This window comes from Mycoplasmopsis fermentans PG18 (assembly GCF_000209735.1).
Classification (GTDB): Bacteria; Bacillota_I; Bacilli_A; order Mycoplasmatales; family Metamycoplasmataceae; genus Mycoplasmopsis; species Mycoplasmopsis fermentans.
Genome location: NC_021002.1, coordinates 302,130 through 359,800, shown reverse-complemented (window position 1 = coordinate 359,800; position 57,671 = coordinate 302,130). Strand labels below are relative to the sequence as shown.

Sequence of the window (57,671 nt, the reverse complement as noted above, 5' to 3'; positions counted from 1 at the left end):
CAATTTCTGAGTTTTCAATATCATAAAGATTTTTAAAGTTAAAGAATTTGTTGGCTTTTTCAATACCTCTTGAGGTTAGTGAAATAGCTTTTGTTTCTTCATCAATTTCATAGTCTTTGTCATCTAAAGTTCTAACAAATTGATCAGCACTATAATAAGTATTTGAATTAGATGGCTTACCATCTACAGTTGCACCTCCGCCTGAAATAATAAGAGGTGTTTTAGCTTCATCAATAAGAATAGAGTCAGCTTCGTCAATTAAACAAAAGTGTAAACCGCGTTGTACTTTGTCTTCCATTGTTTTTGCCATATTATCACGTAAATAATCAAAACCTAATTCTGAGTGTACAGAATAAGTAATATCGCAAGCATAAGCTTTACGTTTTAAGTAAGGATCCATTTGAGCTTTATTAACACCAACAGTCATTCCAAGGAAATTAAATACTTGGCCTATTTCTTCAGCATCCCGTTCAGTAAGATATTCATTAACTGTCGAAACGATTGCGCCCTTGCCTTTAAGTGCATTTAAATATACTGGAGCAATAGAAGTAATAGTTTTACCTTCTCCAGTTTTCATTTCAGCAATTGAACTTAAATCAAGCAATACACCACCAATCATTTGCACATCAAAAGGTCTTTTACCTAAAACTCTTTTTGTAGCTTCACGACATACAGCAAAAACCTCTGCTCTCATTTTGTCGAGAGTTTCACCATCTGCAAGTCTAGCCTTAAATTGATGTGTTTTTTGTTTAAGTTCATCATCACTTAAACGAGAAATTAATGGCTCGAATTGATTAATTTTTTTCAATGTTTTTTCTGCAATGAGCATTTCTGTTGATTTAAATTTAAAACCCATAATACTTTAATTTTATACTAATATTTAAAAATCAATATTAATAATGTTTATTAACTTTTTATATAGTGAAAATTAATTAAGCTTGTTTTTCTAAAAGCTCTATTTTATAGGCAAATTAAAAAAACCTGCACGTCTGCAAGTTTTTTTAATATTGTTTAAATTTTTAGTTTCCTTGAGGATCAAAACCACCGAAGTCTTGACCATTAGGATCTTGGAACATACCTGAATCTTGTGGATTTGGTTGACCATATGGGTTTGGTTGTGGATTTTGAGGTTGTGCATTAAACATTCCACTTTGTTGTTGTGCATATGGATTTGGTTGTGGACCAAATTGTGGACCTCTTGGAGGTACATTAAACATACCACTTTGTTGTTGTGCATATGGATTTGGTTGTGGACCAAATTGTGGACCTCTTGGAGGTACATTAAACATACCACTTTGTTGTTGTGCATAAGGGTTTGGTTGTGGACCAAATTGTGGGCCTCTTGGAGGTACATTAAACATTCATGGTCTTTGTTGAACATTGAACATTCCACTTTGTTGTTGTGCATAAGGGTTTGGTTGTGGACCAAATTGTGGGCCTCTTGGAGGTACATTAAACATACCAGTTGCTTGTGGATTTGGTTGTGGACCAAATTGTTGTGTTTGTTGAGGTTGTGGTTGAGCAGCATAAGAACCTGTATATTGGCCTGTTAAGGCAAATGTACGAGTTTGTGAGGCTCATGCTGGATTAAATCCATAACCATTAGCAGCTGAATAAGGATTAAATACTTCTTCAGGTTCTGGTGGATCCATTCTTGAGTTTAAAACTGAACATCAAATAAGCAAGAATGGGAACAATATAAGTGTCATTATAAAGAAAACTTTAGCAGCTTTAAATGCTTGTTGACTTTTGCCTAATCATAAGATTAAGAAGTAAATCATTAATAGCAATGTAATAATGAAACCATACACACCAAAGAAGATTAAACAAATATATGTTTCAACATTTTTACCTGAACCATTATCAGGTTGAGCAATGAAGTAACTACCTAAAATGATCATGACAAGCATTAAGGCCATAATTGGTCCAATAACGCCAAAGTATCATCATTTCTTAGGTTGCACCAATGATGCATTTCATTCGTTAGGTCTTCAGAATTTCGCTTTAGGTTGTTGATTCATATCAAAATCGTTGTAATAATTCATAAGTAACCTATTACCTTTCTTAAATTTTTATTTTAATTAAAATAAGACAAATTATATAATTTGCTTAACAAAATTATATATTAAAACTCAATTTTGATTACTTATTTAATTTATTTTTTTACAATCTAATATTAATATTAAAAAAATAAGCTGAATATAGCCTATTTCTAGTATTTTCTTTTTGCTTTTTGCTTATCTAATTTTTGCTCTAAATTTTGTTTTTCTAATAATAAGTGTGTTCTAAAAATATAATCATTTATAGCTTCACCTAAACCATTTTGTTCGACATCACTTGTGTAATATTTAGCTGCTTTTTTAGCAATTTCTTTAGCATTATCCATAGCATAAGAATAGCCCGAAGCTTCGAACATTGCAATGTCGTTTTCACTGTCGCCTATTGACATAACATAATCAAAATTGCAATTAAAAATGTTTTCACAAATTCATTTTAAACCATAGCCTTTATCAACACCTTTTGGAGTAATTTCGATGTGTGTTCCAAAGTAAATAACTTTGAGTTTTAACTTTAATTTTTTAAGTTCTTCATAAGCTTTTTTTATTTCATCGCTTGTTCCAAAAAGCTCTATTTTATGGAGATCTTGGTTAATTTCACCACTTTTATTTCAGTCATAATATTCACAAAATTCACTAAGAAATTCTTCCATTTCTTTGCTTGGATTATAAAGATAAAATTGATGTTTTCCAAAATAATATAAATGCACAAAATCAGGATGTTTTTTAGACAAGTCAAAGATCTTTTGAGCTTCTTTTTTATCCATTAATTCAAGGTGAATATAGTCATCTTTTTCAAGATCAAAAACACTCGCTCCACCAGCAGTTGAGATATATCTTGAGCCCATTATTTTAGCTAATTTTTTGATTTTTTCATTGGCTGGATTTCCTGTTGTAATAACAAATTCGACATCATTTTCTTCTTTTGCTTTTCTAACTGAATTAACTACTTCATTTTTTAATTCTTTGTTAGGAAATCCATAAATTGTGCCATCAACATCGCTAAAGCAAACTCTTTTAATTAACTTATTATTATTTTTCATATTTCAATTATAAAGTTAATTTATTTTTTTAAAAAACTTTAATAATTAAATTTAAATAAAAAATGCTCATTATAAAAAAAGAGCATTTCAAATTTATGATATTTATGTTTTTAAAGAATCGTAATTTTTGTTTTATTTACGAATTAATAATGATTTTTCATCCATTTCTTTTGGTTGTTTAACACCAATGTAATCCAAAATTGTTGGTGCAACATTAGCTAATTTACCGTTTGCAAGTTTAATATTTTTATCTGTACAAATGAACATAACTGGACTACTTGTATGTTTTGTAGCTGGTTTACCATTTTCATCTTCAGTAATTTCTGCATTACCATGATCAGCTGTAATAAAAATAGTTACGTCGTTTTTACTTGCTCAGTCTCAAAGTCTTTTAATTTGAGTATCTAAGAAACTAACTGCTTCAATAGTTGATTTTAAGTTTCCTGTATGACCGACCATGTCAGGATTTGCATAGTTCATAATTGTTACATCATAATCTAAAACATTTTTAGTTAATTCATCTGTAATTCCTTCAGCTGACATATGAGGAGCATTGGCATAAGATTCAACCTTTAATGAAGGCACCATGATTCGTTTTGAATTTTTGAATTCAATATCGTTTCCACCATCCATAAAGTAGGTAACGTGTGCATATTTTTGAGTTTCTGCAACACGTAATTGACTTTTGCCTGCTTTTTCTAACACACGACCAATAGGCATTTTTACTTCCATTTCACTAAATGCTACTAGAGTGTTAATTCCTTCATATTTCATCATTGAGCAGAATTTAGAAATTTTAACTGGATGTTTTGGTTTATTGTCATAAAGTTTTGAACCAATAAATAAATGAGTTAATTGTCTTGCCCTATCTGGACGGAAGTTAAAGAAAATAATTGAGTCATTATCTTTAACAAAGTTTGCACCTTTGTCAATTGCTGGAATAAAGAATTCATCAGTAATATCTTCATCATATTGGCTATTTACATAATCAATAACTGATTCATATGTATGGTCTGAATTTCCTAATAATGCTTCGTAATGTTTTTCAACTCTATCAAACATTTTGTCACGGTCCATTCCATAGAATCTTCCGCCGATTGAGGCTATTTTATAGCCATATTTGTCAACTTGAGTTTGTAATTTTCTAAGTGAAGTGATAATACTTTTTGGAGCTACATCACGACCATCACCAAAGGCATGAACTGATACTTTTTTAAGTCCATAAGCATGTGCCATATCAATTAATTTAAATAAGTGATCTTCAAGTGAATGCACACCGCCTGGACTTAAAAGACCCATTAAATGAAGTGTTGAATTTTTCTTTTTAACATCTGCAAAAACTTCATTGAAGGTTTTGTTTTTTTCAAATTCTCCATCTTTCATTGCTTTATTAATTAAGCTTAAACCAGTATAAACAACTGTTCCAGCTCCAATGTTTAAGTGACCTACTTCAGAATTTCCCATTTGGCCTTTTGGTAAGCCAACATATTCACCACTAGCTTGTAAAATGCTATTTGGATATTCCTTAAATAATTTATCAAATGTTGGAGTTTTAGCTAACTTGAAACCATTCCCTTGCTTTTCTTCACGTAAGCCTAAACCATCAATAACAACTAAAATTGTACGTTTCATATTTCTCCTTAAATTTTTAATTATTTATATTTTAATATTTAATTTAATTTTTAAGCACAATAATTTTTCACATAATTAAAAATTATGAAAACATAAGCATAAAAAAGAACTTGCAAATTTTGCAAGTCCTAAAATTATTAATTAATTACTTTAACAGTTGTAATAGTTTCATCAAAAGCTTTGTTTTTGTTCATAAGTCCTGTTTTTCAGTCTGTTCCTTTATGTATAGAAACTTCTTTTAAAAGAGGACAAGCAAAGAACGCTTCTTTTAAAATATTTTTAACTTTTGAAGCAAATGTTACAGTAGTTAACACATCACAACCATAGAAAGCTTTAGATTTAATATCTTTATTATCTCAACCTGTTCCAAAAGTTACAGTTGTAAGTTTTTTACAATTCATAAAACTTTCTGGTTCAACATTTGATAAAGTTCCGGGTACTGTAAGAGTTACTAAACCACTATTTTTAAATGCACCATTATCAATTAAGGTAATTTTTGTAGGGAAAGTAACTACGCTTAAATTTGTTGTATTTTCAAATGCATTGTTTTGAATTTTTACTAATGAAGTTGAAAGATTAATTGAATTTAAAACACCACAGTTGTAGAAAGCCTTAGAATTAATTGCAGTTATGTTGTTGCCCATTGTAACTTTTGTTAAAGCAGTACAATTTTCAAAAGTTCCTTCTTCAATAGCTTTTAAGTTAGCTGGTAAGGCAATTGTAGTAATACCGCTGTTTTTGAATGCTTCTTTTGATAAAGTAGTTAAAGCTGTACTTAATGTAATATTTTTTAAAGCTGTAACATTTTCAAAAGCGCCTTCTTTAATTTCAGTAACTTTGTTTTTCATTTCAACTTTTGCAAGATTTGAACAATTTAAAAATGCATGTTTACCAATGAATTTTACATTTTCAGGAAGATTAATTTCTGTTAATGATGTACATCCTTTAAATGCAGCTCAAGAAACTTTTTCTAATTTTGAATTTAAAGTTACTTTAGATAAGCTTTCACAACCTTCAAATGTTGAAGTAGGAATCATTTTAACATTAGCTGGAATTGTAATTTCTGTTAAACTTGTTCCTTGGAAAGTTTTAGCAGCTGTTAAATCAATGCTTGATCCAAGTGAGGTTAAATTTTTAGGTAAGTCAATTTTGGTTAAAGCTTTACATCTTAAGAAAGCATAGTTCCCAATTGTGTCTATTTCATTTGGCAAATTAATAGTTTTCAATCTGACGCAACCTTCAAATAATGCTTCAGAGATTTTATTAACTTTTTTAGACATAACAACCGATTCTAAATTTACATTTTCTGCAAAAGCTGCTGCTCCAATTGTTGTTACACTATCAGGAATAATAACTCTGGTAATTTGATTTTTAGTAACACTAGATCCTACAACTGTGTTTAAGTTTCCGGCTTTGAAACTGAAAGCAGCTGCAGCAATACTTGTAACACCATCTGGAATTTCTAAAATTCCACCAGCTGGAATACTTTTTGCTCCTTTAACAATATCATTTTCAATAACAAGATGTTCATATCCTTTATATTTATCAACGTTGCCAGAAGAATTTAAAAAGTTTTTAATTTCTACTGTTTTACTTTGTACATTAGAAACTAGATTTTTTTGTCTTAATTTGAATGTTACTTCTAAAGTACCTTTATCATCATGAGGAACTAAATTAATTGAATTTGGCTCAACTTCATATTCTGATCCAAATCCTGTAATTCTAATTTTTTCAACTTTAACTTCAGATGGTTTTAAAATTGATTTATTACCGTCATATTCAACTACAACGCTATTTAATTCAGCCGAAAGATCAAGTTTTGTAGTTGTACTTGAATTATTTTCTTGTCCACCGCCATCACAGCTCATTACAGAAAAAGGCAAGGCTATTGCAGCTGTAGGTAAAATTGTTAATAATTTAATTTTTTTCATTTTTCTCCTTTTATATACAAATTAATTGAATAAAAGGTAACTAAAAAACATCCAGTGTGTGCTGGATACTAATTAAAAATAATATTTTTTAATAGATTAGAGAGAGAGAAAGAAAGAAAGCAAAAGCTAACCTATTGGTTAGCGTTTTTCTACTCTTTTTTAAAGTTATCAATTCTCTCATAATAAGTCCTTTTATTCTAAATAATTATATAAAAAACATTTATTTTCAAATAAATTTTATTTTATTTAAAATCTAATAATTGATCTCTGTAATACTTAAATTGTTTACTTCTTAATTCTATTTCAGCAGGTAAACCTGAATTAATTTCTTGAGAATATTCTGATAGTTTATCAAGTATTGAAACTATTTTGTTTTGGGTTTCAATAGGAGGAATAGGTATTTTTATTTTTGACATCTTTTCTTTTGATAAATTAAATCTAGTTACACCATTTATACATTTGAGAAGTAAGTCTCTAAAGTCTTTACAATTAAAAAAATATTTAGAAAATTTAGGCAAAAATAAATTGTTATCTTTAAATCTAAAAATAAATGAAAAACTATTTAAATAAACTTTTTCATCATTTTTTATAGTGTAAACAGATGCATAACCTGTTTCATCAAAATTTTCTGATGAACCGCAAAAAATAACATCGCCATAATTAAGATCGTTTTGATTTTCATCATCAAATATTTTTACAAAATTGTTAGGTAAATAATTAATTTCTTTGTTATTGAAAACATCCAAATAAGAAACGTATCTTTGGTTTCCATTGACAAAACTATCTTTATTTTTTGATCTTAAACCACTAATAAAACAACCTATAGATTGTAATTCTTTTGAATTATTTTTATCAAAGTTGGTAAAATTTAACAATTTGTTTATTCAAAAATCAAATTGCTTCCCCCTCACTTCCAACTCCGCTTTCAGCTCCGCTTCTAGTATACGAAATCTCTCCAAGATTTCAACTATTTTTTCTTGAATTTTTAAGGGAATTTTAGGTATTAAAATAGTTAATAAATTACCTTTTGTCATTTTTGGTGGTGTGCCTCTTACAATATCAGAAATGTCTAAAATAGATAAAAAATGGTAGATAAATCTATTTAAAAATTCTTCTTTTGCTTTTATAACATGCGAATGATTATTAACTCAAAATTTGCCTGTTGCATAATTTAAAATTGGGTGATTCAACCCATCAATAACACTACCATCTTCGCCTATTAAAATATATTCACCGTCAAAAATGAAATCATTTACATAATCTTGAATACCATTTGCACCATAATAAGGAAATTTTCCTTTTATTCTTTTATTTTGAGCTATAGGAATTCTTTTGTTATCAAAAATTTCAACTGCATCCTCTAATTTAACTCACTCATATCCATCTGGGCAATATTTATCTAATAACTTTTGTAAATAACTCATTTTCTTCCTTTATTAATAATATATTTTAAACTATTATTTTATTAATGCCTTTCAATAACCATTTTTATTTGCACCGTAAATTATAATTTAAGTGTCCTTTCTTTATTTTTTAAGTAATTTATATTATAAAGGACAATCTAAAAAGTGAGATCTCTAAAACCTAGAGGTCTCACTTTTGAAATTAACATTTTTTAAGGTTTATTTAAGAACTAAATTTTTACTAATATGGTTATTTTATAGATATTTTTGCAAAATTAAATAATTTACTTTTTCTTCATTTATAATTGATATTATGAAAGAAATTAGAAAAGAGGAAGATTATGGCTAAAGCAGTTTATTTTTCAGATTTAAATTTAATTAAAGTAAAATTCCCAAACAATATTAATAAAGATTTAATTACGAGAGTTGCACATAAATTAGACGATATTTGTGAAGAAATGTGCAATCAAAAAAGCGAAATTAGTTTTTATGTTGAAAAAACCTTTCCATTTGGTCAAAAAATGTTAGCTATTGTTGATGACACACTTGCATATGACTTCAACATTATTTTAAAACCTAAAAAAACTATTAATTTAGAAAGTGCGGATTTCAACAAATATATACTTGAAAAGCTACAAAAACATATTTGTCCATTAGGTTTTAGTACTAAAATTGTTGAAAATTCAAAAAGTTTCAATTTAAAATTTACTGATTTCAAAAATTTTTCAATTGATATTGCTTTATACAGCGAAAATAAAAATAATGAAAGATTTGTTCTAGTTAGATCTAAAGATAAAGCTAATAAAATAGTTTACAATTGAACAAAGGTTTATGACTATGAATATACTGGTGATAAAGTTGCTGAAATTAAAAAATATGACAGAATTTGAAAAGAAACAAAAGAATTGTTTTTAAAGAAATCAGAAAAGAATCCTGATATTGATAATTTTAGTCACAAAACAGCATTCAATTTAGCAGTTGATGCAGTTTACAGTGTGTTTAAAAAATACAATAATTTTTAATCACATACATTTTACTTAAAGTACTATTTTATAGTGCTTTTTGTTTTTTATTATTTTCAAAATACCATTTTTTCCAAAAATCAAAATTTTAATTTATAATTTTTTATATAAAAAAGGAGAAAAAATGACTGCAAAAATTAACTATGATAAAAATAATTATCAAACAAGAATTTAAAATTGCAGACAGTAAAATCTGCAATTTTAATTTTGACTAATTAAATTGTTTTATAAGCTTTTTTAAAAAATGTTATCATTTAATAAAAAGTCGAATAAGTTAATTGTTTCTATGCCGTAATTATCAGTTTTATAGGTAAAAGCATCCTTAGTTATGATGATTCGTCGATGAGCATCTTCAAGCATTTTAAGAGGTATTTTCTCTCTTTCTTCATTACTTTCATTTAAATTAAGACATCTTTGAATATAGTAAGTTTGATTTTTCTTTTTAGCAATAAAATCTATTTCAAATTCTTTTCTAATATACTCATTTTTACTGTTTAATTCTCTTTTTTCTAGAGAACCAACAGATACTTTGAAACCTCTTCTTTTTAATTCTAGAAAGATAATATTTTCCATTATATGTCCTTCATCTTTTGAAGAGATATTAGTTAAAAAGTTTCTAATACCAAGATCAACAAAATAGTATTTGTTTAAACTTTTAAACACTTCATAACTTTTAACACTTTGTTTATTTGCTTTTTCAATAATAAAAGCTTCATTGAAATAGACTAAATATTTACTAATTGTGTTGTAACTTATATTTGTCTTTTTTAATGATTTAAAATAATTAAATATTTTATTGGTGTTAATATATGATCCAATATTATTTGCAAGAAAAGTTATTATTTCATTGAGAAATTCTTTGTTTCTTAATTTATATCTTAAAATCACATCATTCATGTATGTATTTTGAAAAAGGTTTTGCAAAAAGTTTTCTTTTTCTTCACTGTTTTCATTTAAAACAGTATTTGGCATACCACCAAATTCACAATATTCTTTTCAAAGTTGTTCATTATCTTTATTTAAATTAATGCTTTTGAATTCTTGAAAATTTAAAGCATATATTCTAACTTCATCACCTCTAGAAGCGAATTCTGTTGCAATGTCACTTGATAATAATTTTGAATTACTACCAGTCACATAAATATCAATGTTTTCACGTTTCATTAAGCCATTCAAAACATCAATAAATTTTGAAACATATTGTATTTCATCTAATAGAACATAATAATATTTGTTTTCATCTTTAATAAAATTTAAGACATAATCAAATAAAACTTTGCCATTTCTTAAATGCTCATTTTCTATAGAATCTAAAGCTATTTTTATTATTTGATCATTTTTAACACCTTCTAGTAAAAGATGATGATAAAACAAATTAAAGAGTAAATAACTTTTACCTACTCTTCTTGGACCAGTAACTATTTTTATTAATTTATTATGTTTTTTATTTATTAATTTATTCAAGTAAAAATCTCTTTTTATTTCCATAAAAACCTCATGTAAATTATACTAAATTATTATTTTCTATTGAAAATTTCTGGTCATTTGACCATTTTTTTTCAGTAGAATTTTCACTTTTTACTATTTTTGATTATTTCTATTGAAAATTTATGGTCATTTGACCACTTTTTTTCAATAGAAATTTTGAAAAAACATATAAAAAAGACTAATTCAATTAAGAAAAAGTCTTCTATATATTATTTTAATAAAGCAAATTCAACTAAAGTATCTACTAAAACGCCTTGTGGTTTACCACTAAGGTCTGCAGTACCTGCAACATCACAGTGAATGTAAGGAACATCATTTGTAAATTGTTTTAAGAACATTGCAGCTGTATTACAGTCTGATTTTTCATCATTATTATAGTTATTTAAATCAGCAACTATTGAAGCAGTATTTGGCTCATGGAAATCTTCATGAAGAGGCATTCTTCATACTTTTTCCTTGGCATTTGTTGCAGCTTGATTAAATATTTTTCAGTTCTTTTCATCTGTTGAATAAATTCCCGAATAAACTGTTCCAAGAGCTCTTAAAACAGCTCCAGTTAAAGTAGCAACATCAACAAGAGTTGTAGCATTAAGTTTTTTAGCTCCATAGTAAAGACCATCAGCTAATACTAAACGACCTTCAGCATCAGTATCAGTTACTTCAACAGTGATTCCGCTCATTGATTCATAAACGTTTTCTGGAAGTGAAGCATCACCATCTTGTCTATTATCAGTAATACACATAATAGCAGCTACATTTTTCTTAGCTTTTAATTGAGCTAATGTTTTAACTGTGTAAGCAACTATAACACTACCTGACATGTCATATTTCATGCCTTCCATGTGATAACCTTTAGTATTCATACCACCAGTATCAAATGTAATTCCTTTACCTACATAAACTATTTTTTCTTTACTATTAGGGTCTCCATTATATTCAACAATAACTACACGTGGTTCATGTGTTGAACCTTTGTTTACTGAAATAATTAAACCCATGTTTAATTTTTCAATTTCTTTTTTGTTTAAAACAGTTACTTTTAAATCTTTTTCATTTTTAAAATCATTAACTATGTATTGAGCTAATTGTTCTGAATTACAGAAGTTTTCTGGCATAACTTGTAAGTTTCTTACTAAGTTTCTATTGTTTGCAATTAGTTCAAATTTGTTAGCTAATTCTTTGTGTGAGTTATCTTTTAATAAAAATGTATATTGATTCTTTTTAGGTGCTTCTTTTTTCTTATTGAAGTAGTTGTAGGTGTAAAAAATGATTCTTGAATAGAATGCTTTTAGTACTGATTCAATAGGAAAATCTTTATTAACAAAGCTTTCTAAATCTATTTGATAATTTCTATTTTTAGTAACTATTTTTGTATCAATTAAATCAACAAGTTGATCATAATTTTTGAAGTTTTTATCTAAGAAAATATAAGCCTCTTTTTTATTTAAAAATTCGGTTATTTTGCCTGTTTTATAGTTTAATTGGTCAATTTTAATTTCTTTATTTTTGTTTGCATCATAGTAAGCTTTTAACAAAATATTATCGTCTCTTTTAGTTTGATATAAGTTTGACATTTTATCTCCTTTCAAAAAGTTATTTTAATTATATTATATTTTTGTTTTTTATTTATAAACAAAAAATGCACACTTAGTGCATTTTAGATTTTTACATATAACCCACTATGGCGCTGGAAATAAGGAGTATCGATCCTATTATTAGCATCAAATAATATATAAAACGATTAATTTTTTTGTTTTCGCTCGCTTCAATTTTTCTAGTTTTTCTTTCAATTTCTTTTTCAAGAACTTTTATTTTGGCTCTTTGTTCTTCTGAAGCTGGTTTTCTTTTTTCAGCTTCTAATTCATTTTTAGTTCTTGTTAAAGAATTATTTCTTAAGTTTTTGAATAAGGCGGTACCAAAACCTAAGGTGACTAAAATGATTACAATTGAATAAGCTAACAATATTGCGCCTATTAGTAATAGTGTGTCACTAACATTAGTTTTATAAGGAATTTCAGTTTTATATGTACGATACAAATAAAGTGAAACACCTGCTATTAAAGATATTAATAAAATAATAAATAAGTGCAGAAGTTTTTTTCAAGTAAAAGCTTCTCTAAAATATTCTCTTGTTGAATTCATAGTAATGAAATTTTAACAAAAATTATTTCTTTGTTGTTTTTTTAGCACTTGAAGCTTTTCTAGAAGTACTTCTTTTTTTAGTTGTTTTGGTTGTTGAAACTTTAGTTTCTACAACTTCAACTATAGGTTTAGAGAAGTCAAAATTTGAAGATATTTTTATTTCACATGTAGGTTCGTCTATTTTAATTTCATCTGTATATTCGATATTATTTGGGATCTCGCTATGTCCATCGTATGGTTTATGATCTATTTTTGAATTGTATTCTTCATCAATTGATTTGTTTGTTGCTAATGAAAAACTGTTGATATTAAATGGTTTAACTCATTCTTCAACTTGTGATTCTGTTCCATAAAGATAATGATTATTTTCAACTCTATAAAGTTGAGGAACATTTGGATAAACTTGACCTTTAAGGTAATCTAATTCAAAACTTACATTTTCAAATTTTTCATTTGCATTTGAAATTTTAGGTACAGCTTTGAAAAGATTAATTGTATAAGGGTGCATAGGCTTATTATAAACAGCCTCAGTGTCGCCACTTTCGACAATCTTACCAAGGTGCATAATTTGTACTCTATCAGCAATGTATTCAACCATTGACAAGTCATGAGCAATAAAGATCATACCAATGTTTTTCTTATCGCATAAGTCTTTTAATAAGTTAACAACTTGAGCTTGAATAGAGATGTCTAATGAGGCAATAGGTTCATCAGCTACTATTACTTTAGGTTGAATAATTAGAGCACGAGCAATAACTATTCTTTGACGTTGTCCGCCTGAGAATTCGTGTGGATAACGATAAGCAAATTGTTTAAGTAATCCAACATCTTCTAAAGCTTTATAAATTGTTGTTTTAGTTAAAAGATTTGAAATTGAATGATGGTAATAAAATCTAGCAAAATGTTTTTGAATGAATTTACCAACTTTATTTCCGAACACTTTAATCATTTTTGAGTTTTTAATACCAAGAAGTTTCTTAATATCATTAATGTCTTTGTTAAGATATTTGACTTCAATGTTAAATGATTTAAGTGTGTTCAATTTATCATAAATTTTTGTTTTAAAAATACTTTTGATTTTTGTCAATTCTTTTACTTTTGCTTTATTTTCAAGAGTATTAACTTTTTTGGTTTCATCAATAACTCTATTTAACTCATTAAAGAATATATCTTTAACTCTATTGAATTCTGAGTCTGTGATTGATTGTTGTGATTTGAGTGAATTATATTTATCACTTTGTTCTTTAATATTCCTTTGAATTTCATCAATTTCTAATTTGTTTTTTTCAACATATTTAGCAATTTCTTCTTCATGGAATTTATTAACTTTATCTAGATTTTGTTTTGCTTTTTCTAAGTCTTCAGCAGTTTTTGAAGGTTCTTGTTTTTCTTTTAATAAGCTTTTTATTTTTTTGATTTCTTCTTTTAATGTAGCAACTTCTTTTTCATGAGAATCTTTTTCTTGTTGGTTAAGCAATGAATATTTTTCATATATAAATTTGAAGTTGTCTTTAATAGTTTTTTCAACAATTTTAATAACGTTTCTTTGATATTTAATAGGTGTTAAATATTTTTCAAAAAATTCTTTAGAATAAATTTTTAAATCTTCAATTAAGTCGCAAACTTTGTGGTATTCGATAAATTTTAAGTTAGGCTTAATCAAACTAATTTCTTTAACTATTTTTTTGTTGATTAACTCATTTTTATAGTTAAATAGGTAAAAATCTAGATCATAAGAAGTTAGACGTGTAACTTTAAAAATTCTAGCTTCACTTTTGTATTCTGCTATAAAGTTTTTAAATGAGTTTTTATTATCATTAACTCTTTCTTTATAGTTTTTAATTAATTCTTTTAACTCTTTACTTTTTTCAGCAAGTTGTAATTTTGCTTCATATAGTTGTTTTGATATTTTTGTTAATTCAAGTATTTCTTCATAGTTTGATTTAGCTTTAATTAACTTAGTTTCATCAAAGTCCAAATTTCCGCTACGGTAATCTTTTTGTTTTTCAAAATAAAAATTAATAAGATTATCTGTATTTGAATACATGTTGTCAACAATTTCACTTTCCATATTTTGTTTTTCTTCAAGATAGTTATAAAAGTTGTTGAAATTGTCTTCAATATCTAACTTTTGATCATAATTCATCTTCTTGAATTTTTCAATTCAATATGGAAAGAATTTTTCAGCTAAAAGATTAATTGATTCTAGATTTTTTAGCTTTAATTCTAAAGCTCTTTGTTTAAATACATAAAAGAAGTTTTCTTTAATATCAAATCAGTCTTTAAAGATATCTTGAATTCTTTCTTTAATAATTCCATTAACTTCAAGTGGTTCTTTAAGAGTTGAATAAATGTTCTTTTGACCATTTAAAGCAGCATGAGGGTCTTGGAAAATCATTTGGATATTTCTTCTCAAATGTTTTCTTTGTTTTCTACTAATCCTTGCACCACTAACAATTTTTCCATCTAGTGTTACAAAACCATTAAAATCATCATAAAGTCTTAAAAGTGAACGACCAACAGTAGTTTTACCACTACCACTTTCACCAATAAGTCCAACTATTTCACCTTCATGAACATTGAATGTAATATCATCTGCAGCTTTATTTGTAATTCCATTATTAGTAAAGTATTTTTTAAGACCTTTAATATCTAAAACAATATTTTTATTCATCTTTAAATACCTTTCTAAAGCTTTTTAGTCTATATTCAAGTTCTTCTGGTCTTTCTACTTTTGGACTATCTGGATGTAATAATCAAGTTGCAGCTGCATGAGTTTCACTGACTTCAATTAAAGGAGGTTCTTTATAGAAATCAATTTCTAAAGCATAATCATTACGTGGAGCAAAAGGATCGCCAAGAGGCAAGTTAGCCATATCAGGTGGTGTTCCTTTGATTGAGTAAAGTCTTGATTGTGAGTTTTCTGGAATAGCAGAAATTAAAGCTCAAGTATAAGGATGACAAGGGTCAGTAAAGATTTCTTTACGTGTTCCTTTTTCTACTATTCTTCCTGCATACATAACATAAATATAATCACAAAATTTAGCAACAACAGAAATGTTGTGAGAAATAAGAATAATTGAAATATTCATTTCTTGACGAATTTTTTCGAATAAAGCAAGAACAGAGGCTTGAACAGTTGGGTCTAAAGCAGTTGTAGGTTCGTCAGCAATAATTAAGCTTGGTTTTAATGCAACAACCATTGTAATAACAACACGTTGTTTCATACCACCACTTAAAGTATGTGGGTAACGGTCAAAAACTTGTTCAGAATCTCTAATACCAAATTTGTCCAAAAGGCCTACCAAATAGGCTCTTTTGTCTTTGTAGCTCTTGCCTTTTCATTCTTTATTTAGATTAAGTGCATCCAATAATTGAAGACCTATTTTTCTAGTAGGGTTTAAGCTTGTGAGAGGATCTTGGGGGATATATCCAATATATGTTCCTCTAATTGATTGTCATTGTCTTTCTTTTTTGAATTTGTTTAAATTAATGTCTTCGATTTGCATAAAATCGGCTGTTGTAGTGGCACCTTCATTAACATTAATTAATGATTTTGAAGTAACACTCTTTCCACTACCACTTTCACCAACAAGGCCAACAATTTGACCTTTGAAAATATCTAAATCAATGCCTCTAACTATTCTTAAATATTTGTTTCTTCCAACTTTAAAGTCGACTCTTAAATTACGAACTTTGAGTAATAAATCATTAGCTAATTTTTCAGCTTTAATGTCTTCATTTCTCTTTTTAATATTCTTTTTTTCTTTTACTGAAGTCATAATTTTATCCTTTTACTTTAATAACTCTTGGGTCTAAAGCATCGTGAAGACCAATAGCAATAAATTGTAAGCTAACTGAAAGTGTCAATAATATAAGAGTTGGAAGTCACATTAATCATGGATTAGTTTTTGCATCATTAATGTTATCGTAAATAAATTTACCTAAGTTAATATCTGTATCTTTGTTATAGAATCCTAAGAATGCTAAAGAAGCTATAGAAAGAATAATTGATGGAATTCTACGAACATAGTTCATAGCAATTTTACCTAAAATTGCTGGTAAAGCATGGAAGAATATTTGACGACTTGTGCTTGCACCAACACTTTTGGCAGCAATAATATATTCTTCATCTTTAACTGTAATAATGAACATTCTAGTTGCACCAATAGGTCAAGTTCAACCAACAAAAAGCAATCCAGCAATCAAGACTCATTCACTAGTTCCAGCAGCAGAAATGAATAGCAATAATCAAATAACTGAAGGTGGTGCTTGGAAAATTTCAATGACCCTCATCATTACAGTGTCAAGTCATTTTCCAGCATGGAAACCAAGAATAGCACCAACAGCAACACCAATTACAACCTCAATAGTTGCAACAATTAAAGCAACTTTAATTGAGCTAATTGCACCAAATCAAGCGCCTGTTCAAATATCTGCTTCTTTAACTGTTGTACCAAAAAGAGTATTTAAATGTGGCATTGAAGCTTTGATGTTTTCTATATCTTCTGGTTTTAAAGGATTAATTTTTAAAGCACGTGATCAAATATAATAAGCTTTTCAAAAATCATAGGCATTATATATAAGTAATTTTTCTTTACTATTAACTATGACATCTTTTAAGTAAGGCTCAATATAATGATAGCCTTCTCATTCTTTCATTCTTTGAAAAGTTTCGTAATTGCTGGCATTAGTTATTACTGGACTAAAGACTGGAGGTAAATTTTGAGTTAATTCATCACCACCTTTTAATATTGAACCAGTTGGAGAATAAGGAGAAGTAAGAGTAACTATAATACCAGTTAATAAAAGAGCAATAAACGCTGTAAATGAAATAAGCACAACTGGATTTTTGAAAAATCTTTTGCAAATTTCATAAAACAATATTTTTGGTTTACCAACAATATTAGTTGACTTTTTTTCTTTTTCAGCTAATTTAATCTTTTGAATTAATTCATCTGAAATATTGTACTTATCATTAAAAGTCCTACTATCCATGTTTTAGTTCGCTCCTTTCATTAATAATTCTTGATCTTGTTGCTTGAATAGTTCTTTTTCTGCTTTTCTACGGAATCTTGAAGCTCTAATAACTTCAAATCAGTTAATTCCACCACTTTTTGAATACTTAATTCTAGGGTCAATCAATGTAAATGTTACATCGACTAAAACCTCTGTAAATAAGGATAATGTGGTAAAGAATAAAATGTTAAACATAACAATATTTGTCTCACCTTTAGGGAAGGCGTTAACGATTAGATCTGAGGTACCTTTTACCAATCAGAATCTTTCAATAATAATACTTCCACTTAATAGACCAATATATGAAGGAATTATTATTGCTGCAAGTGGAATTGAAATATTTCTAAATACATATTTAAAGAATATTTTGCTACCACTTAAACCTTTAGTTTTAGCTATCAAAATATAGTTTGACGTTAAAACTGTGATAACTTGATTTCTTGAGTAAAGAGTATAAACTGAAAGAGAACCTAAAGTCAATAATGTAATTGGAGGAATAATTGATTTAATTGTTTTAGCTCATGAACTATCTGTTTCATATGGTGAAACAAATGTTCGGCCAAATCCTAATTTGTTAAAGATATTAAGGAAGAATGGAGCTAAAACAAATGAAGGAACAGCCACGAAGATAAAAATGAAAATGTTTATCAACGTATCTCAAATTGTTCCTCTTTTATATCCAGCTAAAACGCCAATTGCCACACCTAAAATGGCACTAATAACGAAAGCTGGTAATGAAATTAAAATAGTTCATTGTAAGGGTTCAAAAAACATTTCTGGAATTGTTTCATATTCTGATTTATAAACATAAACTTCGCCATAATTAAATTGGAAAATGTTTATTAAATAGTTAAATAATTTAACAATACCAGGCGTTTGATCGAATTCTTCTGCTTGTTGAAGTTTTTGTTGAACTTCCAATTTTGAAAGTCCTTCTTCTAAAGCTGCGATACGATAAGGGTTTTGTTGAAAAGCGATAATAATCGAATATGAAAATATAATAATAATAAATAATGTGAGAATAGCAAATGCTATTCTCTTGAATATATACTTAACCATAGTTTTTTTGTAAATATATATTTACACTATTTTTTTACATTTTTAACAATTATATCTGCTAATCATAAATTGTTATCTGCTGCAAAAGGTACTTCATAATATTCACTATTAATTAAAGTAGGACCGAAGTTTTCATTTGCAATTGTTTTAGCAGGGTTAACAACAACTCCCATATAGTTCATAATTTCTTTTGTTAAGGTTAATACTTGAGCATTTGTATGTTTTTTTACATAAGAAACGAAGAATTGTGAAGAAATAACAGATGACATTGTGAAGTTTTCTTTTTCGTCAAAAACAAATTTGTTTTCTTTAGAATCTCATTTTAAGTGGTGAAGGTTTTCAGCTAAATCATTTGAAAATTTTGTTGGTATTTTATTGAAGTCATGTAAGTTAAAACCAAATTTAAAATTATTTTCTGATTTTAAAGCAAATTCAACAAGTTCTTTTGAAGCTTGAACTAATGTTGGAAAAGCTTTTTGTAATTTGTTTTGTAATTTTGCACTTGTACCAATTGAGAATAATGCTCCGATAAATCCACTGTTTGTAATACCATCAATACCTGAACCGATGTTATCGATATCATAACCTCAACTAATAATTTTGGCAATTGATCCACCAAATAATGAATCACCTCATTTTGCTTTGTCACTTTCTGAACTTTCAAATTTTTTATATGAAGGTTTCAATCTTGGATCAATACTTTTAATTAATGATTCCAAACTTTTGAATACTTTTTCCATGTTACTTGGATTTCAGTTTATATATCTATTTGGAACAGTTCATTCAACTTCTAATTTTTCACCAGCTGGCAATGTAGCTTCATAATCATCTAGAATTTTTTTAATAGCAGCTTTAACTTCATTAAATTTAGCTGATTTGTATTTTTCTTCAGTTGTACTTGCAGTGTTTGCAATTGTAGCATTTTCTGTAGGTGTAACTGTTATACCAATTTCACCATTAGAATCAACTGTGTAGAATGTGTTTAAGTTTTCATAATCGTCAACAGGTCTTTTCGCTGCAGCTGTTGTATCTTGATCTGAACCGCCAATTTTACCATGAGGCGCAACACCAGCAAGTCAAGGTTTAGTTTTATTGTTTGATAATGTGTTAGCAACAGCATTTCAGTTAACAGCAGCTGTTAATAATGATCTAAATGCAACTGATCTACCTGAAAGCATGTTTACATAAAGGTCTTCATTAGTTTCTTCTTGGGTTGTTCCATTATGTACTTGATTATCTGTTAAACCATAGAACAATTTTGCTGCATGAACATTAAGAAATCGGTTTTTAGTGTCAGCATTGAAGTTTTTACCATAAGGGATTGTGTTAAATAATAATTTAAATGGAGAATTTAATTTATTTAATGATTGACGATATTCAAGTCCATATTTTTGAGGATTTTTGGTAACATCAAGTTGTTGTTGTTGGTTTAATTGAGCAAATGATAATGTATGTAATTTACCTTTTTGATATAGATCAAATATTTGAGCAACAAAGACATCTTCAGTTGTTGAGTAGTATTTTGTAACAACTCTACCAAAGTTTTTTTCTGATTCAACAAAATCTTTATCAAAATAGAATCTATTTTTGTAGAATCTATATTCTGAAGCTTCTGGGTAGTATCCAGCTGAGAAGTATCTACCTGCATAAAGCATGTCTTTTTCACTAGCACCATAAGTATATACACCAGCAACTCTTAATAAGTTATCTTCTGGAAGCTCAGATAAAGCACTTAATAAGTTTGATTTACTTTTACTTCCATTTTTACCATTTCATACAGAAATTTTAGGTGAATTCATTGTTTCTTTAATGTATTGTGAGGGTGCTGCAACAAAATCTTTTGATGTTGCAACATTGTAAAGTAAGTCTTGAAAACTTGTAATATCTTCTTTACCAGCAAGTTGTGTAAAGTTAATAAATTCCCTTCCATCTTTTTCAGTTAAGAATTCACTTCTGTTTTTGAATTTGTTGCTATCTACACCATATAAACCATATAGATATTGGTTAGGATATCTTAAAGCATTTGTAAAGTTTTTGGTTGCTTTTGAAAGCATTCCGCTTGCAAGTTTATCAAGTTCTGCTACTTTGTCTTCATATTTTGTACCTTTTAAGTAACTATTACGTACACCAGTTGAAAGTGTGTAAGTTCTAAGTCATGAGATGTAGAAGTCATCACCAACAACATCATATTTTGTTTCATTGCCTAATGAATCAACTCATTTAGCACCTTTTCTTACACGCAATTGGATTTTTTTAGCTCCTTTAAGAGCTTTTTCAAATTCAGCACTATTAACACTTCTAGCATTTGCTGATCTAGCATGATAGTTAGCTAAATCAAAGTGTGCAGGTATATTTTTTGCTTTATCTTCAGGATGTTCTGGAGTTTGTTTTAATTCAGCTTCATCTGAGTCAAATACAGCTTCTGTACCATCTGCTTTTGTAACAACAACAGCATCTGCATATTCTAATGAGTATCTTCAATATGAAGGACTTTTTACAAATTTACGCTCATGCCCTTTTGGACCAGCTTGAACAATTTTGCAATTTCCGAAACTTCTTGTTGTAAGTAAATAAGCTCCTGTTTCTTCTTCTAATCTATTTAAGAAACCACCATAAGTTGTTGAAAGGTCTGTAGTGTATGAATCTTCAGTATATTTAGAGTTTACAACACTTCAGTTAGTTTGCCCTTTAATTAAGTCAAGATTAGGTATTACACGGCCTTTTCTTCCACAACTAGCACTGATTGCAACAGGCGCAAAAGCAGCTAATGTAGCTAATGGGGCAAAAGATCATAATAATCTTCTTTTTTTATTCATAATTTCCTTTCGATATATTAATATCTTTTTTAATAATAATTAATGTTATGATTAAATAAAAATTTTGTAAAGCACTAAATACTCTACAAAATAATAATTAAAGAAATTATTTATTTTTGCAAAGCTATAGCACCAATGGTTTGAGGTCCAAAGAGTAACAAACTGTTATGCATTGTTACCACCAGTAATTGCCGCCACAATCACCAGTTCGGCTCTTATATCCTTTTTATATAGTCTCAACACATGCCTGCTAAACTAATATACTATTACTAAGAGCTCCTCTATAGCGTCTATTATAAAAGCAGGTTTCTGTTGCATACCTGCTTAAAAACTACAAAATTTATATTACATTTTGATCTTTAAGAGGTATTGAATTAGAAATTAGACATCATCATAATTGTTCTGATAATGTTGATATTCTTTTCAATACGAATAAAGTTTCAATTTTTTAACATAACGCAATAATTATATACGCTTTTTTTCGAATGCAAAAACTTTTTGAAAAATTTTTCACACAGATGCAGGCTCTATTGTATATAAATAAAGAAAGTATATTGTTGTTTGTTTTTTATTATATAGAAGCATAAATAATAAAAAATAAACATAACTAGGTTGTTAAGTTTATCTTGAAATTAATTGTTTTTTTTAACGCTTTCTTCTTTTGTTTGTGTTTCTTTTACATAATGACTAGCTTTATTATTTTTGTAATTTAACATTCAAAGTAAAGCTGGATTACCATATTTTTCAGTGAATCCTTGCATGAATGCATGGAAGACTGGTGACATTAAGTTACCTAAAACCATTGCTCAAGTACCCATGTGAATGTCATATTGAGCCATAGCACTTAAGTGTTTCATATCAAAGAATAAGGTAGGTACTTGTTGAGCTAAACCACGAACAGGGTTAATGGCAGCTGAACCTAGCAGAATACCCATTCAAACATCAAAACTAATAATGAAGCAAATAAATGTGTCACGATATTTGTTGTCTAATCTTGGACTAAAGATAGGGAATAAAAGAATTGCACCTAAAACCATTTCACCAAAGAAGATTCAAACACCACCACTTCAAATTGTTTTTTTAGTAATTACCGCTTCTTTTGCAAAAGCACTATCAAAGTTAGGCATAAATGATTTTGCGCTTACATTGTGTGCTGAAATGTAGTGGTTAGCTTTATGTGCTGTATCAGTTGCATTAGCTAGATAATTAGCTTCAAATTTTATTCCAGAAGCATTATGACCAATACCATAAATAATTAAACCAGCTAAAATTCCGCCAACTATTTGCATAGCTAATTTAGCCATAACATAACCAGTTTTATTAGTACCATTAAATCAACGATAAAGTGTAACTACTGGGTTTAAATCAACTGATCATCTGCCAAAGAAAATTAAGCATGATCCGACAACTACAAAGCCAGCAAAAAAGCCAACAATAACATTGTGTAATAAGTAATGTTCAACAACTTTATCTTTAATAATAATTGATAAACCTGCTAAACCAAGTGAAATTCAAATCGTTCCAATTAGTTCACTAAATAAGTGACTAAATCAGTGAATCGCTTTAGTAGGCTGCACTGCAGCCTGACGATTTTTTAAATTAAAATAATTAAACATATATTCTCCTTTTTCAATAAATAAGTTTTACAAAAAAGCCTATAAAACAGGCTTATACAAATTTTATTTTATTTATTAGGATTATTTTCTATCCGTTTTTAACTTTTCCATTTTCCATTATTACTAATGCTTTAGAAAAGTCCTTATTTTGTGCCATATCAGCATTTTCTAAAGTGATTTTAGCAATTTGAGTTAAAGCAACATCTGTTAAGAATGCTTGGTGAGAAGTAATAATAACATTTTCATTGCTAATTAATTCTTCTCATTCAGGATCATTCTTTTTGTATTCATTTGCTTCACTTGAAATATCTTGGTAGAATCTTCCTTCTTCTCTTTCTAAAACATCACTGGCAAGTCCTCTAATAATTCCTTTTTTAAGTCCATAAAGAACACCGGGAATATCAATTAATTCACCTCTAGCTGTATTAACTAAGATCACACCTTTTTTCATTATTTTAACTGCATCTTTGTCAATTAAGTGAGTTGTTGAAGGTAATAAAGGCGCATGAAGTGAAATAAAGTCACTTTCTTTTAATACTTTAGTAAATGAAGCATATTCAAAACCTAATTCAGTTGCTAAATTAGGAAAGTGTTTTTGGTTATAAGCATCAAATACTAAGATTCTAGCTCCCATACCTTTCATAATTCTTATAAAACATTGTCCAATTTTTCCGCCACCAATAACACCCACAGTTGAACCATGAATTGCTTTACCATCTAGACCATTAAGTGAGAAGTTATATTTTGATACTAATTTTTCAGCTTTTACAATATTTCTATTTAAAGCTAATAAAGTTCCAGCTGCAAATTCAGCAACACTTTCGGCTGAGTAATTAGGTACTCTAAAAACTGAGATTCCTAATTCAGCAGCTTTTGTTAAATCAATTTTGTTGTATCCCATTGATCTTTGTAATCAAACCTTGACACCCATCTTGGCTAAAAGTTCAAGAATGTATTTGTCACCATAAGTATTAACAAAAGCACAAATAGCATCAAACCCTTTAGCTTTAGTTACTGTGTTAATGTTTAAATTTTCGTCGAAATACTTAATTTCATGTCGTCCATTATTTACTGCATCAAAATATTTTTTATCATATTCCTTTGCATCAAAAAAAGCTATTTTCATTTTTTCTCCTAACAAAACATATTAATTAAATTAATATAACTTAATCAATTTATTTATTAATTATATGAAACAACTTAATTTTTAAATTCATGTTTTTCAAATTATTATTGTTATTAATGTTAATGTTTTCATATAATATTAATTTATTAATCTAAAGATAATCTCAAAAGATAACTTTTATATTAATATTAATTAAGTATATCTTACGTATAAGATTTAATTTTCAAGGAGATAATTCAAAATGGGATTTGTTAGTTGAATTAAAAGAGTTTTTGGTCGTAAAGACAATAAACAAAAAATTAAGGAAGTTAGGAAGCTTGTTGAAATTTCACAACTTACAAGAGACATAGTTAATGCTATGGGTGGAATTGAAAATATTACAGGTTTTAATAACTGTGCTGTTCGTCTTAGATATGATGTTAAAGATACTTCATTAGTAAATGAAGAAGCTCTTAAAAAAGTTGGGGCAAGTGAAGTTATTTTTATTGGAAAAAGACATGTGCAAGCTAAATTTGGTGAAATTAGTGAAAAATTAAATTTAGATATTCAAGAAGCTGCACCATTCTTAGAAGAAGAAGCACTTAAAAATAAAAAAATTGAAGTTAAAAGTGATGTCAACTTATTTGAAGAAAAACCGGTTGAAGTTAAAAAAACTGTTGATGAAAATATAGTTTATACACCTTGCAAAGGTACAAGAAAATCAATTGAAGATTTAAGTGATCAAACCTTTAGTTTGCTAGGTTGTGGTTATGCAATTGAAATTGATAAAAAATTAAACAAATTAGAAGTATATGCACCAATTAATGGAAAATTAATTATGTCATATCCAACTAAACATGCATATGGTATAGCAAATGATAATGGTCTTGAAGTTTTAGTACATATTGGTATTGATACAGTTAAATTAAATGGTTTAGGCTTTGAAACAAATCTTAAACAAAATGATAAAGTTGAAAGAGGACAACTCTTAGCAACTGTTGATCTTAAGAAATTAAGAAATAGTAAAATTTGTAGTGATGTTATTGTTTTAATTACAGATAATGTTAATAAAAACAAACAAACAAAATTGCTTTGTCCTTTAGAAATCAAAGAAGTAAATGTTCCTTGATTCAAAATGGTTGATTAAAAATTTATAAGTAGCCTAGCTTAGGCTATTTTTTATAATAAAAAATCTTCCAATAAGGAAGAAACGGTGAATTTAATCAAATGGAGCGGATGACGGGAATCGAACCCGCATAGTCAGCTTGGAAGGCTGAAGTTCTACCATTGAACTACATCCGCACTTTATTCATTAAAGTATTGATATTATAGTATAAAAATATATTTTAAGAAACAAAAAAATGTTAATTCTATAAATTGTTAATTTCAAAAGTGAGACCCTTGGTATGAATGGTATGAACCCCAAATATTGGACTTTTTAATTATGTTTGGACTTATTCCTGTATTGAACAGGGCTAAGTCCTTTTAATTTATTAACAATTCTGTCATTATTATAATATGAAATATATTCTTCTAAAGCAGTTTTAAATTCTTTAAAACTATTAAATTTCTTTTCTTCACCAAACCAAAATTCTCTTTTGATTACACTAAATAAACATTCTGTTGGGCTGTTGTCCAAACAATTTCCTTTTCTTGACATGCTTTGAATTGCATTTTTTTCTTTCAAATAATCAATATAATCTTGATGAGTGTATTGTCATCCTTGATCAGAATGTATTAATACATTGTTTAAACTATGACCATTTTCTTCTACATTTTCTAACATTTCTCCTATCATTCTTAAATTTGGAGATTTAGTAATTGAATAACCTAAAATCTCTCTGGTCCTAAAATTTATAACAGGAGAAAAATATATTTTTTCTTCATTTATTAATTTAAATTCGGTAACATCTGTTTCTCATATATCTAAATATTTTTCATTAGAAAAATTTCTTATATGTCTGAAAAAATCTTTTATTATATTTTCTTTTTCTAAAAGTAAGTTTGGAATGTTTTTGTGAGCATCGCCTTTGAATGAAGAATACTTATTTTTTCTTCTTAATGTTTTGCCAAAAAGATTTAATGATTTCATTAATTTTTGAACTTTTTTATGATTGATTATTATTCCTTTATTTCTTAAAGCAAAAGTAATACGTCTATAACCGTATAGTCCTTTATTATAGTTAAATAAGCCAAAAATAACCTTTTTTAAATTTTCATCTTTATCAGGTTTATTTTGTGATTTTAATATCTCATAAAAAGTTGACTTTTTCAATTTAATTTTTTCTAATATTAATTTAATAGAAAATAGCTTTTTAAATTCTTGCCTTAGTTCAATTGTTATTTGGAATTTTTCTTTGTTAGTGAGTCTTTCAATTGAACCAAGGCGCTCATTTTTTTTGCTATCGCATTCTCCAATTTAAGTATTTTATTTTCTTCTTTTAATTGTTTAATTAGTAAATCTTTATCTTCTATTTTGTTTTCAATATTGATTTTAAAATTTGTTGTCTTTTGAGCATCTAAATTTATTTTAGATTTTCTTCCTTTTTTCTTTTTTAAATTTGAATTGCATAAAAATGAACCCCTTTCCAAAAAGTCCGGAATTTGGGGTTCATTATACAATAAAATTTTTTTTATTAGATCAGTCTTACATTTTAGGAATAGGCAATATACACGCTAATGAAATTCTTTTTGAATCAAAAATTAGCCCTTGAACAAAAGCGAATAAAATCCATTATTTAAGTGAAAAGAAATAATAAATAATGCTAAGCAAATTCTTGATAAGTCTACTGAATTAGGTGGTTCTACAATTAACGATTATTCATCACTGAATGCGGTTGAAGGCCAATTCCAGAACTTTTTAAAAGTGTATTTAAAAACTAATAAACCATGTGAAGTATGTGGCGAGAAAATTGAACAAGCGGTATTACCTCAAAGAGTGACTTATTATTGTCCAAATTGCCAGAAAGAAAATTATGAGTAGAAAAAATAAGAGAAACTATAAAAAAATAATCAATTATGATAAAGCAGAATCAAATGTCATCGACTTACATGGGTTAAATATTTATGAAGCAGTAGCAGAAATTCAATTTGCAATTGCTAATGCTAAAGATAATTCAGAATTTAGCAATAATTACATATTAGCCATTATCGGCAAAGGAACTGAAACTATAAAAGCATATATTGAAGAATTTTTAAGAGATTCAAACTATGAATATATGTTCAATGAGGACTATACCACTATCAAAATATATATTGCTTAGCATCGTTGGAAATAATATAATTACATCTCGTTTCTTATAGCATTAAATAAAAACGTGCGGCCTTATAGGCAGCACATAAAGCAGTATTACTTGTGTAGTTCTATAAATTAAACATTAATTATATGCATAATATAATGTTCTAGCTTTTTCAACTGCATCAAGCATAGCATTTGATTCTCTTCTATAAATTTTTCTTCATTTCATTTTGTTAAGTATGTAAAATACTCCACCCACAATGAATAAAAGTAACAAAATAATTAATAATTTAACATTGATTATGCTTGCTTTTCAGGCTAAATTGGCTCTATTTGAACGATCTTCATATTCTTTTCCAAGAGTAACTAATTCCATATAGTTATTTAAATTATTATTTCTATTCATAGTTACTCTGGTATCGGTAACACTTATAGTTTGTCATCCAAAACAAGTGTAATGGTCGATTATTTCTTGTTGGGTAAATACTCCATACATACTTGTGTTAATTACTTTAGTTTCTATCGCCATAAGGCTTCCTCCGTATTTATAAAAGGTAAAAAAATTCAATAGTTTAATAAAAAAGCTAAAATATTGGGTAGTGATTTTTATAACAGAAGCACTAAAAATAAGTCAAAATTTCAACAAAATTTATACTAAAAGTAAGCTTCTTTATGCTATTATCATATCACTATTTTGCCCAAAAACAACATTTTTGATAATTTTTATAACTTTCAATGTCCAATGCAACATTTGCAACTGGTATAATCGACTGGATAAAGTAAAAGCAAACGACACCTGTTACTGATCCGATAAGCAACGAAGCCAAGGAAACCACCCTGAGGATCTTCTCGCTATTGTAGAACGCTTTCTTCAATATCTGAATATTTCCATATTTTTCTCGAATAATTTTTATTATGAAAATCTATCGTTTCACAGTTATATTAAAAGTAAAAAAATTGTAAAAACACTTAACGAATATGAAGAACCTATCGTTTTTTTATAGCGGCCTTTCATTTTTTTGTAAGAATGTCAAATAAATAAAAAATCCTGGCCCACTGTTTTGTTTTTAGTGGAAACCAGGATAAATGATACCTATTTTTAATAAAAAGGCCGTACAAAGCTTATAAAAAGCAACAAAAAAAGGCTTGATACGTTGTTTTCATTGTATCAAACCTGTGCTTTCAATATGGAGCGGATGTCGGGAATCGAACCCACATAGTCAACTTGGAAGGCTAAAGCTCTACCATTGAACTACATCTGCACTTTATTCATTAAAGCAATGATTTTTTTAGTATAAAAATATATTTTAAGAAACAAAAAAATAAAAAATAATGAACCTTGTGAAATGGTCCATTAATTTCTAAATTATTTGATATTACGATTATAAACATCAATCCTGTTTAAAGCTTTTCTTAACTTAATTTCATATTGAACTTCTTCTTTTGTATCACGAAATTTTTCAAGTTGAGCCATAGCAAAATCACGATCGATTTTAGCACGTTTAATGTCAATATTTTTACCAAAAATAATGTCATCAGTAATGATATTAATGTTGGTTGCATCAGCATAAACTAAGCCACCGCCAATTGAACAAACTCTAAAGTCATTGTCTTTAGGACTATTAATTGTTAATTCGCAAATATCTATTGTACTAAAGAAAGGAGTACGGCTTGGTTGCAAGCAAATTGCACCACCAGTTTTAGTTCTAAGAGTTACACTTCGAACATCACCTTCGAAAAAGATTTCTTCCAATGTTGTTATCTTTAAATGTGTTGTTTTTTTATTCAACATTTTTTCTTATATAACTATGAAACAGTTGTTTTAGCAAATTTTATTAATTTTTATTTGCTTCTTTTTTAGCTAAATATTCTTTGTATTTAGCTTCAACTTCATCGATTGAGCCAACATATAAGAAGAATTCTTCAGGGCAATCATCGTATTTACCTTCGAGAATATCTTTGAAGCTTCTAATAGTATCTGATATAGGAACGTATTTACCTTTTTTACCTGAAAATTTTTCAGCAACATTAAATGGTTGCGAAAGGAAATTTCTAATTCTACGAGCACGAGCAACAAGTAATTTATCTTCTTCACTTAATTCACCCATACCAAGAATTGCAATAATGTCTTGAAGTTCTTTAAATCTTTGAAGAATGTTAACAACTCCATGAGCTACTTCATAGTGTTCTTGACCAACTACAAGAGGATCTAATAATCTTGAGTTTGATTCAAGAGGATCAACTGCTGGATAAATACCTAAAGCAGCAATATTTCTATCCAAAACAGTTTTAGCATCAAGGTGGCTAAATGTTGTTGCAGGAGCAGGGTCAGTTAAGTCATCGGCAGGAACATAAACCGCTTGCACTGAAGTAATTGATCCACGACGTGTTGAAGTAATTCTTTCTTGTAGTTGACCCATTTCAGTAGCAAGTGTTGGTTGGTAACCAACAGCTGAAGGCATACGACCTAAAAGGGCTGAAACTTCACTACCAGCTTGAGTGAAACGGAATATGTTGTCAATAAATAAAAGCACATCTTGGTTTTCTTTATCTCTAAAATATTCAGCCATTGTTAAACCAGTTAAAGCAACACGCATACGTGCTCCAGGAGGTTCGTTCATTTGTCCAAAGACTAATGCAGTTTTATCTAAAACACCAGCTGCTTTCATTTCATGGTAAAGGTCATTACCTTCACGAGTTCTTTCACCAACACCAGCGAAAACTGAAAGTCCACCATGTTCTGTAGCAATATTATTAATTAATTCTTGAACTAAAACTGTTTTTCCAACACCAGCACCACCAAAAAGTCCGATCTTTCCACCTTTTGCATATGGAATTAAAAGGTCAATAACTTTAATACCAGTTTCTAACACTTCACTAACTGTTTTTTGTTCTTCATAGCTAGGAGCAGATGCATGAATTGGCATAAGTGGAGCTTTAGGAGCTTCTTGTAAGTCAATAGGTTGACCTAAAACGTCAAACATACGACCTAAAACTTTATCTCCAACAGGAACACTAATGGGAGCTCCTGTGTCAATAACATCAAGTCCTCTTGCAAGTCCATTAGTTGAAACCATTGAAATAGTTCTAACAGTATCATCGCCGATATGTTGAGCTACTTCTAAAGTATAAACTTCATCATTTGAATAAACTTTAAGTGCATTTAATAAAGAAGGTAAAAAGCCTTTGTTAAATTTAACATCGACTACAGGTCCTAAAACTTGGATTATTTTACCAACATTGTTTTTATTAATTTTTTCAGTTAGTTTTTTAGTTATTGTGACTTTAGTAGTTGATTTTTTAGCACTAGTAACTTTTTTAGTTGTAGTTTTCTTTACTGCCATTTTTACCTCCTATACTGCGTCAGCTCCAGCAACTATTTCATTTAATTCTTGAGTAATAGATGATTGACGTTTTCTGTTGAATTCAAGATTTAAGTTGTCAATTAATTCATCAGCATTATCAGTTGCTGATTCCATAGCACTTCTTCTTGCAGCCATTTCACTGAGTTTGGCTGAAGTGTAAGCTAAATATAATTCAGCGTCAATAAAAAGTGGGATTGATTCGCTTAAAACTTGTTGTGCACTTGGTTCAAATTCGATAATTGAATTAAGTGATTCCTTGTGTTTTTCAGCGTGTTTTTGTTTTTTATCTTCATCAAATTTAAAAGGAAAAACTTGATCGCAAGTTTCTTGTTGAACAAGGTTATTCATGTATTTGTTATAAATTACATTAATACTATTTACTTGTTTTCGATTGTAAAGTTCAAATACAATTGTCATAATGTCGTGAACGATGTTGTAGTCTTTTTCACTGCTATCACAGTTAAATTGTGTGACAATTTGATTTTCATATAAAGAAGCTAAGGAACTAATAGCTTTACGGCCAATTAAAATTACCTTATCTGTCTTTTTTATAGTGTTTTTAGCAAATTTTATAATGTTTGAATTATAGCTTCCAGCTAATCCTAAATCGCTAGTTACAATGATAAACATTCTGCTTTCAATGTTATGAATTGGAAACAAATGTTTAATTTCTGTTGGGCTTAAATGATTTAAAATTGAACGAAAAGTTTCTTTAATTACTTCATTATAAGCTTTAACATTTTCGAATTCAATTCTTGCTCTTCTAAGTTTGCTAGCAGCAACTAGTTCCATAGCATGAGTTATTTTGCGAATAGATTCAACAGTAGAAATTCTACTTTTAATTGCTTGAGTACCAGCCATTATTTTTTACTCTTTTCACTGTATTTTTCAGGCATTGGCAAATAATCACTTGGATCATAATTAGGAATTGAAGCAATAATTCTTTTTACTATTTTTAAAATTGCTTTGGTTATTGTTTCAAAATGAACATCACTAAATTCATTATTATTGTTATGAATTTCTAGAGCAATTGAAACACCTTCAGGATCACTTTCGATGTATTTAATTACTTCTTCTCTATAAAGAGCTATGTATTTAGCTGGAAGAGGATTTATTATTCTTTCTTTAACCCCGAGCAAAATAGCTACTTGAGCAATTTGGCTAATAGGTGCATATTGTTCTTGCTTTAAGATTTCATAAACTTTAGCACCATGTTGCAAGATTGCTTTAGTTGAATCATCAAGATCAGATCCAAATTGAGCAAAGGCTAACATTTCATTATATTGAGCTAATTCTAGTTTAAGTGAACCAGCTACTTTTTTCATAGCTTTAATTTGAGCAGCACTACCAACACGGCTAACACTAAAACCAACATCAACAGCAGGTCTTTGGCCTGAATTAAATAAGTTTTCTTTAGTAAAAATTTGACCATCTGTTATAGAAATAACATTAGTTGGAATATAAGCTGAAATATCACCTTGTTGAGTTTCAATAATAGGTAAAGCAGTAATTGAACCTCCACCATATTCTTTTGTAACTCTAGCAGCTCTTTCTAAAAGTTGAGAGTGAAGATAGAAAACATCCCCGGGGTAGGCTTCACGTCCAGGTGGACGACGAAGAAGAAGCGAAAGTGTTCTATAAGCTATAGCATGTTTAGATAAGTCATCATAAACAATTAAGCAGTCTTTACCTTTGGTCATTCATTCTTCAGCAATAGTAACGCCTGAATAAGGTGCAATATATTGTTGAGGCGCAAGTTCACTAGCTCCAGAAACTACAACAGTTGTATATTCCATAGCGCCAGTGTCTTCAAGTTTTTTAACTATTTGAGCAACTGTTGAATTTTTTTGTCCAATAGCCACATAAATACAGTTAACATTTTTTCCTTTTTGGTTAATGATTGTATCAATTGCAATAGCAGTTTTACCAGTTTGACGGTCACCAATGATTAATTCACGTTGACCTTTGCCAATAGGAATCATTGAGTCAATTGCAATAATACCAGTTTCAAGAGGTTGGTTAACTTCTTGACGTGTCATAACACCAGGAGCAACTTTAAAGATTTCTTTTTTAACAGTAGTATTAATTTTGCCTTTGCCATCAATTGGTTGACCTAAGGCATTAACTACACGGCCAAGAAGTTTGTCACCAACTGGAATTGAGATAACTTCACCACTTCTTTTGCAAGTGTCACCTTCTGAAAGTGAGTTAGCATTACCAAAAATGGTAACTCCAACTACTTCTTCTTCAAGGTTTAAAACTAACCCATAGATATTATTTTTGAATAAAATAATTTCACCGTTTTTAGCATTGTCAAGACCTTTAACTAAGGCGATACCATCACCAATAGTAATAATAGTTCCGACTTCTGAGTAGTCAACTTTAGAGTCGAAATTGCGAATTCGATCTTTAATTATTGCACTAATATCGTCTGTTCTACTAGCCATCTAAACCTCCTTTTTTAGTAAGAATAGTATTTAGTTCTTGTAAATCTTTTTTAAAGTTTTGCTCAATAACTAAACTATCCATTTTAATTTTGAAACCTGAAATTAAGCTTTCATCTATCTGATGTTTAAGAATTATTTCAGTGTTATATTTCTTTTCAAGTTTTTGTTTAATTTTTTTAAGTTTGTCTTCACTAATTTCAAAAGCACTTGTAATTAAAGCAAATCGAATGTTTAAAAATTCATTTGAGAGCTTTAAATAATGTTCAAGAGATCTTCTTAAAAGAGTAGCTGCATTGCGTTCTACTAAAACTTTTAAAAAGTTAACTATTAGTTTACTACTTGAAATGTTTTTAAAAATTTTGTCAATGTAATCAAACTTTTTATTTTTTTCTAAAGCTTGATCATTTAATATCATAACGAGTTTATCACTTTCTACAACTGTGTTATAAAGAGAGACAACAACTTCATTAATAGCTTTCATATCTTTTTCTTCTTTTGTCAATTCAAAAAGAGCCAAAGCATATCCTTCTGGATTAGCTTTTGAGTACATATTTTTACTAAATTAATTGTTTTATATATAAATACGAAAAATTAAGATTCAAGAAACTTGTCAATAATTTCACTTTCAGTTTTCTTTGAAACTTCTTTTTTGAGTATTTGTCTTGACAATTCTGTAGCTGCTTTGGCAATTTGATTTTTTGAATCTTCCATTAAAGAATCTTTTTGTTGTTCAATATCTAATTCTGCTTCTTCTATTATTCTTTTTGATTCCATCTTAGCTTTTGCTGTATAAGAAATAATAACTTTTTCTGCTCTAATTTTAGCGTTTTTAACTAAGTTATTAGCTTCTTCATGAGCTAGAATCAATTTGTCATTTGCTTCTTTTAACTTGTTTTTTGACAAGTCATTAGTTGCTTTAGCTTGATCAATATTACTTTGAATATAATCTTGTCTTGCTTTTATAGACTTTTTAATTGGTTTATATAATAAGAAGAAAAGAATCAAAATAATAATTGCAAGAGCAACTAAAGTTGCCACAAGCATCGGAACACTAGGAAATAAACCGTTTAATTCTTCCTCAATTTTTGTTCCTAAAGATTTATTGATTGTGTGCATTATTAAATTATTTTGTAAAAGCAAAAGCTAGAATAAAGGCAACAACTAAACAATAGATAGCTGAAGATTCTGCAACACCTTGTCCAATAAGTAACATTGAACGAATTTTAGCTGCAGCTTCAGGATTACGTCCAACAGCTTCAGTAGCTTTACCAGCAGCTAAGCCTTGTCCTAAACCTGTTCCAAAACTACCTAACATTGCAATACCAATACCGATTGCAACTAAACCTCCACCTTGAGTCATAATAAATACCTCCTAATTTTTAATATACGCTGCTTGAATTTGATCAAGCAACAGCTTTGTTTTCAACATTAGCAACTGATTTTTCAGATTCTGCTTTTTCTTGAGCATCTTGTTGTTTCTTGTTTTCATTTGTTACAGCTTCTTTTGATCAGTAAACTGTTGTTAATGTACAGAAAACTAAAGCTTGAATTATTGCACCAAACATATCAAAATACATATGTAAAAATGGTGTAATTAATGATCCAATAAAGAATCATTCACCTAGTAGGCCAGGAATTTGTGTTCAGATTCATCCTGTGAAACTATAAAGTAAGAACACAATAACTCCACCACCAGTGATGTTACCAAAAATCCGAAAGCCAAGTGAAATTAAAGGTGCAAATTGACCTACAAGTTCAATTGGACTTAAGAATCTACTAAAGAATCTGAATTTTTGATAAATTAGTCCAACAACATAAATTCCAGCAAATGAAATGAATGCTAAAGCAAATGTTATTGAATAACTAGTTGCAATTGGTTTAAGGCCCAAAAGACCTAACAAATTACCTAGCAATAAAAATGTAAACAATGCAAAAATGTAAAATTTTGCTTTTGGTAAAGCACCTTCAGTGTTTTCTTCAAAACTTGAATCCAAGAATGTCACATAACTTTCCATAACTATCAAGAATCCAATGGGCGCTTTATCTAGACGTGATGTTTTCTTTACTAAGATAAATGTGGTTAGTGAAATAATAAAGATAACTAATATCAAAATAAATAAGGAAAACATTTGGGGCATATTTCATTTTCACAAGTTTTGTGTCAGTTTTTCCACTTGACCTCCTTTTCTAGTTATTTTGAACTTTTTTGTCTTTTTCAGAACTTAAATATCCAATGAAAAGAGAAAAATAGAATGTCATAAAACCAGGAATAAAAGCAATGATGTTTATTGGTCAAAAACTATTTTTTTCAATGGTTTTTGTGTAAGGACTATTAAGCGCATTTGAATTAATTTTGAAAATTGCAAAAAGCAATAATCCAATTCAAAGCATATTTAATATTGTTCCAAAGAAACCAAGCATAATTGCTCTATTTTTACTAGTTTCTATAATTTTAAAAGATAATAACTCTCTTAGTTCGTATGCTAAAAAGCCACAACTTGTGCCAATTCAATAGCCAAGCATTACAGCAAATTTAGTTTTTTTATAATTAAAAAAAGCAAGTGATAATAAACCTAAAATCAAAGTTAAACTTCAAAAGATTATATGCACTCTTTTTTCTTTTTGGTTATCCATAAGATCTCCAGTGTATTTTTCTTTAAAAGTACACAAAAAGCATGTCATAAACTACTAACATAAATAGTATTATATTACATTCATTTTTTAAGAATCAATTTTTTTAAGAGATTTTTTTGAGCTCAAAATTGATTCTTTTTTAATTAATTTTTAGTCAACTGTTTGACTAATATTTTCTTTATTATTTTCAATAGAATCATTATTATCTTGACAGTTTTCTAAGTCTTTAGAACTAGAATTTAATTCATCATTTTTTTGGTTTCTTGTATTAAATGAAGAGCGATATATTTTTCAATTTTCACTTTTGATTCATTTTAAAACTCGTTTATTTTCAACTTTAGCCAAATGAATTTTGTCTTGAAAACAGTAAAAAATTGTTGAGATAATAACTGCTAAAATGCCGAGAAATATATAAGTAAAAAGACTGTAAGGTCATTTTGAAAGCGGTCCCATAAAGTCTCTAAAACCATTATATTCATTAGGCCCTAAATAAAAGTAATTCATTGTTTTTCAAGTTAATTTTTTACTATATGTATAAGTTATTCAGTTAATTAAAAACATTGTTAATGAAAGTGTTGAAAAGAAAATAACTGTAAAAATTGAATCTTTAAATCTAATTTTGTTATTGCTGAGAGCATACATTACTGCGGGCATCAATAATACAAAAACATGTGCAAACAAGTAATCTCAATAATATCAATTATCAATTCCAATTGGAAATATTATATCCTTGCCTTCTTCTTGCGTAAAGTTAAAATCAACTTTAACTAAAGCCAATAAACCAGAAATAATTGCTAAAAAGCCATAATATTTAACATAATGGAGTTTATTGAATATTAATGAAAGAGCAATTAATAACATCAAAATTCGGCAAAAATGAAAAGGCAAATATTCTCAAGCTCGATGAAATTTATCAGCAGCTAATATAATAATATGAATTACCATTCCTAATAAAATAATCAAGCCAAATAATAGTCAAAATGTTCTTTTTTGTAAATAAAATAATTTAATTTTAACTAAGTACTTTTGTTTAATTTGTCTATGAAACAGTCAAATTAGTAAAAGACAAGTTATAGACAAAAAAGCTATTATATAAAAGAATGCCTGTGAAAAGCCTGTGAAATTCAAATGATTTCCACTATAGGAAAAGAAACCTTTAGGGTGGTGATGGTCAACAGTTTTATGCATTAAGCCGCACCTCCGCCAAAACCTCCCATTTTAGCAATATCGCTAAAATTACCTGCATTAATTTTTTTAGCCATTTCACCCATGTTTTTAACTAACTGATCAAAATCATTTAGTAAACGATTATATTCTTGAGCACTGCGTCCACTACCTTTAATAATTCTAGCTTTACGATTAGCATTTTTAAGTAATTTAGGATTTTTTCTTTCTTGTGGTGTCATTGATGAAATCAAAATTTCATAGTTATACATTTTCATTTCTGCTTCAGCAATTTTATCTTCATCAATCTTTCTTGCAAGTCCTGGAATCATTTTTAATATCTTGCTCATTTTGCCAAGTTTTTTAATTTGAGTTAATTGTTCCATTAAATCATCTAGAGTAAAATTACCTCTTAAAATTTTAGCAACCATATTGTTAGCCATTTTAGGATCGATGACTTCTTCAGCTTTTTCAATCAAGCTCATAACATCACCCATACCTAAAATTCTATCAGCCATTCTATCAGGGTAGAAAAGATCTAAGTTTGAAACTTTTTCACCAGTACCAATAAATCTAATTGGTAATTTTAACATCTTGGTTAAGCTTAATGCAGCTCCACCACGAGCATCTGAATCTAATTTAGTAATAATAGTACCTGTAAGTTTCAATTTATTATTAAAAGTTTCAGCAACATTTAAAATATCTTGTCCACTTAAAGCATCAGCTACAAAGAATATTTCACTTGGATTAGCAATTTTCTTTAAGTCTCAAAGTTCTTGCATAAGAGGCTCATCAATTGACAAACGACCAGCAGTATCGATGATTATTAAATCATTTTTTTGTGCATCAGCGACTTTCAATGCTTCTTTGACAATATCTTGAGCACTAACATTAGTGCCTTTTTCAAAGTAATCAATTTGAATACTTTTAGCTAAAGTTACTAATTGTTGAACAGCAGCTGGACGATAAATATCAGCTGCTACTACTAAAGGTTTTGTTACAAAGTTTTTCTTTCTTAAGTAATAAGCTAATTTAGCGCAAGCTGTAGTTTTACCAGATCCTTGAAGTCCTGCCATCATAATAATATAAGGACGAGCCGTAATTTTAACTTCTTGGACTTTGCCACCTAAAATGTCCACAAGTTCATTGTGAACAATTTTAATCATTTGTTGACTAGCATTAAGTGAACCAACTAATTTGCTTTCTAAAGCTTTTTGTTTAACATTAACAATAAATTCTTTAACTATTTTTAAGTTAACGTCAGCTTCTAAAAGAGCCATTTTTATGTCTCTTGTTACTTCTAAAATGTCTTCTTCATTAACTACAGTTTTTCTAGCCATTTTTTGAATTGACTTTTGAATTCTGTTTTCTAAAAAATTAAGCATATTATCTCCTTTATTAATTTATTTTAATTGTAAAAACCTTGCCAAAATCTTTAAAACCTATTTTGTGATATAGTTGTGCTGCTGCTGGGTTATCAAAGAAAAGCATCGGTACTCTTTTGTTGGCAAAAATATGGTTGCATAAGGCGCCAACTACTTGTATTGCATAACCTTTTTGTCGATATTCTTTTAAAGTAAACACACCGCCAATCATTGATGCTTTATCTGAAGATATCAATATATTAGCATGTGATGCTACTCGATTTTGTTTGTCTTTAATAATGAAAGGCGTTGAAACTTTTTTTATTAAAGCATTTTTATAAGATTTTACTTCTTGTTGATAAGTCCCTCTAAAGTCTACAAATTCATCAATTAAAAATCTACTACGAACTATTGGCTCTGAATCTGTAAAAATAGCTTTTTTAGCTAGTGAAGTATCACCAGTGTATCTATTTTCCAATATTGCTATAGTTTGACGATGAACCTTGTATTTATCTCCATTATTTTCAAACTCATCTTGATAATGTTGATACATTTTCTCGCTTAAATTAACATTAATAAGTGAATGTTTTTTAATTAAAGATTTTAAATCCTTTAGACTTACTTTAAATTCAGGATCATAAATTAAAACTGTTTTATTGAATATCAATATTACTGCTTTAATTTGCTCTTCTTCTTTAATGATATAAGTAAAAAGATAAGGTGTTCTAACCCCATAAGTCATAATGTCGCCAACAATTAGTAAATTATAAATTGGCTCTTGATTTAAGAATTTAAGAATTACTTCTTTATCATCTTTAGTTGCTAAAATCATAATTATTTAATTCTTACTAGCTCTTTGTCAATCAAAACTTTTAATTGTTTTAATTCTTCTAAACTAAGAGTAATGCCCTTGCTTGAACGTAAGTGATCTTCACTTCAGTCACGAATATCATATTTAGCCTCACCTTCGTTTCATGAAACTAAATTGAGTTCTTTTTTATAACCACTATTTGTTGTTGAAATTTCACCAACATGTTGAACAATCTTGTTTGTAATTTCTGGTTTTTTGTATGCCATGTTTTATTCCTCCATTTAATATATTAAATATGATTATATTATATTAAAATATATATTAATATAAATTATTTATTTTTGCGACAAATATTTGGTTGTTTTTATTTTTAACCAAAAAGGCTATAAAACAGATTTTTTAGTAAAAAAATGGCTTCAAATTTTAGTTTTTTTAATACAAAATCATTAAAAAATCTTTTTCTATATATTTTTAAATATTTTTTAAATAAAAACAACTATAAAACAATTGAATTAGAAAAATATAAATATTTTTCAAATTTAATACTTAATAATATCTAATAAAAACGAAAAAATTATAGTATATAATTTATATATGAATTATTTTTAGGAGAAATTATGATTAAAAACAAAAGAAAAAAAGTTATAGCGACAGTGGCAACTGCACTCTCGTTAACAACACTTGGAGTAGTTAGTGCTGCTGCTTTTTACAATGTAAATAGCTGAACAAAACTAACTCTAAAATATAGAAACAAAAATAATGAAGATGTGTTCATTGATTCAATAAAAGTTAAATCAGGAAGCACTTGAGAACAAGTATTGTCTTTACTTAAAGACAACAAATTTATTAATGAAATTTGCCAAAATGAAGACTGAAGAATAGATGAATATGGTGCAAAAATTAACAACAAATTTATTACCTATAGCGATAAGTTTGCAGGTAATAAAACTATTATGTTGAACTTTATGCCTAGAGAAAGTAGACAAGTTAACTTTGACTTGCATTTTTACTTTAGAAGCGGAATGATTGATTGAGAAAATGAAAGCGATGAGTCAAAAATTAATTTTTCAACAATAAAAAATGAAATTGAAACTAGATTCAAAGCTAAACTAAGAAACTTTGGAGAAAAGATGCCTAGAATTGAGCTTGTTAAAGGTCAATGCAATTCAGAATATGATGTGGTTATTTTAAAAATAAACAACATTTATATAAGTTCAAATGATAAATCAATAGTTGAAAAAATAAAAAATGACATTTGAGAAATTAATTTAAAACAATTATTTATTTCTAAAGGTTTTATTAAAGAAGAAACATTTAAAATGGAAAACAATAAAAAAACAAACATTGATTATCCATTTTATTGTAGTGAACTATTAAAAAATTCTGATTTTAATAATTCGACAGTTTTTGGCAATGAATCAAATAAAGCTGAATTAAAAAATACCAACAATACTTTTAAAATTAGATATGATATTTCTCCAAGAATTAAGATTTTTGATATTTCAATCGATAAAACTAATAAAGAACATGCCGAAGAAGTTGAGTCATTATTAAAGAATAATAAATTAGATGACATTTTCAATAGAAAAATATTTTCAAATAATATTAAAAATGAATTATTACCTCCTGAAAAATTTAGTACTATTAAAGGTGAACCAGGTTGTGATGAGTTTATTGAATCTTACTCAGAAAATAAAAAATATAATACTAAACTAATTTCTTCTAATCCAAATACACCATTGATTAACTTATATTTCATTTCTGAAGACCAAAAAACTTTATACAAAGTACCTGAAAAAGTAGATAAAAATGACCTTGTTTATAATTTGTTTAAAGAATATTGAAAGTCTTCAAAAGAAGGCGAAATCCGCTTATACACAAACACTAATTTATATAACTTTGAAATTAAAGTAGTTGATAAAACATTTAAAGTCAAAAGAAAAATTGTTGATAATGAATGAACACTTGATGATGAGGATCTTAAAAAATTAGCAATGGCTTTAGAAATTGATAAAAGTAAGGAATGATTTGAAGATAGTGTTAAAAATTACATTACATTTTATAAAAATGATGAATTAAAAGAATACATTAAAAAATATAATGCTAATTTAAGCTTTTCAAATCCAAAAGACAACAATACAAAATATGAAAAAATAGTTATTAATTTTTATGGAAGAGATAATGAAAAAAGTATCTATGAATTAGGGATTAATGGAAAAAACAATCAAGAAATCAGAATTAAAAACAGAGTTGATATTACTGTTAAACAGTTAACAGAATGAGCAAACAATGGTGGTCGTTCAAATGCAATTGCTCAATTAAATGATCTACTATTTGCAAATAATGCTTTATATTCAGATATAAAAAATATTATAAAATCACAATACGAAGGACAAACCAGTAATGTTGGATATTACACTTCAAATTTAGATAATGTAAATTACAAAATTGTTGATTACATTGTAGATATTCCAACAAAAACTATTAGATTGTCTTTTGCAAAATTTTTAAGTATTAACTTTAATGGTCAAACACCATTTACAAAAGAAATATTTAAAAAAAATAATTAAGAATTTAAATTAAATTATTATGACAAACTAGGATACTTAACAAATAAACTTCAAAAAGATGATAATTATTTTAGTGATTTTATTTGTAACCTAAATAGTTTTGGTCTATTCTTTGTAGATTCAAATAAAGCAACTAATTGAAATAAAATAAAAAATCAACTTAAAATGCCTATATGAAAATATGAATTTAATAACATAGATCCTTTAAGTGTTATAACTAATCAAAATAACAATGTTATTACAAGTTGAATTTCTGCAAAATTATTCAAATTGACCGATAATTACTTTATCATAATGCCGGATTTAAACAATGCCAATACTTTAAATATAGTTAAGGAATATTGTGGAATAAAAGATGAAAAAAATATAAATATTGTATTTCAAACTTTTATTAAAAAATACATTTCAAATTCAAAATTAGAATTCATAAGTCGTTTTGAAAATATACTTTCAAATGCGGATTACAACAAAAAAACATTTTATTATGATTCAGAAGTTGCAAAATTATCAGTTGATAAGAAATTCGATAAAATAACAAATTACTTTTACGGTACTAATTCAAATTTTTTTGATTCATTTATAAATGATAAATATACATTTAATATTTCATTAAAAAATATTGGTTTTAAAAAAGATAATACAACATATCTCGACATTAATAATTTAAATAAAGAAATAAGCGTAACATATGATATTGTAAACAAAATTTATGAATTTAATACAATAGGTTTTTTTGCTACAAACAATATCAACAAAATAGTTGATGAATTATTTAAAGAAAAAGATAATATCTTTAAATATCCTTTACAAGATTTAGATTATGAAAAATGTAGAAAAGAAATAATTGAAAAAATAAAAAATGATATTCAAAGTAAATTGACTAATGCTTATATTTCTGAAATTGATAATGAATGTGATTTATCAAAATTGAATATAAAAGCTGGTGTAAATTATCCTTCAGAATACAAAGATAAAAATATAGAAATTGTAACTCTTGAATCAAAAACATTAAAACCATCAGGTGTTTCTGACTTTGATAGTTTTAAAAAATATAACGAATTAAAAAATTATTTAAATAGTTCGATTTGATTTTTAGAATATAAATATGATAAATGAGTTACAGCAACAAATAAAGACGAAATTATAATTGAAATTTACAACAGAATTAAAGAAAAAATAGCAAATAGTTCAAAAACAGCTAACATCTCTTTAAGTGATATCTTTGCAAATGAAAATTATCGAGGAAAAAAAGTAAAAATTGTTAAATCGCTAGAATTTTTAACAGGAGATTCTACTATAGGTGACATATCTTATGATGGTAATCAACTATCTATAAACGAATGAAAAACTATAAAAAACAATTTATATACTTTGATTAATGCAAGAAATCTATTTAATGGTAATCAACAAAAGAACTTTGATAAAGATTTAGAAAATTTATTTAAAGATTACAATTTAATTCAAAACTTTAAAATAATTCTTAATAAACAAAGCTTCCCTAGTGTTCAATGAAGTATAAAGGAAAAAAGTTTAAAATTAAAAATCGATGACAATAACACAAAGGAATTTAAGTTCACTGATGTTCAAAACTTAAAAAAATTATTAACTTTATTTTTCAAATCAAATTATGAAAACAAACATTTTGGATTATTCGAAATTAATTCAACAAATGAAGTTTCTGAAAAATTTGTAAAATATATTTGCGATACACAAATTGCTAATGAAGACACTCAGCTTGAACTTTCAAATTTAATTGATTATTACAATAATAATTCGGGTAATAAACGAATAGTGAATAAAAAATATAAAGAATTCCAATATTTTAATAGTGTTAACAATCAATATGAAAGTATTAACTATTTTGAATGTGCCGGAGATTGAAATGTATTTGTTTCCCAATTACAAAGCAAAATAGACAATTTAGAAAATTATTATGTGTTAAACGTGATTAAGAAAAATCATTTGGCTAAAAATATTAGTAATACAGTACCAAATCTATCAAGTGAAACTAATATATCAACTTATGAAAAAAATGATGAAAAAATTATAAGAGTTGAAGATATTAAATTAAATGATACAGGAGCAGAAGATCCAAATACTCATGAAAAAGAATTTGAAAGATTTTTCTTGATTTCTTTAAATGAAAGAAAAATTCGTTCTAATGGTGAAAAAACTGGAATTAAAGAATTAAAATATGATGAAAAAATTACTAAATGACAATGATTAATAAGACAAATTTTACAAGATGAATTATTATTTGCAGACAAAAACGAAAAAGAGATTAACAGATTAAAAAGAATTTTTAAAGATGAATTCAAGGATTTTAATGAAGGCAAAAAATCATTATATGAAATAATAAAAAATTTACTTGAAGGTGGCAATCAATTCATATTTGATGTTAATAGTCTTGATGTCATTAAAAATGTAAAAAACTCTAAATTTATAATGTTTGAAAATTCGGAATGAAGTGAAGAAAGTATTTCTCATTTACTATTTAACGAAGATATAATAAAAAATTTAGACAAAATATATAATTTCTTGTTTGATAATGAATTCTTGAATAAATCAATATTTGAATCTACTTTATCAAACGAAAACTTTGAATTTGAAGTTTCAAATCAAAATAATAAACCACAAATTACTTTAAAAATCAAGAAATTTAGACATTTTTCAAAAAAATATTTCAATTGGGACGAAATTGAAAACAATAATTACAACAATGTGTTATATGCAATCACAAAGAAATCAGAAATTATTTTTGATAATGTAGATAATGAATGTGAAACGTTGCTTGACTTAGCAATCAACGATTATATTGAAAAAAGAAAAAATGAAATACTTTTATACTCAGAACGTATGAAAACAACTGATTCATGAAAAAATCAATGAAAAGAATATTATTTATATAATGACATTAAAAAAATCAAAGATTCTATAATTAATTATGTTAAAGATGAAAGTGTTAAAAGCAATACTTGGCCTTATATAAAATTAAAAGATTTTATAGATGAAAAAATTAAAAAAGAATTGCCAAAACTTATCTTTAAAGAACCGCGTTATTTTGAAGATGCAACTCTAAGTGTAGATAATAATAACAAATATAAAATAAGTTTTGGAAATACCAAAATGCATGCTGCTGATTTTGAAAAAATAATTAATATTAATGATATTTGACCTGGTATTAAAGACTTTTTTGTATTTAAAAATAAAAATATTTTTGAAATTAAAGATAGTCCTGCTGTAGCACATAATTTCTTTAAGTACTTTGAACAAAATCAAGAAACCGATATTAAAAAAATAAAAAATATTAAAAGAAATATAGTAAAACAAATAAATAAAGATTTACAAATACTTTACAAATTAAAAATAAAATATAAAATTCTAGCTGTGGCCCATTCAATCTCTCCATTAACCCTTGATGAACATATTGAAAAAATATATGATGCATTTATAAAATTTATAAATGAAAAGTACAACAATGACACCACTACTTTTAGTGCTGAAAATTTCGCAAAAGAATTTAATGAAGTAAATGATGGTAATGGAGTTAAATTAGAGAATGTTTAGAATTTTGTGTAAAGTCTCTCTATTTCTTAATAGAAAGGAATTAACTTTACATCAACACCTAATAATATTGTGAAACAAAATAAGATAATGCCTAAAAAACATTATCTTATTTTTAAAATTTGAATTTTAAAATAGGAAAAGTTATTGCTATGCAAGAAATCTTAATCCCTCTCCCGTCTCTCTTGATTTAATTAAAAAAAAGGGGGGGCAGAAAAAGGATTAAGAGACTGTAAAAGTTTAGATGATGCAAAAAAATGTTTATTAATCATTAATTTCATTTAATCTTACAATAAGCACACATAGCAATCATTGCACCATTATCAGTTGAATATTTTAAATTAGGCACTATAGCTTTAGTGCTTAATTTTAAAAATCTTTTTCTAAGCTCACTATTGGCACTAACTCCTCCAGCTAAAACTAAAGTTTTAATTTCTGGATGATTATCTAATGCTAATTTAGTTTTGTTAATTAAATATGTAACTGCTGTTTCTTGAAAACTAACAGCAAGTTGTTCTTTATTTAAAGCTTTCTTTCTTTGCAAAGCATTATTATAATGATTTAAAACTTGTGATTTAAGACCACTGAAACTAAAATCATATAATCCATCAGTATGAGGCAAGGTTAAAGCTACAAAGTCGCCTTTGTAATCTTGATACATTTTGTCAATAATAGGACCACCAGGAAAACCAAAACCTAATCTTGAAGCTACTTTATCATAAGCTTCACCAACAGCATCATCTAGTGTTTGTCCAATTATTTGAATGTCAAAAGGACTTTTAACTAACATCAATTGAGTATGACCACCTGATACTAATAAGCTTAATGCAGGATATTTTATTTCTTGTTTAATAGCTGCTGAGTAAAAGTGACCTTCAAGGTGATTAATAGGTAAAAGAGGTTTATTTAAAGCAAGAGCTAAAGCACTAGCAAATAAGAAACCTATTTGCAAGGTTCCGATTAATCCAGGTTTTTGAGTATAAGCAATGTAGTCAATAGTATTAAGATCAAATTCTTGTAAAAATATTTTTTCAATTAAGTTAATATTTTTAACATGTTCTCTTGAAGATATTTCAGGAATTGTGCCACCAAATTCTTTGAAAATATCTATTTGACTAATAGTTTTTAAAGCTAACACTTTACCATCTTCTAAGAGGGCTATACTAGTATCATCATGGCTTGTTTCTATTCCTAAAATACGCATTATTTTTTAGCTCCTATCTGTGGCATTTTAATGTAATAAGGTTCAATATCCATTACATCTTTATAGCTTTTGAATTCGTCCAAATAATCTATAAAACAGCTTAAAAAGTCAAAATAATTAACTTTGTCATAGGCTTTTAAAGTACCTGTTTCAACTTTAATATTTTTATAATTAAATGCACTATTTTTATTAGTTTCATATAAATAGTATTTATTGCCTTGAGCATTAATTTTAAAACTTCTTTTTCTTCTGTTTTGTTTAGCTAATATTTGCATAGTACTAATAGTTTTAATATTAGCTTTTGTAATTAAAACTATAGTTCTTAAATAAACTAAAGCAATTCTAACCCCTGTAAAAAAACCAGGTCCTATATTAATATAAAAAGTATCAAAATCTTGAATTTTAAAATTATTTTCTTTTAATATTTCTTCTGTTAATTGGGGTATCAATTCGACTTTTTTAGGATATGATTCTAAAACTTTTTGAGCTATTACTTGATGTTTATCATTAAGCAAAGCTAAAACAAAGTCTTCATTGGCTGTATCTAAATATAACTTCATTATTTAGCCTCCTTAATAGTAAATACATGATTGTTGTCTTTATCTAAAGTAATATTGATATCTAAATAGTTTTTATAATAATGCTTGATTCTATTAGCCCATTCAATAACAACAACATTATCTTCAAAGTAATCTTCAAATTCACTAATATCGCCTTTAAGATTATAAGCATCGATATGAACAAGACCATCATACACTTTCATATAGTTAAAAGTTGGTGAAGTAATAACTTCATCAATGCTTAATAATTTAGCTATTTCTTTAGTTAAAGTTGTTTTACCAGCTCCTAAGTCGCCATTCATCAAAACTAATTTGCTTTTAGTTAAATGATCTAAAACATATTGAGCTACTTTTTTAACTACTTTAACATCTCTAGTTATAAAAGTTTTTAAATTTTTCATATGTACCTTAAATATTATTTTTAATTATATATTAAAAGTTTCAAAAAGATTTGATTAGATATATAAAAAAGCAGGGTAAACTACCCTGCAATTTCAAAATATTATTATGTGTATTGTAATTAAATTATTTAATAATTTTTGTTACATTACCATAACCAACTGTACGTCCACCTTCACGAATTGAGAATTTAGTTCCGTTTTCAACGGCAATAGGTGAGATAAGTTTAACTGTTAAGTTAACATTTTCCCCTGGTGTAACCATTTCACGGCCTTTTTCAAATTCAACACCACCTGTAACGTCTGTTGTACGGAAGTAGAATTGTGGTTTATAGTTTTTGAAGAATGGTGTGTGACGTCCACCTTCATCTTTGGTTAATACGTAAATTGCTGCTGTAAATTCTGTGTGAGGAATGATTGTTCCTGGTTTAGCAAGAACTTGTCCACGTTCGATTCCTGCTCTTTCAATACCACGAAGTAATAAACCAGCGTTGTCACCAGCTTGAACTTCTTTAAGGTTTTTACGGAACATTTCCATACCTGTAACAACAGTTTTCTTAGTTGGGTGTAAACCAACAATTTCAACTTCTTCGTTAAGGTTTAATCTTCCACGTTCAACACGTCCTGTAGCAACTGTACCACGACCTGTGATTGTGAAAACGTCTTCAACAGCCATTAAGAATGGTTTGTCGAATTCTTTAACTGGAGTTTGAATTCATGTGTCAACAGCATTCATTAATTCCATAATTTTGTCTTCGTATTCTTTGTTACCTTTAAGAGCTTCTAAAGCTGAACCACGGATAACTGGAGTGTTGTCTCCGTCAAATCCATATTTTGAAAGTAATTCACGAACTTCCATTTCAACAAGTTCGATCATTTCTTCTTCACCTTTAAGCATGTCGCATTTGTTTAAGAAAACAACCATACGAGGAACACCAACTTGTTTTGAAAGAAGAATGTGTTCACGTGTTTGAGGCATAGCACCATCTGTTGCAGCAACAACTAAGATAGCACCATCCATTTGTGCAGCACCTGTAATCATGTTTTTGATGTAGTCAGCGTGACCTGGACAGTCAACGTGTGCATAGTGACGTTTTTCAGTTTCGTATTCGATGTGTGATGTATTAATTGTTATACCACGAGCTTTTTCTTCTGGTGCATTATCAATAGCAGCATAGTCTTTAGCTTCTGCAAGACCCTTCTTTGATAATACTGTAGCAATAGCAGCGGTTAAAGTAGTTTTACCGTGGTCAACGTGACCAATGGTACCAATATTAACGTGGTCTTTATTACGATTAAAATCTTGTTTTGCCATGTAATATTTTCCTTTCATTTTATTAATAAATTGTATTTTAGCGCTAAAACCAACCGATGTGCAGTCTTTCATCTGCATCCTATCCATACTATTTACTAATATAACTTTTATAAATATTTATAAATAGCATTTAATATTTTAGCATAATAAAATGCTTTTACATATATTTTTTAAAAATTTACAAAAATAATTTTTGAACTTTTTTTGTCTTATTAATTTGTTTAAAATTTTTTGCTTTTTTAAATCGCGTCATTTCTCCAATAGCACTATAAAACAGGCTTGTACAAAAAAATAGGCATCTATTGTACCTACTTATATGATCCCATTAGAGGGCATAATATTGTAATTGCTAAAGCAATAATAATTATTGTATAAATTGTAAAGCTAATTTTGTAAAATCTAGTTTTTGTTCTAGTGGTTGCTGACATATTGTCATTTTGAATAAGTCTTAAATTCTTTTCTTTAATTTGATATAAGTCAACTCTCTTTTCACCAATGAAGACCAGCATCAAATAAATAGCAGAAAGAATTGAACCTAAAACTGTTCCTCAAATTGAGCCAATAGTTGTCATTAATTTAGCGTTACCAATTTGATTTAGTCCATAATCTTTTCCACGGTAAACTCATTCACCTGCATTGCTAAGATCCTTCATAATAGTTTTATAAATCATATTAGTAAAGATCTCATTTGTGCCTTGACCACCAGGCGTTATACTTACTGAGTTTCCTATCCGAATAATTGTATTTGAAACAAGAACATTAAAGTATCAGCCACCTTTTAGATTAGTTTGCAATACTCCAGAAGCTTTCATAAAGAAGGCTATTGGCGAGAAGAAGTTAGGCAATAATTTTCAAATTATTACTTCTGCGAATTGATATCATTTTTTAAATGTTTTCTTCATCCCTTGCCGCATTTCATAAAATTCATATTCATATTTAGCCTTAACTAAAAGAGGATCATAAATTTTAACAAATGGTAGTCATTCAAGGAATTTAATAAATACTTTTAATAATCAATTTTGGATTTTTTTGTTAAATGCCAAAATGAAGAAGAACGAAGCAAAAGTTGAGTCCATGAATAATCCTGTAATAAAGAATGCATAGAAAACTTTTACTTGTGGATTATCAATATTAGTAAAGAAGTCTTTATAGAATCAAATACCAAAAGGTAAGAAGAAAACAGTTATAATAACATTAGTTACTTGTCATAAGAAAGTATTAGTTACAACAACTGGTAAAAGTGTTGAACGTTTAACTCCTTTTCTTCTTAAGTATCAATAGGTAGCTAAATCGCCACCAATTGATTTAGGTGTAACATTTTGCACTATTGTCGAAATCAGCGAGCTAATCATCAGATCATTTCATTTGACTTTTTGACCTTGGAAATCGAGAAGCCGTTTGAAGATAATAGCATTAAATAAGGTCCAAATAAAAAACGAAAGAACAATTGATAAGAATGCAAACTGCGTTTTGTGATCTTTAAAAATTACTATTCCCATCCGCTTGAACATTTCACCCATATCACCATTAGCCCCAAAGAAACTATCATCTTTGAAGTTATAAATACTAAAGTAAAGGAAGATAATGACTCCAATAAAAGTCATAATAAATAGGAATCATTTAATAAATGTTCATGGTGTAATTTTGCGAATTTTAAAGTCCTCTTTTAATTCTAAAATTCCATCCATAAGTTCTCTTTCTAAAATTACAACATTGGTCCGATCTTCTTGACTATTAGTTTTAGCTATTGCTTCACAGTCTATAGTTATTTCTTTCTCAATTATAGAATACTTAACAGTAATACTATTGCCACCTTCAAAAGAAAGCTTTAAATGGATATTATTATTGACTATTGTGGCATTTTTGTATTCTTTAAAGTTAACTATTTTATGGTTACCAATTGTTTCAGATTTAAGTATTCTTTTAATAAATCTCGAAGCCATTTCATCATCTAAATTAAATGTTTTAGTGATAACATGATGCAATCCATATTTATCATAAATTTGTTGTAAAACTTCATAAAGAGTTAATGATTTTTCTTTATAGAAAGCAATCATTCTCATTAACTCTAACATAAATAAGTTAGCGTCAAAGCCATTGAAAAAACGATTAAAAGGAGCAAATTGACTAAATCTTGTAAAAGCAAAAAGTAATTTTTTGTTCTTAATACTATTTCTATTAGCGATTTCTCAAATTCCAGAAACTTTAGGAGTTTCTTCTACTCCGATATTATGTTTTAAAGCTATTAAACTTGTTAAACTGCCAGCTCCAAGAGATTTAATAATGTAACTATTAGCAAAGTTTGCTTTATCAAAAATTGGATCATCTTCTATTAAAAAGTTTAAATATAAAGCCGCAATTTCATCAGGTTTAAAATATTTAAAAACTTTTTTGTAGCGAACAGAAAGATTAATTCCTGAGCCATCTTGACTGATTGCAAAATTGGCATCTGGTTTCTTAAGTAAAGATTTTCAGAATATTTTTTTTAAACAATCTGGATTATTTGCATTAATAATGTAAGCATCTTTTTTACGATTATGAGTAAAGTAGTCAATTTGTAATCTATTTAAAGTATCATAGTAAAAATTAGCTGTTGATAGTTGTGAAATATCAACACCGAATTTTAAATTTTGCTTTTTAAATGTACTAATTAAAGGTGAATAACGTTTTAAGATTTCGCGATTATAATTTAAAGGAGAGTGATTATATTTGAAACTAATTCCTTGATTTGGAATGTCTATACTTAAATAATTTACTGAATTCAATTTAAATAAAATTCTCGCAATTTCAACTTGGTTAAATGGTCTACCATCGCCTCAATTGAAACTAATTTGCATAATATTTTTTAGACCTTTAAAGCTTTCAACACTAATAATTACATCACAATCATCGTCTTTTGCAGCCAAGTTTTTTAGTACGCTTGGATATGAACTATTTTTTTCAAATATGTATGATTTAAAACCTTTTTCGTCAAAAATACGAGCCAAAATATTTGTATAAAGTAAAGCATGAAATGTGTTATCATTTGATAAAAATATTTTGAATTCTTTATTATTTTTTTCAGATTCTACAATTGAGTCACAGAAGGCATGTCCTAAAGCTGTAACAGTATAATCATTGATTAAATGGCTTCCTACTCCAAGTTTTGCAATGACTTTATTAGAAATAAATTGCAATGGTCTAGAAAAAGCAGAATCAATGTCTTGATTTTCCTTTTTCATACCAAAAGTAAGCAATTTTTTCATAAAGTCATCATAATTAGATGAGTTCTTGCTTCATTTATTTATAATTGGGTTTTTCGCCATTTTTCTCCTATTTAATTAATATCAATATTATATATATTAAGATTTTTTTCAAAATAAATTTATCTATTTTGTTAATTCCTATTTTTAACAATTATATTGACATTTTGTAATTAATGAAAATTATGAGTAATATTTCCATAATAAAAAATAGTTAGCAAAATTTCATTGTTAATAGTAATAAATATTTTTGTATAATATAAAACATAAAATTAAAATTTAAAATTAAGGAGAAAAATGTCAGCAATTTACAAGATTCATTCACGTGAAATTTTAGACTCACGTGGAAACCCAACAGTTCAAGTTGAAGTATGAACAGAAGCAGGCGGATATGGTTTAGCTAATGTTCCTTCAGGAGCAAGTACAGGTTCAAAAGAAGCTCTTGAATTAAGAGACCAAGGAACCAAATACGAAAAAAACTGATTTGGTGGTAAAGGTGTTATGACCGCAGTTGATCATGTTAACAAAGATATTGCACCTAAATTATTAGGAATGGAAGTTACAGATCAACGTGCAATCGACATGAAAATGATTAAATTAGATGGCACAGCAACAAAATCAAAATTTGGTGCTAACGCTATCTTAGGAGTTTCATTAGCAGTAGCTAGAGCAGCCGCAGATGAATTACAACTTCCTTTATATAGATACATTGGTGGTACAAATGCCCACGTATTACCATTACCTATGTTAAATGTTATGAATGGTGGAGCTCACGCATCAAACACAGTTGACTTCCAAGAATTCATGATTATGCCAGTTGGTGCTAAAAGCATTCGTGAAGCATTACAAATGGCAAACAAAGTATTCCATAACTTAGCAAAATTATTAAAAGCTGCAGGACACGGAACACAAGTTGGTGATGAAGGTGGATTTGCACCTGACTGCAAAAGTCATGAAGAAGTTCTTGACTACTTAGTTCAAGCTATTAAGGCTGCAGGTTACAAACCAGCTACAAGCGGTAAAGATGCTGTTGCTATTGCAATGGATGCTGCTTCAAGTGAAATTTACGACGAAAAAAGCAAAAAATATGTATTCAAAAAACTTAAAAAAGCTATTGAAGCTAAACACCCAGGTTTTGAAAAACTTACAAATGTTAAACTTGAATACACAACAGATGAAATGATTGAATACTATGGTACTTTAATTGCTAAATACCCAATTATCTCAATCGAAGATGGTTTAGCAGAAGATGACTGAGCTGGTTTTACAAAAATGACAACTAAATACGGGCACCAAATTCAAATCGTTGGTGATGACTTAACAGTTACAAACCCTAAATTATTAGCGCGTGCTATTAAAGAAAAAGCAATGAATGCAATTTTAATTAAATTAAACCAAATTGGTTCATTAACAGAAACAATTGATGCTATTAACATGGCTCAAAAAGCTGGAATGGCTTGTGTTGTTTCACACCGTTCAGGTGAAACAGAAGACACAACATTAGCTGATGTTGCTGTTGCATTAAACACAGGACAAATCAAAACTGGATCAATGTCACGTACAGATAGAATTGCAAAATACAATAGATTATTAGCTATTGAAGAAGAATTAGATGGTGCTGATGAATTTGAAGGTCGTGAAGCATTCTACAACATTAAATAATTAAGTTGTAAAAAAATTAGAGCTCACTTTTAAATGGTGAACTCTTTTTTATTCAAAAATTTCAGTTAAAAATTCAACAATCATTAAAACTAAATTTTTAAAAGTAATATTTAAAGTAAATTCATTTTTGATTAAATATTTTTTTCATTTATTATCCAATAACTCAAAATTAGATAACTCTAAAAGTTTTAATTTTGCAGTTTTAATGTCAAATTTTTCATTTCTATTATCAAATGTTATCGAAATTGCTTTGCCTAAATTTGATTTATCAATCATTTTTTTACAATTTAATATTAAAAAATGTAAATCATAATAATCTTTTAGTCTTGTATTAGCTTCTCCTTTAGAAATTATTGCAAAAAGTTTTTCTGAAAAATATGTTTCAAGAGTGTATGACAAAACTTGAAAACTTTCATCTTTAAAAAAACTTTTATAAGAGTATTCAATTGGTTTTGGAAATATTTTATCTCCAACACCAATATCAAGAACAATATCTTCTTTCTCGTTTTCTAAGGAAGCTCTAAATTTAAATCTGTAACAAGGATAATTTAAATCAGTTTTTATAGGTTGTATATCATTAAAAATAAAATTTATTTCATCATTTTTTATTAACAATATTTCATTAAAAACAATTTTTAAATTTTTTTCATTAGACTCTATACCTTTCAAACTAAAATCAATATCAACAGTTCTTCTATTTTCAATACCTATTATGTTTGAAAACAACATCCCGCCTTTAAAAATAAAATTATTTCTATATTTACTTTTTGCAATTCTTTTTAGTATTTCTTCAAGATAAAATAATTTTCTTATGGAATTGTAATCAATATCAAATTTCTTTGAAACCAAGGAACACAAATATTTCAATTTATTTTTATTCACGAATTATTCCCATTACATCAACAACTTTGTTAATGACTCCCATTTTTTTAGCAATACTATTAAGTTGAGAATAATTTATTTTTATTCCTTGGAATGTAATCATAAATTTTACAAAAGTTTCAGCATCTACTTTATTTCTATTAGCTACCATATCGCAAAAAGTTCTTTCCAAAGAATAAACTCTAACCTTATTGCCTTGACTTGTTTTTATTTCTTCTACTCCCAATTCAAGATACTCATCTTTTACATAGTGCGGAAAGATTTTCTTAGTATCATTAAATTTATATCCTGTATTTACTGTGACTTCTAGCGCTTTTTCAAATCTTTCACTCACTCCATGAAGTTGCAATGCACTTTCATAAGAAAAAATACTTCTTGGAAATCGAAGTTGAAAAAGAAAGTGTGGATCCATTGGTATTTCTTCAGCAACATAAATTCCTTCAGAATATTTTTCAATTCTGCCTTTTTTGGCAGCTCTTGAAATTATTGAATTAGGAATATTTCTTTTATTACATTCTTTAGTAGTAACAACTCCATTACATTCTTCAATAACTTTTTCAAGTTTTTCATTGTAGTTCATTTTACCTCCTGTTATTTTCACACTTAAATTTTATCACATTTAAGTGTAAGTAGAACAAAAAAAATTATAAAAAGTGTTATATCCACACTTATTTTAAGCATATTTTAAGTGCAAATATAACAATTTGTTAAATTAATTCAATTTTTGAATTGTTAATGTCTAATAAATGAATAGTACATTTTGCTCCTAAATATTTATTAAATAATTGAGCTAATGTTTTTAGTGCTTCATTTAAATCATTTAATCTATTAGTATCTAATAATTCAATTACACAAAAGGCTTTTTTAGTATTTTCATCAATTTTGGTTCTTTCTCCATCTTGTCAATTAAAATTACGACAAACAGCACCTTTATCATCATAATAACATAACTCTCCTGCTAAAGCAGGTTCATTTTCAGTGCTATTAATTCTATAAAATTCATTTCCACCTTTGGTAATGCCTAAAATTAAATTGCCACTAAATTTATTAATATCCTCTGCGCCACAAGGAAATGCAAAACGTAAGCCAACACTATTGTATATATCAACTAAAGGGTTAATTGAAGAAAATTGTGCGTCTTTACTTGCTCTTTTAAGCATCATTTCAACACTTGATCTTGCTTTTTTCATACAATTAAATTTACTATATGCATCACGATAAATTCTAACAACTTCATTATCTGAAAAAATAGCAGAAGTTAAGTGGTCCTTAGCTAATCAAGTACTTTTTCTTAAATAGTCTTGCAGCTCTTTTGGACTGTTTGAATTACTTTTAATATCATTAATTAAAACTACTCCAAGTTTAGCTTGAGGAAAAAGTTCAAAAAAACTTTTATCAATTATAAATTTGCTCATTAGTTACTCCTTATTATTTTCCACTAATTTATATTTTACTTTAGGTGAGTTTAATTTACCAATAATTATTACTTTTTGTTGTTCTAAAGCCGGTTTTATATAACTTTTTTGTAATGTGATTCTTGATTTTATATTTAATAAATCCATAATTTCTTGTCTACTTTTAGGGCCTGAAGATAATATTGAAGTCAATTTATCTACTTCATTTAATGAATCAAAATCATAGATTTCATTTCTTTCAATAGCTTTTAAAATAAAAGTTAACATGCATTCAATAAATTCACTGCAATCTCCTTTTTGGTTTGAGTTATGTAAAGCTTTATAATAGTTATTGACATTTTCATAAACTATATTTTCAAGTTGTAAATTTTCATATAATTTATTTTCTTTATTTAATAAAAATCTGTGCCACAATCTTCCTATTCTTCCATTACCATCTTCAAAAGGATGAATAAATTCTAATTCATAATGAAAAGCACAACTTTTTATTAAAACATCACTAATATCATTATTGTATCATTCAAATAAATCTATTAAAAGATTGTTTACAAAATTAGCTGGTGGAGCCATATGAATCAATGTTCCATTTTCATAAACCCCAACATTTCCAGATCTAGTTTTTCCAGCACTTTTAATAATATTATTCATAAGAATTTTATGTATTTTTAAAAAATTTTCTACATTGTTATTTTTAACTTTTTCAATTGTTTTATAGGCTTTTAAAGCATTTTTAAAGGTGATGTAAATTATTAGTGGGATAAGTTAGAAATTTAAAAGAGAAAACGGCATTTCCTTTTTCTATCAACTATATTTTATATCAAAAAATGTAAATTACAAAGAAAATTGCGTGGAAAAAATAGCAAATTTAATTGCCTTTCTATATTAATATTAATATAAATACTAATGATATGTCTGAATAAGAGTATTTTGAATTTTATTATCATTCAACAATAAAGCTTCTATTGTTTTTTGAGAATATAATGCAAAGCTTTTGTTTAGTTTTCTTTTAATATAAACAGATATGTGTCCTTCTATTAGTGAACTATAATCATTATTAATGATTCCACTTTCAAGTTTAGATGTGTATCTTATCAAACTATTTAAATTGTATCTATCAATATCGCTCAAAACAAAAGAGTCTCTAAAATAGAGATAAATTGTATTTAATATATCTAACAACTTTCCATAATCTCTACTGTTGTAAGCTTCTGATATTTCTTTTTCGATTTTTCACCCACTTAAATTTGAATGCTATCTATAAAATTGTTAAATCCACGATTCTCTTTTTGAAAATAAAATCTTTAAATTTCTTAAAAATGAAATTACCCAAAAAAAATGCCTTTTAGTGTTTGCTAGGTTTGAATCAAGGACACCATCCCTAAATTTAACATAAAAGCATAAATCCCCAATTTTTGAATTCCTCTTAATTGCTTGAAACATTGCCAAAACTTTCAAAAGGGAAATATCTTATTTTCAAATACCTTTTTTTCCCCTGGGAAGGGA

50 protein-coding genes, 1 tRNA gene and 1 riboswitch (1 of these 52 only partly in view) are annotated in these 57,671 nt (G+C 27.6%); of the genes, 8 read left to right on the top strand and 43 right to left on the bottom strand.

The genetic code is table 4. The annotated features are described in order from the left end of the window. The 6 genes from secA to MBIO_RS01705 all read right to left on the bottom strand — a co-directional run. A protein-coding gene (gene secA / locus MBIO_RS01730; RefSeq protein ID WP_041594202.1) for a preprotein translocase subunit SecA crosses the window boundary here: on the bottom strand, nucleotides 1-856 show its beginning. It extends 1,667 nt beyond the left edge of the window; only the first 856 of its 2,523 coding nucleotides appear in the window; it begins with the start codon at nucleotides 854-856; its stop codon lies off the left edge, out of view. A 163-nt stretch (nucleotides 857-1,019) separates the two neighbouring features. Beyond that, on the bottom strand, nucleotides 1,020-2,045 hold the full coding sequence (locus MBIO_RS01725; protein ID WP_013526774.1) for an ABC-2 transporter permease: 1,026 nt from the start codon (nucleotides 2,043-2,045) through the stop codon (nucleotides 1,020-1,022). A 167-nt stretch (nucleotides 2,046-2,212) separates the two neighbouring features. After that, nucleotides 2,213-3,100 (bottom strand): Cof-type HAD-IIB family hydrolase, encoded by an 888-nt coding sequence (locus MBIO_RS01720; RefSeq protein ID WP_013354496.1) that lies wholly within the window; start codon nucleotides 3,098-3,100, stop codon nucleotides 2,213-2,215. Nucleotides 3,101-3,232: 132 nt separating this feature from the next. Beyond that, entirely contained in the window at nucleotides 3,233-4,732 is a 1,500-nt protein-coding gene (gene gpmI / locus MBIO_RS01715; protein WP_013354495.1) for a 2,3-bisphosphoglycerate-independent phosphoglycerate mutase, read from the bottom strand. 137 nt (nucleotides 4,733-4,869) lie between these two features. Beyond that, entirely contained in the window at nucleotides 4,870-6,663 is a 1,794-nt protein-coding gene (locus MBIO_RS01710; protein ID WP_015510862.1) for a leucine-rich repeat domain-containing protein, read from the bottom strand. 242 nt (nucleotides 6,664-6,905) lie between these two features. Further along, nucleotides 6,906-8,087, bottom strand: coding sequence for a restriction endonuclease subunit S (locus tag MBIO_RS01705; RefSeq protein ID WP_015510861.1), 1,182 nt, complete (start codon nucleotides 8,085-8,087; stop codon nucleotides 6,906-6,908). Between the two features lie 320 nt (nucleotides 8,088-8,407). Between MBIO_RS01705 and MBIO_RS01700 the strand changes: the two genes are divergently transcribed. Continuing rightward, nucleotides 8,408-9,088, top strand: a complete 681-nt coding sequence (locus MBIO_RS01700; RefSeq protein WP_013526771.1) for a hypothetical protein — start codon at nucleotides 8,408-8,410, stop codon at nucleotides 9,086-9,088. Between the two features lie 237 nt (nucleotides 9,089-9,325). Here the strand turns inward: MBIO_RS01700 and MBIO_RS01695 are convergent, their stop codons facing one another. From MBIO_RS01695 to MBIO_RS01650, 10 genes are all read right to left on the bottom strand, one after another. Continuing rightward, the gene (locus tag MBIO_RS01695) at nucleotides 9,326-10,576 is read right to left on the bottom strand and encodes an ATP-binding protein (protein WP_013526769.1); all 1,251 of its coding nucleotides are present in this window, start codon (nucleotides 10,574-10,576) and stop codon (nucleotides 9,326-9,328) included. Between the two features lie 209 nt (nucleotides 10,577-10,785). Further along, the gene (locus tag MBIO_RS01690; RefSeq protein WP_013526768.1) at nucleotides 10,786-12,150 is read right to left on the bottom strand and encodes a M17 family metallopeptidase; all 1,365 of its coding nucleotides are present in this window, start codon (nucleotides 12,148-12,150) and stop codon (nucleotides 10,786-10,788) included. Between the two features lie 91 nt (nucleotides 12,151-12,241). After that, nucleotides 12,242-12,718, bottom strand: coding sequence for a DUF3899 domain-containing protein (locus MBIO_RS01685; protein ID WP_013354487.1), 477 nt, complete (start codon nucleotides 12,716-12,718; stop codon nucleotides 12,242-12,244). 22 nt (nucleotides 12,719-12,740) lie between these two features. After that, nucleotides 12,741-15,392 (bottom strand): ATP-binding cassette domain-containing protein, encoded by a 2,652-nt coding sequence (locus MBIO_RS01680; RefSeq protein ID WP_013526767.1) that lies wholly within the window; start codon nucleotides 15,390-15,392, stop codon nucleotides 12,741-12,743. Further along, entirely contained in the window at nucleotides 15,385-16,500 is a 1,116-nt protein-coding gene (locus MBIO_RS01675; protein WP_041594201.1) for an ABC transporter ATP-binding protein, read from the bottom strand. The genes MBIO_RS01680 and MBIO_RS01675 overlap by 8 nt, the downstream gene beginning before the upstream one ends. A 4-nt stretch (nucleotides 16,501-16,504) precedes the next feature. Beyond that, nucleotides 16,505-17,716 carry an ABC transporter permease gene (locus tag MBIO_RS01670; protein ID WP_013526765.1) on the bottom strand — a complete coding sequence of 404 codons (1,212 nt, stop codon included), beginning with the start codon at nucleotides 17,714-17,716 and terminating at the stop codon, nucleotides 16,505-16,507. A 3-nt stretch (nucleotides 17,717-17,719) separates the two neighbouring features. Then, entirely contained in the window at nucleotides 17,720-18,796 is a 1,077-nt protein-coding gene (locus MBIO_RS01665; protein ID WP_013354483.1) for an ABC transporter permease, read from the bottom strand. Between the two features lie 26 nt (nucleotides 18,797-18,822). Further along, nucleotides 18,823-21,612, bottom strand: coding sequence for an OppA family ABC transporter substrate-binding lipoprotein (locus tag MBIO_RS01660; protein WP_013526764.1), 2,790 nt, complete (start codon nucleotides 21,610-21,612; stop codon nucleotides 18,823-18,825). A 119-nt stretch (nucleotides 21,613-21,731) separates the two neighbouring features. Then, nucleotides 21,732-21,904: riboswitch (Lysine riboswitch) on the bottom strand. Nucleotides 21,905-22,244: 340 nt separating this feature from the next. Next, on the bottom strand, nucleotides 22,245-23,228 hold the full coding sequence (locus tag MBIO_RS01655; protein WP_013354481.1) for an MIP/aquaporin family protein: 984 nt from the start codon (nucleotides 23,226-23,228) through the stop codon (nucleotides 22,245-22,247). An 88-nt stretch (nucleotides 23,229-23,316) separates the two neighbouring features. Further along, nucleotides 23,317-24,354 (bottom strand): 2-hydroxyacid dehydrogenase, encoded by a 1,038-nt coding sequence (locus tag MBIO_RS01650; RefSeq protein WP_013354480.1) that lies wholly within the window; start codon nucleotides 24,352-24,354, stop codon nucleotides 23,317-23,319. A gap of 241 nt (nucleotides 24,355-24,595) precedes the next feature. Between MBIO_RS01650 and MBIO_RS01645 the strand changes: the two genes are divergently transcribed. Next, entirely contained in the window at nucleotides 24,596-25,480 is an 885-nt protein-coding gene (locus MBIO_RS01645; protein WP_013354479.1) for a glucose PTS transporter subunit IIA, read from the top strand. A gap of 81 nt (nucleotides 25,481-25,561) precedes the next feature. Here the strand turns inward: MBIO_RS01645 and MBIO_RS01640 are convergent. From MBIO_RS01640 to MBIO_RS05010, 3 genes are all read right to left on the bottom strand, one after another. Beyond that, a tRNA-Gly gene (locus tag MBIO_RS01640) sits at nucleotides 25,562-25,635 on the bottom strand. A gap of 136 nt (nucleotides 25,636-25,771) precedes the next feature. After that, the gene (locus MBIO_RS01635; RefSeq protein ID WP_232048428.1) at nucleotides 25,772-26,671 is read right to left on the bottom strand and encodes an IS3 family transposase; all 900 of its coding nucleotides are present in this window, start codon (nucleotides 26,669-26,671) and stop codon (nucleotides 25,772-25,774) included. A 2-nt stretch (nucleotides 26,672-26,673) separates the two neighbouring features. Further along, nucleotides 26,674-26,955: a hypothetical protein gene (locus MBIO_RS05010; RefSeq protein ID WP_013354477.1), complete on the bottom strand. Its 282-nt coding sequence runs from the start codon at nucleotides 26,953-26,955 to the stop codon at nucleotides 26,674-26,676. Here MBIO_RS05010 and MBIO_RS05315 point away from each other — a divergent pair. The 3 genes from MBIO_RS05315 to MBIO_RS01625 all read left to right on the top strand — a co-directional run bounded on the left by MBIO_RS05315 (nucleotide 26,910) and on the right by MBIO_RS01625 (nucleotide 27,596). Further along, complete coding sequence (locus tag MBIO_RS05315) at nucleotides 26,910-27,089, top strand: hypothetical protein (RefSeq protein WP_408634330.1); 180 nt, start codon at nucleotides 26,910-26,912, stop codon at nucleotides 27,087-27,089. The two genes, MBIO_RS05010 and MBIO_RS05315, sit on opposite strands and share 46 nt — an antisense overlap. Before the next feature lie 110 nt (nucleotides 27,090-27,199). Next, a complete protein-coding gene (locus tag MBIO_RS05285) occupies nucleotides 27,200-27,316 on the top strand; it encodes a zinc finger domain-containing protein (protein ID WP_232048412.1) in 117 nt (38 codons plus the stop codon). After that, a complete protein-coding gene (locus MBIO_RS01625) occupies nucleotides 27,309-27,596 on the top strand; it encodes a Smr/MutS family protein (RefSeq protein WP_013354476.1) in 288 nt (95 codons plus the stop codon). The genes MBIO_RS05285 and MBIO_RS01625 overlap by 8 nt, the downstream gene beginning before the upstream one ends. Nucleotides 27,597-27,710: 114 nt before the next feature. Here the strand turns inward: MBIO_RS01625 and MBIO_RS01620 are convergent, their stop codons facing one another. The 14 genes from MBIO_RS01620 to MBIO_RS01555 all read right to left on the bottom strand — a co-directional run bounded on the left by MBIO_RS01620 (nucleotide 27,711) and on the right by MBIO_RS01555 (nucleotide 39,622). Beyond that, nucleotides 27,711-28,100, bottom strand: coding sequence for a hypothetical protein (locus MBIO_RS01620; protein ID WP_013526762.1), 390 nt, complete (start codon nucleotides 28,098-28,100; stop codon nucleotides 27,711-27,713). A gap of 837 nt (nucleotides 28,101-28,937) precedes the next feature. Next, complete coding sequence (locus MBIO_RS01615) at nucleotides 28,938-29,363, bottom strand: F0F1 ATP synthase subunit delta/epsilon (protein ID WP_013354474.1); 426 nt, start codon at nucleotides 29,361-29,363, stop codon at nucleotides 28,938-28,940. Between the two features lie 43 nt (nucleotides 29,364-29,406). Next, nucleotides 29,407-30,915: a F0F1 ATP synthase subunit beta gene (gene atpD, locus MBIO_RS01610; protein WP_013354473.1), complete on the bottom strand. Its 1,509-nt coding sequence runs from the start codon at nucleotides 30,913-30,915 to the stop codon at nucleotides 29,407-29,409. Between the two features lie 9 nt (nucleotides 30,916-30,924). Continuing rightward, nucleotides 30,925-31,797: an ATP synthase F1 subunit gamma gene (gene atpG / locus MBIO_RS01605; RefSeq protein WP_013354472.1), complete on the bottom strand. Its 873-nt coding sequence runs from the start codon at nucleotides 31,795-31,797 to the stop codon at nucleotides 30,925-30,927. Then, nucleotides 31,797-33,383, bottom strand: a complete 1,587-nt coding sequence (atpA, locus tag MBIO_RS01600; RefSeq protein WP_015510845.1) for a F0F1 ATP synthase subunit alpha — start codon at nucleotides 33,381-33,383, stop codon at nucleotides 31,797-31,799. Before atpA ends, atpG begins: the two co-directional genes overlap by 1 nt. Continuing rightward, entirely contained in the window at nucleotides 33,376-33,933 is a 558-nt protein-coding gene (atpH, locus tag MBIO_RS01595) for an ATP synthase F1 subunit delta (RefSeq protein WP_013354470.1), read from the bottom strand. The genes atpA and atpH overlap by 8 nt, the downstream gene beginning before the upstream one ends. A gap of 41 nt (nucleotides 33,934-33,974) precedes the next feature. Further along, complete coding sequence (atpF, locus tag MBIO_RS01590) at nucleotides 33,975-34,499, bottom strand: F0F1 ATP synthase subunit B (protein ID WP_013354469.1); 525 nt, start codon at nucleotides 34,497-34,499, stop codon at nucleotides 33,975-33,977. 7 nt (nucleotides 34,500-34,506) lie between these two features. Further along, nucleotides 34,507-34,743, bottom strand: a complete 237-nt coding sequence (atpE, locus tag MBIO_RS01585; RefSeq protein WP_013354468.1) for an ATP synthase F0 subunit C — start codon at nucleotides 34,741-34,743, stop codon at nucleotides 34,507-34,509. A 19-nt stretch (nucleotides 34,744-34,762) separates the two neighbouring features. Continuing rightward, entirely contained in the window at nucleotides 34,763-35,557 is a 795-nt protein-coding gene (locus tag MBIO_RS01580) for a F0F1 ATP synthase subunit A (protein ID WP_013354467.1), read from the bottom strand. A gap of 13 nt (nucleotides 35,558-35,570) precedes the next feature. Then, on the bottom strand, nucleotides 35,571-36,017 hold the full coding sequence (locus tag MBIO_RS01575) for a hypothetical protein (protein ID WP_232048411.1): 447 nt from the start codon (nucleotides 36,015-36,017) through the stop codon (nucleotides 35,571-35,573). A 150-nt stretch (nucleotides 36,018-36,167) separates the two neighbouring features. Continuing rightward, nucleotides 36,168-37,205 carry a YwaF family protein gene (locus tag MBIO_RS01570; RefSeq protein WP_013526759.1) on the bottom strand — a complete coding sequence of 346 codons (1,038 nt, stop codon included), beginning with the start codon at nucleotides 37,203-37,205 and terminating at the stop codon, nucleotides 36,168-36,170. Further along, nucleotides 37,205-38,566, bottom strand: coding sequence for a signal recognition particle protein (gene ffh, locus MBIO_RS01565; protein ID WP_013354464.1), 1,362 nt, complete (start codon nucleotides 38,564-38,566; stop codon nucleotides 37,205-37,207). The genes MBIO_RS01570 and ffh overlap by 1 nt, the downstream gene beginning before the upstream one ends. A gap of 13 nt (nucleotides 38,567-38,579) precedes the next feature. After that, nucleotides 38,580-39,377 (bottom strand): GNAT family N-acetyltransferase, encoded by a 798-nt coding sequence (locus tag MBIO_RS01560; RefSeq protein WP_013354463.1) that lies wholly within the window; start codon nucleotides 39,375-39,377, stop codon nucleotides 38,580-38,582. 2 nt (nucleotides 39,378-39,379) lie between these two features. Further along, nucleotides 39,380-39,622 (bottom strand): YdbC family protein, encoded by a 243-nt coding sequence (locus MBIO_RS01555; protein WP_013354462.1) that lies wholly within the window; start codon nucleotides 39,620-39,622, stop codon nucleotides 39,380-39,382. A gap of 351 nt (nucleotides 39,623-39,973) precedes the next feature. Here MBIO_RS01555 and MBIO_RS05000 point away from each other — a divergent pair, with 351 nt between their 5' ends. Then, the gene (locus MBIO_RS05000) at nucleotides 39,974-41,926 is read left to right on the top strand and encodes a hypothetical protein (RefSeq protein WP_232048410.1); all 1,953 of its coding nucleotides are present in this window, start codon (nucleotides 39,974-39,976) and stop codon (nucleotides 41,924-41,926) included. A gap of 165 nt (nucleotides 41,927-42,091) precedes the next feature. Beyond that, on the top strand, nucleotides 42,092-45,493 hold the full coding sequence (locus MBIO_RS04995) for a hypothetical protein (protein ID WP_258408919.1): 3,402 nt from the start codon (nucleotides 42,092-42,094) through the stop codon (nucleotides 45,491-45,493). Between the two features lie 268 nt (nucleotides 45,494-45,761). Here MBIO_RS04995 and tsaD read toward each other — a convergent pair whose 3' ends face one another. The 5 genes from tsaD to MBIO_RS01525 all read right to left on the bottom strand — a co-directional run bounded on the left by tsaD (nucleotide 45,762) and on the right by MBIO_RS01525 (nucleotide 52,272). Beyond that, nucleotides 45,762-46,694 (bottom strand): tRNA (adenosine(37)-N6)-threonylcarbamoyltransferase complex transferase subunit TsaD, encoded by a 933-nt coding sequence (gene tsaD, locus MBIO_RS01545; protein WP_013526756.1) that lies wholly within the window; start codon nucleotides 46,692-46,694, stop codon nucleotides 45,762-45,764. Continuing rightward, nucleotides 46,694-47,254, bottom strand: coding sequence for a tRNA (adenosine(37)-N6)-threonylcarbamoyltransferase complex dimerization subunit type 1 TsaB (gene tsaB / locus MBIO_RS01540; RefSeq protein ID WP_013354458.1), 561 nt, complete (start codon nucleotides 47,252-47,254; stop codon nucleotides 46,694-46,696). The genes tsaD and tsaB overlap by 1 nt, the downstream gene beginning before the upstream one ends. Then, entirely contained in the window at nucleotides 47,254-47,655 is a 402-nt protein-coding gene (gene tsaE / locus MBIO_RS01535) for a tRNA (adenosine(37)-N6)-threonylcarbamoyltransferase complex ATPase subunit type 1 TsaE (RefSeq protein WP_013526755.1), read from the bottom strand. The genes tsaB and tsaE overlap by 1 nt, the downstream gene beginning before the upstream one ends. A gap of 124 nt (nucleotides 47,656-47,779) precedes the next feature. Then, a complete protein-coding gene (tuf, locus tag MBIO_RS01530; protein WP_013526754.1) occupies nucleotides 47,780-48,967 on the bottom strand; it encodes an elongation factor Tu in 1,188 nt (395 codons plus the stop codon). A 308-nt stretch (nucleotides 48,968-49,275) separates the two neighbouring features. After that, entirely contained in the window at nucleotides 49,276-52,272 is a 2,997-nt protein-coding gene (locus tag MBIO_RS01525; RefSeq protein ID WP_013526753.1) for a lysylphosphatidylglycerol synthase transmembrane domain-containing protein, read from the bottom strand. Between the two features lie 234 nt (nucleotides 52,273-52,506). On the opposite strand from MBIO_RS01525, the gene eno reads away from it, so the two are divergent. Next, nucleotides 52,507-53,871, top strand: a complete 1,365-nt coding sequence (gene eno / locus MBIO_RS01520) for a phosphopyruvate hydratase (protein ID WP_013354454.1) — start codon at nucleotides 52,507-52,509, stop codon at nucleotides 53,869-53,871. Nucleotides 53,872-53,919: 48 nt separating this feature from the next. Here the strand turns inward: eno and MBIO_RS01515 are convergent, their stop codons facing one another. From MBIO_RS01515 to MBIO_RS04990, 5 genes are all read right to left on the bottom strand, one after another. Beyond that, the gene (locus MBIO_RS01515; protein ID WP_013354453.1) at nucleotides 53,920-54,753 is read right to left on the bottom strand and encodes a nucleotidyl transferase AbiEii/AbiGii toxin family protein; all 834 of its coding nucleotides are present in this window, start codon (nucleotides 54,751-54,753) and stop codon (nucleotides 53,920-53,922) included. After that, nucleotides 54,746-55,333 carry a type IV toxin-antitoxin system AbiEi family antitoxin domain-containing protein gene (locus MBIO_RS01510; protein ID WP_013526752.1) on the bottom strand — a complete coding sequence of 196 codons (588 nt, stop codon included), beginning with the start codon at nucleotides 55,331-55,333 and terminating at the stop codon, nucleotides 54,746-54,748. Before MBIO_RS01510 ends, MBIO_RS01515 begins: the two co-directional genes overlap by 8 nt. Before the next feature lie 127 nt (nucleotides 55,334-55,460). Continuing rightward, a complete protein-coding gene (locus MBIO_RS01505; RefSeq protein WP_013526751.1) occupies nucleotides 55,461-56,168 on the bottom strand; it encodes a B3/B4 domain-containing protein in 708 nt (235 codons plus the stop codon). Between the two features lie 3 nt (nucleotides 56,169-56,171). Then, nucleotides 56,172-56,837, bottom strand: coding sequence for a Fic family protein (locus tag MBIO_RS01500; protein WP_258408944.1), 666 nt, complete (start codon nucleotides 56,835-56,837; stop codon nucleotides 56,172-56,174). 231 nt (nucleotides 56,838-57,068) lie between these two features. After that, on the bottom strand, nucleotides 57,069-57,296 hold the full coding sequence (locus MBIO_RS04990) for a hypothetical protein (protein WP_258408918.1): 228 nt from the start codon (nucleotides 57,294-57,296) through the stop codon (nucleotides 57,069-57,071). Nucleotides 57,297-57,671: the final 375 nt, after the last annotated feature.